The sequence below is a fragment of the Synechococcus sp. KORDI-49 genome (assembly GCF_000737575.1).
Classification (GTDB): Bacteria; Cyanobacteriota; Cyanobacteriia; order PCC-6307; family Cyanobiaceae; genus Parasynechococcus.
The window spans coordinates 2,402,948-2,458,901 of the sequence record NZ_CP006270.1 but is presented as its reverse complement, the minus strand read 5'-3'; the positions used below and the strand labels follow the sequence as shown (position 1 = coordinate 2,458,901).

General features: G+C 55.3%; 61 protein-coding genes, 1 tRNA gene and 1 riboswitch (1 of these 63 only partly in view). Of the genes, 28 read left to right on the top strand and 34 right to left on the bottom strand.

The window, feature by feature from the left end; all coding sequences use genetic code 11:
- Positions 1 to 146: 146 nt before the first annotated feature.
- From KR49_RS12380 to KR49_RS14520, 5 genes are all read right to left on the bottom strand, one after another.
- Entirely contained in the window at positions 147 to 419 is a 273-nt protein-coding gene (locus tag KR49_RS12380; protein ID WP_043696019.1) for a hypothetical protein, read from the bottom strand.
- Positions 420 to 524: 105 nt separating this feature from the next.
- A complete protein-coding gene (locus tag KR49_RS14015) occupies positions 525 to 683 on the bottom strand; it encodes a hypothetical protein (protein ID WP_156957208.1) in 159 nt (52 codons plus the stop codon).
- Between the two features lie 140 nt (positions 684 to 823).
- The gene (locus KR49_RS12375) at positions 824 to 1,156 is read right to left on the bottom strand and encodes a hypothetical protein (RefSeq protein ID WP_052378262.1); all 333 of its coding nucleotides are present in this window, start codon (positions 1,154 to 1,156) and stop codon (positions 824 to 826) included.
- A 2-nt stretch (positions 1,157 to 1,158) separates the two neighbouring features.
- Positions 1,159 to 1,395, bottom strand: coding sequence for a hypothetical protein (locus KR49_RS12370; RefSeq protein WP_043696016.1), 237 nt, complete (start codon positions 1,393 to 1,395; stop codon positions 1,159 to 1,161).
- A gap of 5 nt (positions 1,396 to 1,400) precedes the next feature.
- Positions 1,401 to 1,523 (bottom strand): hypothetical protein, encoded by a 123-nt coding sequence (locus KR49_RS14520; RefSeq protein ID WP_256381021.1) that lies wholly within the window; start codon positions 1,521 to 1,523, stop codon positions 1,401 to 1,403.
- Positions 1,524 to 2,763: 1,240 nt separating this feature from the next.
- On the opposite strand from KR49_RS14520, the gene KR49_RS12360 reads away from it, so the two are divergent.
- The 6 genes from KR49_RS12360 (at position 2,764) to KR49_RS12325 (ending at position 7,864) form a co-directional block, all read left to right on the top strand.
- On the top strand, positions 2,764 to 3,708 hold the full coding sequence (locus KR49_RS12360) for a hypothetical protein (RefSeq protein ID WP_043696010.1): 945 nt from the start codon (positions 2,764 to 2,766) through the stop codon (positions 3,706 to 3,708).
- Between the two features lie 95 nt (positions 3,709 to 3,803).
- Positions 3,804 to 4,604 (top strand): hypothetical protein, encoded by an 801-nt coding sequence (locus KR49_RS12355; RefSeq protein ID WP_156957207.1) that lies wholly within the window; start codon positions 3,804 to 3,806, stop codon positions 4,602 to 4,604.
- A 485-nt stretch (positions 4,605 to 5,089) separates the two neighbouring features.
- Entirely contained in the window at positions 5,090 to 5,461 is a 372-nt protein-coding gene (locus tag KR49_RS12345; protein ID WP_043696001.1) for an AbrB family transcriptional regulator, read from the top strand.
- Between the two features lie 532 nt (positions 5,462 to 5,993).
- Entirely contained in the window at positions 5,994 to 6,593 is a 600-nt protein-coding gene (locus KR49_RS13075; RefSeq protein ID WP_156957206.1) for a site-specific integrase, read from the top strand.
- Positions 6,590 to 6,796 (top strand): hypothetical protein, encoded by a 207-nt coding sequence (locus KR49_RS12335; RefSeq protein WP_043695998.1) that lies wholly within the window; start codon positions 6,590 to 6,592, stop codon positions 6,794 to 6,796. Before KR49_RS13075 ends, KR49_RS12335 begins: the two co-directional genes overlap by 4 nt.
- 807 nt (positions 6,797 to 7,603) lie before the next feature.
- The gene (locus tag KR49_RS12325) at positions 7,604 to 7,864 is read left to right on the top strand and encodes a hypothetical protein (RefSeq protein WP_253912768.1); all 261 of its coding nucleotides are present in this window, start codon (positions 7,604 to 7,606) and stop codon (positions 7,862 to 7,864) included.
- A gap of 16 nt (positions 7,865 to 7,880) precedes the next feature.
- On the opposite strand, the gene KR49_RS12320 is transcribed toward KR49_RS12325, so the two are convergent.
- The 3 genes from KR49_RS12320 to KR49_RS12305 all read right to left on the bottom strand — a co-directional run bounded on the left by KR49_RS12320 (position 7,881) and on the right by KR49_RS12305 (position 9,181).
- Complete coding sequence (locus KR49_RS12320) at positions 7,881 to 8,264, bottom strand: hypothetical protein (protein ID WP_043695992.1); 384 nt, start codon at positions 8,262 to 8,264, stop codon at positions 7,881 to 7,883.
- A complete protein-coding gene (locus KR49_RS12315) occupies positions 8,261 to 8,458 on the bottom strand; it encodes a hypothetical protein (protein WP_043695989.1) in 198 nt (65 codons plus the stop codon). Before KR49_RS12315 ends, KR49_RS12320 begins: the two co-directional genes overlap by 4 nt.
- A gap of 384 nt (positions 8,459 to 8,842) precedes the next feature.
- Positions 8,843 to 9,181 carry a hypothetical protein gene (locus KR49_RS12305; RefSeq protein ID WP_043695984.1) on the bottom strand — a complete coding sequence of 113 codons (339 nt, stop codon included), beginning with the start codon at positions 9,179 to 9,181 and terminating at the stop codon, positions 8,843 to 8,845.
- A gap of 143 nt (positions 9,182 to 9,324) precedes the next feature.
- Between KR49_RS12305 and KR49_RS12300 the strand changes: the two genes are divergently transcribed.
- Positions 9,325 to 9,591, top strand: coding sequence for a helix-turn-helix domain-containing protein (locus KR49_RS12300; RefSeq protein ID WP_084188051.1), 267 nt, complete (start codon positions 9,325 to 9,327; stop codon positions 9,589 to 9,591).
- A gap of 344 nt (positions 9,592 to 9,935) precedes the next feature.
- Here the strand turns inward: KR49_RS12300 and KR49_RS13440 are convergent, their stop codons facing one another.
- The 5 genes from KR49_RS13440 to KR49_RS12280 all read right to left on the bottom strand — a co-directional run bounded on the left by KR49_RS13440 (position 9,936) and on the right by KR49_RS12280 (position 17,828).
- Positions 9,936 to 12,224, bottom strand: coding sequence for a DEAD/DEAH box helicase family protein (locus KR49_RS13440; RefSeq protein ID WP_071839750.1), 2,289 nt, complete (start codon positions 12,222 to 12,224; stop codon positions 9,936 to 9,938).
- Positions 12,225 to 13,198: 974 nt separating this feature from the next.
- A complete protein-coding gene (locus KR49_RS14010) occupies positions 13,199 to 13,447 on the bottom strand; it encodes a hypothetical protein (RefSeq protein ID WP_156957205.1) in 249 nt (82 codons plus the stop codon).
- A 178-nt stretch (positions 13,448 to 13,625) separates the two neighbouring features.
- Positions 13,626 to 14,501, bottom strand: a complete 876-nt coding sequence (locus KR49_RS13430; protein ID WP_253912767.1) for a substrate-binding domain-containing protein — start codon at positions 14,499 to 14,501, stop codon at positions 13,626 to 13,628.
- Positions 14,502 to 15,359: 858 nt separating this feature from the next.
- A complete protein-coding gene (locus KR49_RS12285) occupies positions 15,360 to 15,971 on the bottom strand; it encodes a HupE/UreJ family protein (RefSeq protein WP_043695977.1) in 612 nt (203 codons plus the stop codon).
- Between the two features lie 24 nt (positions 15,972 to 15,995).
- Positions 15,996 to 16,144, bottom strand: a riboswitch (cobalamin riboswitch).
- 265 nt (positions 16,145 to 16,409) lie between these two features.
- The gene (locus KR49_RS12280) at positions 16,410 to 17,828 is read right to left on the bottom strand and encodes a hypothetical protein (protein ID WP_043695974.1); all 1,419 of its coding nucleotides are present in this window, start codon (positions 17,826 to 17,828) and stop codon (positions 16,410 to 16,412) included.
- Between the two features lie 497 nt (positions 17,829 to 18,325).
- Here KR49_RS12280 and KR49_RS12275 point away from each other — a divergent pair, with 497 nt between their 5' ends.
- From KR49_RS12275 to KR49_RS12255, 4 genes are all read left to right on the top strand, one after another.
- Positions 18,326 to 18,526, top strand: coding sequence for a hypothetical protein (locus KR49_RS12275; protein WP_043695971.1), 201 nt, complete (start codon positions 18,326 to 18,328; stop codon positions 18,524 to 18,526).
- Positions 18,527 to 19,256: 730 nt separating this feature from the next.
- Entirely contained in the window at positions 19,257 to 19,511 is a 255-nt protein-coding gene (locus tag KR49_RS12265) for a hypothetical protein (protein WP_043695968.1), read from the top strand.
- A 48-nt stretch (positions 19,512 to 19,559) separates the two neighbouring features.
- Positions 19,560 to 20,657 (top strand): hypothetical protein, encoded by a 1,098-nt coding sequence (locus tag KR49_RS12260; RefSeq protein WP_156957204.1) that lies wholly within the window; start codon positions 19,560 to 19,562, stop codon positions 20,655 to 20,657.
- Positions 20,658 to 20,732: 75 nt separating this feature from the next.
- Positions 20,733 to 21,188, top strand: coding sequence for a hypothetical protein (locus KR49_RS12255; protein ID WP_043695962.1), 456 nt, complete (start codon positions 20,733 to 20,735; stop codon positions 21,186 to 21,188).
- Between the two features lie 113 nt (positions 21,189 to 21,301).
- On the opposite strand, the gene KR49_RS12250 is transcribed toward KR49_RS12255, so the two are convergent.
- The 6 genes from KR49_RS12250 to glyQ form a co-directional block, all read right to left on the bottom strand.
- Positions 21,302 to 21,928, bottom strand: a complete 627-nt coding sequence (locus tag KR49_RS12250; RefSeq protein ID WP_043695959.1) for a hypothetical protein — start codon at positions 21,926 to 21,928, stop codon at positions 21,302 to 21,304.
- A gap of 384 nt (positions 21,929 to 22,312) precedes the next feature.
- Positions 22,313 to 22,489 (bottom strand): hypothetical protein, encoded by a 177-nt coding sequence (locus KR49_RS14005; RefSeq protein WP_156957203.1) that lies wholly within the window; start codon positions 22,487 to 22,489, stop codon positions 22,313 to 22,315.
- Between the two features lie 711 nt (positions 22,490 to 23,200).
- A complete protein-coding gene (locus tag KR49_RS12240; RefSeq protein ID WP_043695953.1) occupies positions 23,201 to 24,436 on the bottom strand; it encodes a site-specific integrase in 1,236 nt (411 codons plus the stop codon).
- A 185-nt stretch (positions 24,437 to 24,621) separates the two neighbouring features.
- Positions 24,622 to 24,708: transfer RNA gene (locus KR49_RS12235), tRNA-Ser, on the bottom strand.
- A gap of 25 nt (positions 24,709 to 24,733) precedes the next feature.
- Positions 24,734 to 26,623: a ComEC/Rec2 family competence protein gene (locus tag KR49_RS12230; RefSeq protein WP_256381042.1), complete on the bottom strand. Its 1,890-nt coding sequence runs from the start codon at positions 26,621 to 26,623 to the stop codon at positions 24,734 to 24,736.
- A 42-nt stretch (positions 26,624 to 26,665) separates the two neighbouring features.
- Positions 26,666 to 27,565 (bottom strand): glycine--tRNA ligase subunit alpha, encoded by a 900-nt coding sequence (gene glyQ, locus KR49_RS12225; RefSeq protein ID WP_043697520.1) that lies wholly within the window; start codon positions 27,563 to 27,565, stop codon positions 26,666 to 26,668.
- Positions 27,566 to 27,642: 77 nt separating this feature from the next.
- Here glyQ and KR49_RS12220 point away from each other — a divergent pair, with 77 nt between their 5' ends.
- Positions 27,643 to 28,602 carry a GNAT family N-acetyltransferase gene (locus tag KR49_RS12220; protein ID WP_162176164.1) on the top strand — a complete coding sequence of 320 codons (960 nt, stop codon included), beginning with the start codon at positions 27,643 to 27,645 and terminating at the stop codon, positions 28,600 to 28,602.
- A gap of 48 nt (positions 28,603 to 28,650) precedes the next feature.
- Here KR49_RS12220 and KR49_RS12215 read toward each other — a convergent pair whose 3' ends face one another.
- From KR49_RS12215 to hisF, 5 genes are all read right to left on the bottom strand, one after another.
- Positions 28,651 to 31,599 carry an Ig-like domain-containing protein gene (locus tag KR49_RS12215; protein ID WP_156957202.1) on the bottom strand — a complete coding sequence of 983 codons (2,949 nt, stop codon included), beginning with the start codon at positions 31,597 to 31,599 and terminating at the stop codon, positions 28,651 to 28,653.
- A 152-nt stretch (positions 31,600 to 31,751) separates the two neighbouring features.
- Positions 31,752 to 32,102: a hypothetical protein gene (locus tag KR49_RS12210; protein ID WP_043695945.1), complete on the bottom strand. Its 351-nt coding sequence runs from the start codon at positions 32,100 to 32,102 to the stop codon at positions 31,752 to 31,754.
- Positions 32,103 to 32,185: 83 nt separating this feature from the next.
- The gene (gene ubiE / locus KR49_RS12205; protein WP_043695942.1) at positions 32,186 to 32,887 is read right to left on the bottom strand and encodes a bifunctional demethylmenaquinone methyltransferase/2-methoxy-6-polyprenyl-1,4-benzoquinol methylase UbiE; all 702 of its coding nucleotides are present in this window, start codon (positions 32,885 to 32,887) and stop codon (positions 32,186 to 32,188) included.
- A complete protein-coding gene (locus tag KR49_RS12200) occupies positions 32,884 to 33,105 on the bottom strand; it encodes a hypothetical protein (protein WP_043695940.1) in 222 nt (73 codons plus the stop codon). Before KR49_RS12200 ends, ubiE begins: the two co-directional genes overlap by 4 nt.
- Before the next feature lie 26 nt (positions 33,106 to 33,131).
- Positions 33,132 to 33,902: an imidazole glycerol phosphate synthase subunit HisF gene (hisF, locus tag KR49_RS12195; protein ID WP_043695937.1), complete on the bottom strand. Its 771-nt coding sequence runs from the start codon at positions 33,900 to 33,902 to the stop codon at positions 33,132 to 33,134.
- Between the two features lie 56 nt (positions 33,903 to 33,958).
- Here hisF and KR49_RS12190 point away from each other — a divergent pair, with 56 nt between their 5' ends.
- The 3 genes from KR49_RS12190 to KR49_RS12180 are packed head-to-tail and all read left to right on the top strand — an operon-like array spanning position 33,959 to position 37,277.
- On the top strand, positions 33,959 to 34,174 hold the full coding sequence (locus KR49_RS12190) for a DUF2862 domain-containing protein (RefSeq protein WP_043697518.1): 216 nt from the start codon (positions 33,959 to 33,961) through the stop codon (positions 34,172 to 34,174).
- Positions 34,175 to 34,185: 11 nt separating this feature from the next.
- Entirely contained in the window at positions 34,186 to 35,139 is a 954-nt protein-coding gene (gene chlG, locus KR49_RS12185; protein ID WP_043695934.1) for a chlorophyll synthase ChlG, read from the top strand.
- The gene (locus KR49_RS12180) at positions 35,136 to 37,277 is read left to right on the top strand and encodes a PBP1A family penicillin-binding protein (protein ID WP_043695930.1); all 2,142 of its coding nucleotides are present in this window, start codon (positions 35,136 to 35,138) and stop codon (positions 37,275 to 37,277) included. The genes chlG and KR49_RS12180 overlap by 4 nt, the downstream gene beginning before the upstream one ends.
- Here the strand turns inward: KR49_RS12180 and KR49_RS12175 are convergent, their stop codons facing one another.
- Together KR49_RS12175 and KR49_RS12170 are read right to left on the bottom strand one after the other, a co-directional pair.
- Positions 37,278 to 38,606, bottom strand: coding sequence for a 16S rRNA (cytosine(967)-C(5))-methyltransferase (locus KR49_RS12175; protein ID WP_043695927.1), 1,329 nt, complete (start codon positions 38,604 to 38,606; stop codon positions 37,278 to 37,280).
- A 12-nt stretch (positions 38,607 to 38,618) separates the two neighbouring features.
- Positions 38,619 to 38,981 (bottom strand): MGMT family protein, encoded by a 363-nt coding sequence (locus KR49_RS12170; protein ID WP_043695924.1) that lies wholly within the window; start codon positions 38,979 to 38,981, stop codon positions 38,619 to 38,621.
- A gap of 221 nt (positions 38,982 to 39,202) precedes the next feature.
- Between KR49_RS12170 and KR49_RS13065 the strand changes: the two genes are divergently transcribed.
- From KR49_RS13065 to KR49_RS14340, 3 genes are all read left to right on the top strand, one after another.
- On the top strand, positions 39,203 to 40,909 hold the full coding sequence (locus tag KR49_RS13065) for a PHB depolymerase family esterase (protein WP_052378259.1): 1,707 nt from the start codon (positions 39,203 to 39,205) through the stop codon (positions 40,907 to 40,909).
- A gap of 58 nt (positions 40,910 to 40,967) precedes the next feature.
- Entirely contained in the window at positions 40,968 to 41,657 is a 690-nt protein-coding gene (gene trmH / locus KR49_RS12160; protein ID WP_043695921.1) for a tRNA (guanosine(18)-2'-O)-methyltransferase TrmH, read from the top strand.
- Positions 41,658 to 41,721: 64 nt separating this feature from the next.
- Positions 41,722 to 41,895 carry a hypothetical protein gene (locus KR49_RS14340; protein WP_173402154.1) on the top strand — a complete coding sequence of 58 codons (174 nt, stop codon included), beginning with the start codon at positions 41,722 to 41,724 and terminating at the stop codon, positions 41,893 to 41,895.
- A gap of 22 nt (positions 41,896 to 41,917) precedes the next feature.
- Here the strand turns inward: KR49_RS14340 and KR49_RS12155 are convergent, their stop codons facing one another.
- Both KR49_RS12155 and KR49_RS12150 read right to left on the bottom strand, forming a co-directional pair.
- The gene (locus KR49_RS12155) at positions 41,918 to 42,193 is read right to left on the bottom strand and encodes a hypothetical protein (RefSeq protein WP_253912765.1); all 276 of its coding nucleotides are present in this window, start codon (positions 42,191 to 42,193) and stop codon (positions 41,918 to 41,920) included.
- Positions 42,194 to 42,201: 8 nt separating this feature from the next.
- A complete protein-coding gene (locus tag KR49_RS12150; RefSeq protein WP_043695917.1) occupies positions 42,202 to 43,023 on the bottom strand; it encodes an ABC transporter permease in 822 nt (273 codons plus the stop codon).
- A gap of 82 nt (positions 43,024 to 43,105) precedes the next feature.
- Between KR49_RS12150 and KR49_RS12145 the strand changes: the two genes are divergently transcribed.
- Together KR49_RS12145 and KR49_RS12140 are read left to right on the top strand one after the other, a co-directional pair.
- Positions 43,106 to 44,518, top strand: coding sequence for a HAMP domain-containing sensor histidine kinase (locus KR49_RS12145; RefSeq protein ID WP_043697509.1), 1,413 nt, complete (start codon positions 43,106 to 43,108; stop codon positions 44,516 to 44,518).
- On the top strand, positions 44,515 to 44,871 hold the full coding sequence (locus tag KR49_RS12140) for a hypothetical protein (protein WP_043695914.1): 357 nt from the start codon (positions 44,515 to 44,517) through the stop codon (positions 44,869 to 44,871). Before KR49_RS12145 ends, KR49_RS12140 begins: the two co-directional genes overlap by 4 nt.
- Here KR49_RS12140 and KR49_RS12135 read toward each other — a convergent pair.
- The 4 genes from KR49_RS12135 to KR49_RS12120 are packed head-to-tail and all read right to left on the bottom strand — an operon-like array spanning position 44,841 to position 46,747.
- Positions 44,841 to 45,389 (bottom strand): hypothetical protein, encoded by a 549-nt coding sequence (locus KR49_RS12135; protein WP_043695911.1) that lies wholly within the window; start codon positions 45,387 to 45,389, stop codon positions 44,841 to 44,843. The genes KR49_RS12140 and KR49_RS12135 overlap by 31 nt on opposite strands.
- Positions 45,379 to 45,879 carry a Tfp pilus assembly protein FimT/FimU gene (locus KR49_RS12130; RefSeq protein ID WP_043695908.1) on the bottom strand — a complete coding sequence of 167 codons (501 nt, stop codon included), beginning with the start codon at positions 45,877 to 45,879 and terminating at the stop codon, positions 45,379 to 45,381. The genes KR49_RS12135 and KR49_RS12130 overlap by 11 nt, the downstream gene beginning before the upstream one ends.
- Positions 45,876 to 46,271 (bottom strand): hypothetical protein, encoded by a 396-nt coding sequence (locus KR49_RS12125; protein WP_043695905.1) that lies wholly within the window; start codon positions 46,269 to 46,271, stop codon positions 45,876 to 45,878. Before KR49_RS12125 ends, KR49_RS12130 begins: the two co-directional genes overlap by 4 nt.
- Positions 46,271 to 46,747, bottom strand: a complete 477-nt coding sequence (locus KR49_RS12120) for a hypothetical protein (protein ID WP_156957201.1) — start codon at positions 46,745 to 46,747, stop codon at positions 46,271 to 46,273. Before KR49_RS12120 ends, KR49_RS12125 begins: the two co-directional genes overlap by 1 nt.
- A 42-nt stretch (positions 46,748 to 46,789) precedes the next feature.
- Here KR49_RS12120 and KR49_RS12115 point away from each other — a divergent pair, with 42 nt between their 5' ends.
- Both KR49_RS12115 and KR49_RS14515 read left to right on the top strand, forming a co-directional pair.
- The gene (locus KR49_RS12115; RefSeq protein ID WP_043695903.1) at positions 46,790 to 47,512 is read left to right on the top strand and encodes a response regulator transcription factor; all 723 of its coding nucleotides are present in this window, start codon (positions 46,790 to 46,792) and stop codon (positions 47,510 to 47,512) included.
- A gap of 89 nt (positions 47,513 to 47,601) precedes the next feature.
- Entirely contained in the window at positions 47,602 to 47,733 is a 132-nt protein-coding gene (locus KR49_RS14515; protein ID WP_256381020.1) for a hypothetical protein, read from the top strand.
- Here the strand turns inward: KR49_RS14515 and KR49_RS12110 are convergent.
- Entirely contained in the window at positions 47,682 to 48,962 is a 1,281-nt protein-coding gene (locus tag KR49_RS12110; protein WP_253912764.1) for a sensor histidine kinase KdpD, read from the bottom strand. The genes KR49_RS14515 and KR49_RS12110 overlap by 52 nt on opposite strands.
- 158 nt (positions 48,963 to 49,120) lie before the next feature.
- On the opposite strand from KR49_RS12110, the gene KR49_RS14540 reads away from it, so the two are divergent.
- Positions 49,121 to 49,573, top strand: coding sequence for a type IV pilin protein (locus KR49_RS14540; protein WP_043695899.1), 453 nt, complete (start codon positions 49,121 to 49,123; stop codon positions 49,571 to 49,573).
- A 59-nt stretch (positions 49,574 to 49,632) separates the two neighbouring features.
- On the opposite strand, the gene KR49_RS12100 is transcribed toward KR49_RS14540, so the two are convergent.
- Complete coding sequence (locus KR49_RS12100; protein WP_156957200.1) at positions 49,633 to 51,117, bottom strand: hypothetical protein; 1,485 nt, start codon at positions 51,115 to 51,117, stop codon at positions 49,633 to 49,635.
- 238 nt (positions 51,118 to 51,355) lie between these two features.
- Between KR49_RS12100 and KR49_RS13425 the strand changes: the two genes are divergently transcribed.
- From KR49_RS13425 to KR49_RS13990, 5 genes are all read left to right on the top strand, one after another.
- Positions 51,356 to 51,898 carry a type II secretion system protein gene (locus KR49_RS13425; RefSeq protein WP_084188047.1) on the top strand — a complete coding sequence of 181 codons (543 nt, stop codon included), beginning with the start codon at positions 51,356 to 51,358 and terminating at the stop codon, positions 51,896 to 51,898.
- A 3-nt stretch (positions 51,899 to 51,901) separates the two neighbouring features.
- A complete protein-coding gene (locus tag KR49_RS14000) occupies positions 51,902 to 54,001 on the top strand; it encodes a hypothetical protein (protein ID WP_156957199.1) in 2,100 nt (699 codons plus the stop codon).
- Between the two features lie 151 nt (positions 54,002 to 54,152).
- Positions 54,153 to 54,713, top strand: coding sequence for a type II secretion system protein (locus KR49_RS13995; RefSeq protein WP_156957198.1), 561 nt, complete (start codon positions 54,153 to 54,155; stop codon positions 54,711 to 54,713).
- Complete coding sequence (locus KR49_RS13420; RefSeq protein ID WP_071839745.1) at positions 54,698 to 55,351, top strand: Tfp pilus assembly protein FimT/FimU; 654 nt, start codon at positions 54,698 to 54,700, stop codon at positions 55,349 to 55,351. Before KR49_RS13995 ends, KR49_RS13420 begins: the two co-directional genes overlap by 16 nt.
- A 113-nt stretch (positions 55,352 to 55,464) precedes the next feature.
- Positions 55,465 to 55,954 carry the start of a hypothetical protein gene (locus KR49_RS13990; RefSeq protein WP_156957197.1) on the top strand. 1,403 nt of this gene lie beyond the right edge of the window, so only the first 490 of its 1,893 coding nucleotides appear in the window; its start codon is at positions 55,465 to 55,467; the stop codon falls past the right edge of the window.

The following is a 55,954-nucleotide window of genomic DNA, read 5'->3' as shown; positions in this document are numbered from 1 at the left end:
GGGTTTAGTGACGGTCTGGTGTCGTCAGTGCTTTGAGGGTCCTGCCCTCGCTTGATGTCCTTAGTATAACGACTTTCTCTGTGCGGAGAGGGTCGTGTCAACAAATCGAAACAATTCCATGACCTCTCGCCACGGAGAAGGTCTCATCAGACAACCTCTTGGATGTCGTTGCAGGCATCGATGACCTGGTCAGTCAGTCGCACCAGTTCCCGATGGCGATCAGACAGGGAGGAAACACCCCAGCGGTAAAAGGGAAGTCCCATAGAACGCAATTGGTCATTGGTCTCTGCGATCAGGACCATCACGTCGTAGGCATACCCGCTACCCAGGCAGAAGTCCTCAGCGAAGCGGGTCAACACCTCGTCGATGCAGATGCGAAGGAACTCCTGACGGGGAAGGCGATCAACAGAGAGGGTCATGGTCAGTTGGTTGCGAGTGCTTATGCCATTGGGACGCTTTGGAGGTGAGTAATTCCCAAGGTGTGGAATCTGTCCCTCGGGAATACTCAAAGAAGTGCCCAGAACTCAGTCGAGGTCTGCGTAGTTGCCGTCTTCGTCGTACACACCCTTGAAGTAGGTGCCCTTGGAGGGGTTGTAGTTCTCCGAATAGTCGATGCGGCGTCCGCCCTGGTTCCAGTCCTGGCGGTTGTAGGGACGGCGTGGGCGGGGATAGCGGTTGGTCATAGGTGAAGAAGAAGTGGTTGGTGGGGCATCGGTTCCGCCCCCTTTGCTCTTGCCTAAAGTCTAACGACTTTCTCCGCGCGGAGAAAGCAGTATCAACAAACCGTAACAAAGGGACGACATCGCCTTGCGGAGAAGGTCGCTTATGTTGCCTCTTGCTGGCATCTGTTCATTGCCTCCTCGTAGTCCAGGGGGGTGTCGATGTATTCCCTGTTCCAGAGGGTGCAAACGGACTGGAGGTCCATTGCGTCCTTTTCGATTGGTTCGAACCCCTCCTTCCTGAGTTGCCCCCAGGTCTTGGGTTCAGAGTGCTCCTTCTGTGCCTCGTAGAAGGGACGGAGCAGTGCGTATTCCTGAATGGTCAGGGACTCTTTGGGAGGTAGGGAACCCTGCTGACAAGCAACCTCCTGAACGGATGGCGGGTGCTTTTCGTCAGAGGTGAGTGCCCACCACAGATCGCGGAAGAAACGAAGCATGGTCAGAGGTCCTCCATGCATTCGTTGAGGGCAGCGATATCCAGAGCGGGATCCATGAAGGAGACGCCGTCTGGGGTCTGAACCTTCCCGAAGGAATGGAGGAGGACATCAGCAAGGTCCTTGTAGTTGCCACCGCCACGGGCAATGCGGCGGGCAAGGACGGTCAGTGATTCTTCGTTGCCCATCCAAAGGGCGATGTTCCAGGTGGCGTGGTTCGCCCATCCGTTGAAGGTGCTCATGGTTCTCAGCGGGATTTGGCGAAGAGGTCACAGGTGCTGGTTTTGCCCTTCACCCGCAGTTCTGCGGTCTTCATGAGGGTTGCCAGTTGGGCGGGGGAGAGTTCCTTGCGGTTTTTGGTGCGGGGCATGGTGGGTAGGTAGTGCGGAGAGGGTCGTATGCCTCCCCCGATCTGTACCCTTTATAGGACCTTCTCCGTGCGGAGAGGGTAATAGGTAGACGGTTCTCTCGACTGTCCACTCTCTACGACTATCTCCGCGCAGAGAGGGTCATGGTCTATCGCAAAAAGCAGTAATTGCAGTTGTAGTCACAGGGCATATGACCTTCTCTGCAAATAGAAATGCACGTTTTTTGCCCGTTGAGGGGGTCAGGTTGATCTTCCTGTTGGAACTACAACCCTTTTGCGGAGAAATCGTTGTCTTAACGCAGAGAGGGTCATAGGGTTTCGGCAGAAGCAAACCCAACTCCATGGAGAAGCACTCACTTCCTGTTCTGGTGGCGGTCCTCATGGCATTTCCTTTGCCTGCAGGTGCCCAACACCAGAACACCTTTGAAACCTGTCGCTCTTACAGGCACACGGAGACATATGTCCCTGGGCGGATCAATGCCAATGGGCGCTACGAACAGGGGGAGGTTCGAACCAAGCGGCGTCGCATCGACTGCGCCCCCGATGGATACACGACGGCACATGCGGAGCATCACTACGGGCACCCTCCTGCTGGTTACCCATATCCAGTCCCTGTTCCCTATCCCCAGCACCAAGGAGGAGGAGGGCAACCAGTCGTGGTCAACAACTCGCCCCCCGCACCTGAATGCGGAGGAAAACTTGTCCGAATGGGATTAGGCGGAATCCTGGGTGGAGTTGCTGGTCGCTACGCAGTGGGAGGACGCAAGTCCAACAAGACAATCCTCGGCACAACGATCGGCGCAGTCGCGGGTTCTCTGGTTGGGAGAGCAACTTGCTGAGAGTTGCCCTGCTGTCGTTCCTGGTGCTTCTTGCCTCTGATGCACAAGCAGACACCCTTTCGCCTTGCGGTTGGAGGGGGACAAGAACCCTGCGTTGCTACGAGGAGACCAATGGGGTCCTCAACTTTCAACCCGATGAAGAGACCTACTGGGAAGGCGGTGTGGAGGAACTTGAAAGGGTGACGGGCAGAACGTTCGTCAGTCCCTATGAGAAGGGCATCCTGTACGAACCATTGATACGACCAACACCCTCCAGAACTGGTTCGGAGAATCCTTGACTTGACGAAAAAATTGCTGAAAACCCTGCTGATCACACGACTTTTTGGAAACTGCTTACCAAATTCGATGTACGACTCTCCAAACGGAGAAGTCGTGCGGTTCAATGAGGGGGTCTGAGGGGTCTGATGCCAACTCGTAAGAAGACCAAGGACGTTGCTGCCTACCTGGCAGAACTGCAAACCTCAGACATCAAGGGATCTGTCGACGACATCCTCCTGACCTGCAAGGTCGTGCGATCCGCCAAGGAGTGCTTGTCTGAAAGCGACTTCAGAGACCTCAGAGACCAGTGCGTTGCCGAGGACCTGTACTCATCAAAGATCTGGTCGAAACTCCTGCAGATCGGTCTGGATGACCGTCTCTACGAAATCCAGGCAAAGGACAAGAAGGGGGAGGTCCTACCTGCCTCCTACACGACCCTCCATCTGATCCACTGCCTCGACGACGAGGAACTGAATGAAGCAGTAGCGGATGGGGTCATTCACAAAGACGCATCGCAAGGTGCTCTGAACCGATGGATCAAGGCACGCCGCTTCCAAGGCACGGTGCAGGAGTTGCCTCAGGACTTCTCAACCGTTGCGGAGATCCTTGCCCCTGCAGAACTGGAAGAGGAAACCTTGGAGCGATTCAAGGGTGACCTGGAGAAGTTGGTTGGCATCTATGGGTTTAAGACCAAGTACGGGGATGACCAGACGATGGTTGCCCTGCGCCTCATCCGTTCCAAGGACAAATCAGAAGACGTTGCGGTTGCTCTTGCAAAAGCACTGCGAAGCACATGGGATGGGGCACCAGATGACCTCAAGAAGCAGTTCGAACTGACTTCACTGGAAGACCTGGTTCAAGCACCAATGGGGACCTTCACAGGGTTCCTGAACAAGTTGCGGGAAGGGCGTGAAGGGTTCTGGATGCTCCATGCCAATGACTACATCCAGAAGAACGCTCTGGAGTACCTGAAGTCGGCATCCAAGGGGCAACGGTTCAACTACAGGCGGAGACTGAAGGAGGTCGCAGAGAAGCACCCACACCTGGCGAAGACAATCGAGGAAACCCTCGCTGGCGTAATGAGTTATTGACTGTTAATTCGTTAATCTGTTAATTCAATTTTGTGTTGAAAAGTAAACAGAATACACTATATAATGCATAATTTTGATATAATCATACATAGGATTTGCTAAGCAAGGCATTTCTGAAAATAAAACTTCTCAGCGAAAGCGATAAACGCGTCAAAGAGAAACCTTATAGAAAATATCTTAGGAGCAGATATGAAGTCATGAGAAAAGCATTGTCGCCCTATATGGGCAAATACGTCTTATGCAGAGGATGGATTACGGACTGGGAAGATCTGCCTAACAACACAAGGCGGTTCTACGTATCACAACCAACCATCAGAAAACCAGACAAGAGCAAACTATTTCAAGACCAAGAGCGCATCACAACAGAACATCATTTAAATCTATTCATCAGCAAGGAAGACCTGGATTCCTATGGAATGGAATTCGGAATGAATCTACCCATTAACTTTTCAGGAACCGTCGAAAGATATACAAGAAAGAATGGGACGGAGGACTACGGGATATACCCGACTATTGATTCAACATTGCATACGAAACTAAATCTTGTTGCCGCGATAACGGAAATACTATCTGAAAGACCCACTTATACGCCGCAGGAATACCTGTGGGCAAAGTCACTGGACCCCATTATGCAAGTCCTAGGAAAACAACTGGAGTCAGCAGGAGACGAACTGCCAACATTTGACTGCACCTACGAGGACTACAAACTTGAATTAGAGATGTGGGAAATCGCAGGCAAGAAGATGACTGAACACATCAGATCGATCTGTAGCAATCGTCGGTTCAGGCGAAGAAACAAGATCAAAGGAAATTTTGCAAAAATGTTGGATGGGTATGTTCGAAAACCTGACGACATGATGGACGAAAAACTACTCACTGCATTTGGATTATCATGAACACACAAGAAATACTGGTGACCTTCCCCGCAGTTACTGGGGGACTGTTAGAGGAATCGGTCTACATCAACCCATCTCAGATTGGTTATATCAAGGAGATGGCAAAGATCCTCAAACTGGAAGAAGGATTAAACATCGTCATCGGGGAACCATCCCCATGAGTAGACCCAAAACCCTTCCACAAGAAATCGTGGAACTGCTAGATGCTCAAGAAAGAGCGATCAGTTATGCCCTGAAGCATTTAAAGGATGACCAAGACTTCATGTGTAAGGTCGTTGAATGCTGGGGGCGATGGCGGACCGCAGGCGCCAATGGTTACAAGTACAAGAATGGAAAGTGGAAGGTAATGAGAGATATGCCAAAGCAGATTCAGGGGGAGGAGGAGACCCAGAACAACGCAGGTAACCAGTCATGACAGTGGTTCTGACCCCTTGAAGACTTGAGAGACTCGAGTTACACCATGAATAAGCATTCACTCTTCCCTCATGCTTACTGGTACTGAACTGCTCACTAAGGTCAAAGAACTTGGTGATGTCTCAAAGACCGACCTAGCAACCCAGTGCGGTTATGTCTCCAAGAAAAAGGATGGTTCCGATCGGGTGAACTTCACTGCCTTCTATGAGGCGCTTCTGGGCGCCAAAGGCATTGAGTTGGGTGGTGGTGGTGCTGCTATCGGCAAAGGTGGTCGGAAGTTGTCCTACACCGCCACGGTGCAGGGAAATGGCAACCTTCTGGTCGGTAAGGCATACACCGCACTGCTCGACCTGAATCCTGGTGACGAGTTCGAAATCAAACTGGGTAAGAAGGCAATTCGCCTCATCCCTGTGGGTGGTTCTGAAGAAGAGTCTGAGGAGTGAGGTCCTGGTAACGGATTAACGGATTAACAGACCCAAACCAGAACTTAGGGGTACTTCGGTGCCCCTTTTTTGATGTCTGGGCGTTCCCTTGGTGCCCAATCAGAGCAACAGACGTTGGATTGCCTCTGGTTCTCGACCAATCCCTCATGAAGGTGGCAGGCACAGATGGGCAGGCAAAGAAAGGACGGGTGGTAGTGGAAATATCTGCAAGAGAGGCATGCCCGACCACCGTCACCTGCAGGTTGAAGAAACCTATGAGGAAGAAACCTCCATTCCTCAGGTGGGTTGGTCATGGACTATCCCGCGACTGGACCCAACACTAATACATCCGTACCAACTACTCGCCAACTTAATAGAGGTCATACATGAGTCTCATATCCAGTCTCAGAAAAAGGCAGAAATCAAGAACCCCTGCAAACACTGGGTTTCTTGGTTGGTCTTTGAACGAAAGACCAACCTACCTGTTTTATCTACATTGATCTCCGTGCGGAGAGGCAGTATGTTCTGAGTGTCCACGGGAATCGAACTCCCCATGACCCTCTTCTACAAAGTCAACCGATCTGGGAAGGCGAAGGTCCTCTCTCCTGAGGAACGGACCCTGATCCAGGACAACCTGCCTCAGAAGTACCGACTGGTCGCTGACCTCCTTTATTGGTCTGCTGGTCGAATCAGTGAAGTACTCGCCATTCGTGTTCGAAATCTTGTTCCCGAAACGGGGATGGTGATCCTCGAACGTGGAACAACAAAGATGAAAAAGAGTCGGGAGGTGTATTTACCTCCAAAACTCATGGATTCACTTGTTCTGCGCGCGCGTGGACTCCGACTCCAACCAAACGATTTCCTTTTCTTCAACCAATCGCCCACTCAGTCTCGCAACGGCATCACCATGCCTCTGTCGTCTGCTGCCTTCGATAAGGAACTGCGGAAGGTCTGTGAATGGAACGGTCTCTCGGGTGTGTCCTCTCACTCCTATCGGAGGACACAACTAACAGAGTTGTACCGCGATGGATGGACCCTCAGGGAAATCCAACAGATCTCTGGTCATCGGTCTCTGGCATCGCTCCAGGAGTATCTGGACGTCGATAGAGACAAGGTTGTGGGCAAATACCGCAAGCGTATGGGGGCAGCATGAGCAACTCAGACCCCATTCTTTGCCGCCTTGAACTCACGGTCGATAAGGCACTGAACGACTGCTCTAAGCGCCTTAAACGCCTTGATGGAAGGGACAAGAAGGCACTCCAGGAAGAGTGGTTGGAATTCAACAGCATCCAGGACTGGGACGATTTAGAGGTCCTCTACATGGACTTCTTTCAGGTGTGGAGTGAGGACACATGACTCACTTCATCCAATGGAAAGACCCACAAGGTGTCTATCACTATTTCTCCACTCATTCAGACATTCAATCCTGCCGTATGCCCAGTGACGACTGGTGTTCGGCAGTCACATCAATCCATCAAATCGCAGTCCCCAAAGGGAATGTCCTTGCATTCCTAATTTGCTGATTTGGGTCTGTTAATTCGTTAATCTGTTAACAGAGTCGCTGCTGCACCTTGTCGACGGGTCAGCAGTACCCCACGGAGCAGGAACGCCCACTTCATTGCCTCAACCCCATAACTCCAACCCCAGACCTGCCAGTGCTGCTGCCCTCCTGAGGCATGAGGACGCAGCAACTTCAGCAGCAGGTGCCTTCGATGCCGACTCCAATGGTTCTGATGCCACTGCTGAGTAGTGGAGGAGGTCGCCATCAGCAGTGGGGATGGTCAGACGCCCAGTGACCACAACAGCACCACCAACCTCCTGAACCGACTGAACTTCCCAGCACCAACCAGGGGCACGGTGGTGAAGATGGCGAGCAATGGTGTTCCAGGGGCAGTAGGTCAGGGTCGCTGTGCCCTGCTTCCTGGTCTTGAGGTGGCGTGGATCAATGGGTCTTGATAGATCTGCCAGGGTTTCAGCAGTGGGTCGGAGTGAGAACTTGACGGCACCTGATGCCTGAGTGCCGTTGTTGCTGGTCTTGAGCATTGGATTGAACCTCTGTGGGTTTCAGTGCTGATAGTATAGCGCCTAGCGCTGCATCTGTAAAGATTAGTGCTGCGGGTGTTTGGCGCTTAAGTAGCGTTGAGGTGTCTCTGCCGAACGGGTATGAGCGCCATCACGCAACCACTTTTGGATGCCTTGGATCACCTCTGCTATCAGGTTGATGGTGATCCTGAGATTGAGCAGGAGTTTTATGACGCTGAAACTCCAGAGGAGATGGTGAACCTGGCGGTTGGGACGGGGATCCTGATTAATGCCGATGACTTCCGTGCCTTACTGAGGAGCGGAAGCACAGAGCGATGGGTCGTGCGTGGCGAACCAACGGATAATCCAATCGCTCATCTGCAACAAGTCTTTGGTCTCTGATGCTGCTTTTGTTGTCTTAGATCTCTTGAACCATGCAGAGATAGGAACTCACCAACGGTTGTGCTCGTCCATCCCGCTGTGCCTGCTTCTGGATCGCCTTGACTGCTTCCCGCACTTCAGGGGCATAGTCCCAGGAGGTTCGTGATCGCTGCTTGAGAACCCATCCACCAGGGACACGAATGCCATAGCGCAATTCAGGATCTGAGAAGACCTCCAGCAGTTCAGCGTCAATTGCTTTGCGCTCTTGGTCCAGGATCTTCAGTTGATCGGTGAGTTCAATCCGCCTTAGCAGCAGTTGATCAGGTTTCCAGTCCTCCAGATAGGCGTAGGGGTTATGGCGTTCAGGCGGCAGCGTCTCCACCAGTCGCTGAAGATCTGCTTTGGAGATCGGTGGGGTCATTTTTTGCCATAGAGAGCACCCTCGTCCTCCAGTCGGTTGTAGTGGCAACGGATGGCGTCTTCCACGATGGCGGCAAGGGTGGTGGATTGATTGGTTCGACGCCTGAACTCCTGAATCTCAGAAACCAGTTCCATCGTGTCCTGATTCAGACGAATGCCGAACTGCTTGGGTGCGTCAGGGTGATCAGATGCCATTGCTGGTGCGGGTCGTGGGTCAAGTGTGGCAGGGGATTTCTCCCCCACCAGCAACGGCAAGAACCATCAGGCGGTTACCAGGCAATGGTCTTTTGCTGCTGCCACTGCCTGCTCCAGGGTCTGGTGGCAGGAAAGGGTGCGGGTCTCCCAGCACATCTCACCCACCTGTGAGCGGCGGCAGAGTTGAAAGTCACCCGAGCGTGAATGGCGAACCAGCATTCCCTGATGCTCAGGACTGGTGAAGTGCCAGCAGAAGGGAGTGGATTGATGAAGCATGGTCTTGAACCTCTGTGGGTTTCGGGAAAGGTGTTGGAGGGGCGGGTTTCTATGAACCTCTTGCCCCTCAACGCTCAAAATATAGCACAGAAACTAGACAACGCAGTATTAGACGCTAATTCTGTCCAATGGTTCGCTCTGCTGTGCTGCCACCTCCAGTGCCATGGCATCGAGGAGGTGGTCACTGACAGATCGGGTGCTGCTGTTCAGGCGAGCGTTCATTGCCTTGCCAAAGAGGGCAGAGAACTCCGTGCTCACAGTGGCGGAGAGCAGATCAGCGGCAAATGCCCAGTGCTCCAGCATCACGGCATTGGACAGGTGACCATCGGCAATGGCATCAGCGGAGTCCTGCTCCCATTGGCAGCACTGGTTCCGAAGGGCAGTCACGATCACACCCTGGGCAGCGTTGAGGGTTGCCAGGTCAATGGTGGAAAGGTCAGTCGGCATGGTCTTGAACCTCTATGGGTTTCTGAAGTGGGGTTGAGAGGGCGGGTTTCTGTGAACCTCTTGCCCTCAACGCACTAACTATAGCAAAAATTACTGAGGATGCAGCGTCTCATGCTGATATTGCGACATGCTGCGCTTGGGGTATGGTGCGCTTTATGGCAAAACAAGTTCGTCTGACACTGCCCAAGGCAATTGCCAAGGCAAATCTGCGTCGTGCGGAGGTGGGCGAGAAACCCATCACCATGAACGCCTTGTCAGTTCAAGCAGGGGTGGCAGCGACGACCATCACCCGCCTGGCACGGAACGATGACAAGGCAGCAGCAGCACTTTCACTGGATCTGGCATCCAAGATCGTGACACTGCTGGATTGCGGGATTGAGGATTTGTTGGAAGTGGTTGAAAAGGATTAGTTCTCCAACTCCAGAAAGAAATCCTCATCCGTTCTCTGGATCACGAATGTTTGCTTTGTTGAGACAAGAAATATCAATCTCTTCTTTGGGAAAAGGAATCAGACCACTCTGGAAAAGTTTGATCCCTTATCTCATCAACTCAGACGATCCAGGTCAGGAACACTGGATTATCTGATAACTCACTATGAATGGTTTCAGAACAACCGTAGTGAGGTGGTCAGATGAATATATATCACCATTCGACTGATCAAGATTAAATATAATATGATCAAGAATACCTAGAAAAGAGATAAGAGATATAAGAAGTGGTTAGAGGAGAAGATCAAAATAGATCTGAAAGAAGATTATAGATGATTGGATTTTTTTATTGACTGGTACTCGATGAGTTTATTGAAACCAGCGCTGTACATATTCTTGCCTTTTAGGTCGCTTTCCTTGAATTCCGGTATTTCAAAATAACTTTTTTTCAAGTGATTTAGGTCTTCTGACTCTAAAATCTCTTCAAGAGTTGACTTGGTGAGACCCATGCGAACCAGGTCGTTAGATATTTTCCTGACTGCTTGGGTATAATTTTTTACAGACTTATCCGATAGATTTGTTTCTTCGTTCATCCATTTTGTGAAACCACTCTCTCCGATAATGCTTTTTGCAAAACTGAGTCGGTCCCATACAAGAATGTCTATCTCTTTTGCCAATCGATCTGGATTGATCTTGAATAAGTCCTCTTGAAAAGAAATTATTTCAACGATATTACCTTTCTTTGTTCTTCCCGAAACGATGTCCTTGAATTCATCAATGATCCTGGAGTCATGCATCCCTAAAGCGCTTAATACTGAAATTATCTGTTGAAATGCTGACTGCTGAGGGTCATCTAATTCGTCGTCTACCACAACTGGTAGCAAGATATATCCAGTCTGCTTGTCAGGATGAATCCTCATCGCTCTACCTGCTGCTTGAACAATATCAATAGTGCTTTGCTTTGGGTCTGCAAATAAAATTGTATCGACCAAAGGAACATCGACTCCCTCAGTAAGGCATCTTGCATTTGTAATTAAACCGAGATTGCTAGATTCAAAATTCCTCAGGGTCTTTGACCTCGTTCCGCTGTTGTCTTTTCCAGATAAATGAAATACTTGTAATCCGCCCATTGCCCCAGAGATGCTAGAAAAGTATTTGACTAAGTTCATGAAATTTTTGGATCTTGATATTGTGTTGTGGAATGAGATTATGTGCTTCGCTAAACCCTTGTCTATTAATTTGTTGATAGCAATCAAAGCAGCGATTGCATTTCTGTCTGCTTGTATGCCTTCGTGCTGTTCAATGCTTTTGACAGTGCCGTTATTTTCAGTGAATTCATCGACAAAAGACTTTGTCATTAGTGTTGTTACAACTTTATAGTCGCATAGAATTGCTGGATGGCATTCAATTGCTTCTTTGAAAGAGAATTCGTCGATTACTTCGCCGTAAATATTCCTGTCATCCATGGTCAGGATATTGGTACTCTCTCCTTTGAATTGTCTTTCAGTTGCTGTCATGAAAACTCGTCTTTTGATCTGAATATTTTCATCAAGTAAGAGGTGTGCATATGTCTTGTCGCGATTGCCGACAGTCTTATGCGCTTCATCGAATATGCCCAGATCAAAGATGTGATTCATTTCTCTGGCGACATCGCCAAGAGTTTTCCCGCTTTGATAGGTGGTGATAAAAATTTTGCTAGAACTTGATTCTTTTGAGAAAAACTTCTTTATTATCTCCGGGTCAGTGTCTACCTCTATTCCGATTTCGGCAGACAGACTTTGTCTGTTTTCTAGTGATCCCGTAGTTTCGTCGCTGCAAATAGCAATCCAGTCAAGAGATTTATTGTTTGCTAGTGCTTCTCGTGACCATGTTGAAACAGTTTGCTTGACTAAAGATAAACTCGGAACTGCGATAAGAATGGAATTTGCGTGAAGTGATTGAGATAACCAGAAACTGGTCAAACTCTTCCCTGCTCCGCATGGATGTATTATTTTCCCTCTTGATTTGGATTGATCGGAAAAGTATTCTGTTGCTTTGCTGACCGCTCGGGTTTGGTGCTCCCTTGGTGTCTTCGGTCTGAATACTAGACTTTTGCCATCGATAAGTGTGTGTATAACATTAAAGTCTAATTCGGAGAAGTCTGATGCAGTTAAATAACCTAATTTAGATGAATGCGACTTGCTTACTCGCGGACTTACTCCGTTCGCGGATGTACTGATTAATCTATGAGATAAGTGCTTAAAAGTTTCCGATCTTTCGCTGATGCTTAAGAATGTACTGACTTCTTGATAGGAGACATTTACTTCGGGGTCCTGGTGAAATTTGCATTGTATTAACCAGAAAAAACCGTCCCGTGCTTGTGCTACGAGGTCGACCCCAATTTCTGGATTTGGTAGTTGCAACAGTTCAATTATTTGATTCGGTATTTCGCTGTGGTGCCATACTCTCGCAAGTTTATTTAAGTAGACGGGGTGCGTAAGAAATAGTAATTTGGTCAGTTCTTCGAATATCCTTCCCTTTTGGTGCTTTTCAAGTGGTTCGAGACTTTTCTCGAATTGCTTCCAATTGCTGCAATCTTTTATCAGTGAATAGCAATAGTCATCGGTAGTTGCCACGGTTTGCCATCAACCTGCTTTGTCATCCTAAGGGTTTGCTGCCAAATTTTGCTCTTTTATGTCTAGGTGTTGTTTTGATTTGGGGTGGCACCCTTATTGGCATCTACTTTGTGGATGCGGTTGATTTGCATTCTTTAAAAGAATTCTTTTGACTTGCAATCTATAGGTGGACCAGTTTGGGGTTGGATTATTTCGATAATCAAAAAATTTTTTGCCAGTTTCAAGTGATGCATGCCCTATGATTCATGTATGTATGGATCTCGCATCCAGTCGGTCCCTGTTGCCCCTTTGAGTTGTCCTCGACCCGTTGCGAGTGCATCAGTCGCTCTCTTTGCGTCGTAGTGGAAGTAATGCTCCTGGACGTACTGGATTGATGTGTCGCAGTTGGTGCACACGGTTGATTACCAAATGGAGGAGACGGACCAGGGGGATTTTATTTTGTTGTGATTATTTTTGACCCATATTCACATTCCTTGCAAGGTTCGTACTTGTGTATGGATGACAATCGCCTGAAATATAGAATGAATGGCAGACATCTGCTTTATATTTTCTACTTGTCCCAGTATCTTTTACCATCTGATCTTTTGTAACTTGCTCGTTTAGACGATCTTCTTGTGAATTCACTTACACTAGGATTTGCCATATGAGGATCAACATGTGCAACCTGCATCCATAATTCGCGTGGCGCAATGCGGACAGAATGCCTCACTCGGTCATACCTTATAACGTGGTACCAAGTGTTTTGACCACATAAAGGGCAAAATAGTTCTTCTAACCACTCATTGCTTAAGACGAGAACGGGATAAGCATTGATAATTAATTTTGCCTTGGCGCTTGGCATTCCTCTAGAGCGTAATTCATCTGCAGATAGTAGATGCAAGAAGTATTTCTTGCCATTACCATAAATTCTTTGGTCAGGATGTTTCGGGCAAAAGAGTTCCCGCTTGCGGGAGCGTGTTCTCTGCCTAAGATTGCTACTCATGATTACTTCTTGCGAAGAATTCCTCCCGCCATTGCCTGCCCATTTGTGCCCAAGGAAAATATGGCGCCTTCAATTCTTTTGACCAAAATTGCAATTGCTTCATACTTATTTTGATGCCTAACGATTCTGCTATAAAAAGAATTTCCTCTGGTGTCTTTGCCTCTTTGACTAATACTTGTAACTTTTTAAATTTATCTAGAGCGTAAACAAAATCTTTAATTGCAAGCGGAGATTCGCCCACTTTTCGGTCTAAATTTTTCAAGTTCATATATTAATTGTAGGTTTTTCTGCTCGCAAGCATTTATGCAATATCGGCATAGTTCATGGTTCTCGGGGAATTTAAAGATTATTTGGTGTCAAGCACTGTCTATGACGCCACCATTAGCAGCATCTTTATTCCATGAGTGGTACTTGATTGCTTAGTCAAATGCAGACGTGGAATCAAAACACGGAGTGAGGTCAGGGTGCATGCGTGATTTCTCCATGACTCTGTGCCCCAGATTTTTCAAGAGTTGTAAAATCCTCTTTTCATTTGCAAATTCTCTAAGTACGACCAAACTCTCGCCGGACAGTAGACCAAGATCATAATTAATTTTCTCAAGTCCTGTCATAATCTCTAGACCTAAGCATGTTGCGTAGCAAAGTGTTGAATTGTCTTTAGTTCTGCCCTCCCATTTTTCTGGTTTATACTTTTTCATCCTCGCATAGGTTGACCATAACCCATGGGATCTGAGTATTCGTTCTGTTTTTGGAAAAAATCCTGATGGTAGTGCCAGCGAGGGAAAGTCGTCCAAATCTTCTCTTATTACTTTTTCTTTTTTAATTAGTGGATGCCCATTATTAGCGCACAGATTTACGGGAGTTTGGCATAAATCTATAACAAGAAAATCAGGATTTTGCTTGTCAGGCATGTCTGGTTGATAACTTCCTATCCACGCGTCAATAATTCTATTTTTTAATAGATACAGGGGGCGCAGCATGCCAACGTGATTCCATGTTCCTTGGGTCCAATTCTGTGGAGCAGCGGTTGCAAGCGTCGGTCCTGCCCAGGGGGTTGCTTCTAAGCGTAGGAATTCCTTTTTATGACTAAATCTACGATACTGGTGAACTTTTCTCTCCATATTTAACAGTCGATAATCACCGGATAGTTCCCATTCACTCATTGCATTTCGTTCTAACTTTAACCCTAAAAAATCCAAAGTGGCAGTATTTCTTCTTGACACAGTACTTTGATTAGTGAAGCACCTTCTTGCAGACTCTTCGCCTGACCCGACCCAAATCAGGGTGTCCAGCAATTCCAGGTCATCAACTGTTATCAACTGATCAAAAATTTATGCAATCAAGTGTTTAGCAAGTTGGTTAACTAACTAACTAACTAACTAACTAACTAACTAACTAACTAACTATACCTCTCGTCGATTGATCGGTCACGGTATTCAGTATTTTATGCGAAAACCGCATAAAAACCTGGTTGTATCCCTTTATGCGAAAACCGCATAAAAACATGGTTGTATCCCTCTTCTTACGTCTAACTCATTCGGAAACTCTTTTTCGCCCGAGAGGATATATGCCGCCAAATCATCCAGACCAGCAAGTGCCTGGTCTGCTGCTTGGGAGAGAGGGTTACTTGCCGAGTTCGTTACGCAGGTCTTCTGCCTACCTCGATTTTAGATCCATCAGGACGATTACGCCTCCCCCAGTTGAGGGATCTCAGCACTCATTGCCGTGCTGACAGGTTCCCCAGGGTGCTCCCATCTGGTGGCAAGACCTCAAGCAGCAGATCTCCCAGTTCGTTGGCGTCCATCTAGCGGTATGGGTCCTTCGGTCATGTCCCTTCCGACAGTTTGCCCTGAGTCACTGGGGTTTGCCCTCCCTCAGTTGAGGGATGCCGTAGTCGAGACAGTTGTAGAGGGCGACTAAGGGATGGCAGGAGACCCGTTCCGAGTTCAAGAACTGAATCCGTTCATGGAATGGCACCTCCCAACCAACCTCTTCCAAGTGTTCCGCTGTCAGGAACACTTGGAAGAGGTAGTGGGCACCTATCAAGGTTCGGTTGCCCGTAAGCAATAAAAAAGGCGGCAGGGAATGCCGCCACTGAAGGGGACTAATGCGTCGAAAGTGCTTGCGGCACTGGCGATCTCAGCAGTTCAGGGTCATGCCCCAGCGCCACCCGCCAGCAGACCCAACGGACCAAAGGCAAGCAACCCACCGATGGCAAGGAAGGCAACTGCTGCCGCCTTGCTGACCGATTTGGGCAGTTTCTTGAGAAGCAGATAGGAACCGCCGCACACCAGCACTGAACTCAGCAGAGCACCGCTCCACCAGATCAGGGTGCTGCTGTCCTTGGGTGCCTCCAGTCCATGGAGCATGGCGTGAATAGCGATCCCTCCTGCGACCACCACCTCGCTGATGGTGGTGAGGTTGGAGGTCTTGGCGACTTTGCCCGCCACCAGGATCAACGCACCTACCGCTGAGATCGCCAGTGCCGCCAGCACTTCCGCAGAGGTGACGGTGAATCCTGTGAATCCCAAAACAGCACCGATTACTGCCCCGCCCAGTGCCCACAGCAGCAGTTGGGAGGAGATGAAGGACGCAGCAGTGCCAACTGCCATCAGCATTAGCAGGTGATCTAACCCCAGCAGTGGGTGGGTCAGACCGCTAAGAGCACCACCACCAGCAGTGCCATGAGCAAGAGCGGGATGGGTGCCAAGGACCACAGCGGATCCAGCGGTCAGGGCAACCAGGGGGAAAAGGGAAAGTTTCATGGAATGCCTCGGTCCTCGCCGAGAACGAAAGGGATTGGAGACGGCGAGTGTTCTGACTGAGGGGCGAACCCCATCACAGTTGCGGGACAGCGGCGGACTTGGGGACTCCCTCACCGCACTTTCCTCGTTTTGCCAACCTCTTAGGAGGTGGATCCGTCATACCCACTTATAACCTTTCTACCGCCCCTTGCCGACTGCCAATGCGATTGCCCCTGAGCAAGACGGCAAGACCAGCAGGTGCCTGGTCTGCTGCTTGGGAGAGAGGGTTACTTGCCGAGTTCGTTACGCAGGTCTTCTGCCTACCTCGATTTTAGATCCATCAGGGCGATTACGCCTCCCACAGTTGAGGGACCTCAGTAGTCATTGCTGAAGACGCATAGCGATCGAGTGTGTTCGGAAACCCTTGTGGTGCCTCCCACACCCTCGTGTTTGCTTCGATCAGTCCGCCTGGTTACGGGTCTGAAGATCCAACCAGGACTTACCCGTTGAATCCGTGAACCAGGAACGGTTTGCCTTGCGTAGTCCGAAGGCGCAGTAGGCGGTGCTGATGCCATGACCAACCCGCTTACGGAACATCTCCCCTGCCTGCTTCAATTCCTCCTCCTTGAACGCCTGGGCAACCTCCTCCCTGATCTTTTCCTCAAATTCGTCCTTACCAATCAGGACACGCTCCTCATCAAGGCAGTCCTCCAAATGCCGCAGTGCAACCTCCAGCGCCAGTAAGCGAGCAGGTTCACCACGCTCGAAGCGCCTGTACCGCTGGGAGACGACCTCTTCTTTCTTCTTGCTCTTGTACTTGCGCTCTGCCTTCTTGGAATCCTTCTTGACCTTGTCGAACTCCTTCAGGAACTTCTCAACGTCCACCTCTTTGCCAATACGGAAGGAAGGATCCAGCAGGTCCTCCTTAAGGCGAGTGACAGCAGTGTCCTTTGCAGGTTCACCCTCCAGGGTCTCCTCCACAAAGAGGATGAGGTCCTGTCGCCTGACCTCATAACGATCATGGGAAGAGGCGACGTATCGACTCCTCTTCATTGCCCGAGCACAGGTCTCATAACTGCTCTGGGTGACCTTGTGATCACCGATGGACTCCCTAACCAAGTCCTCCACTTCGCTTCGCTTATCGGCATCAAGCGTCGACAGCAGAGACTGCGCCATGGATTGCTCCAAAACCCAATCCACCAGAGCGGTCTTCTTCCTGCCGCTTACGTACCGCTTCTCATACCCCTTGCCCGTTGAGTAGTTCATCAACGAGTAGATGGCGATGACGATCTCCAACGTCAGGTCATCAAGGATCTCCTTGGCGACGTTCCCTGGATCCGAATACGACCGCTTCTTCAGACGGGAGAGAAGGTCATAGATGGTCTCTTTAGAGAAGGCATCACGACACCCCTTCAGACGGGTACTGACAAAGGTCCGATACCCCTTACGAAGAAGGCACCAGGCACGAAGGACAAAGACCCCGTCGTCATAGGCATAGACCTCTTCGACACGGATACGCCTCCTGGTGGCGTTGCCTGATTTGTCGACGTAATCGATCAGGAGGTAGTCCTTGACCAGGAACTTCTCACAGAGGAGAGGACGCTGCTCTTCCTCTACGACGTCGATCTCTGGTTCCTTGGGGGCAACCTTTGCCTCCTCCAACTCAGGGGCAACGCCAAGTGCCTTGCTGGGGGAGACCCACTTGTATGTGGATGCACCTACCGACTGCCACTTGGAGTCGTTCAGGTCTCCAGTGACCCGTCCTTCCCTCTGATCGTCCCCGTGACTGACGTCGCGATAGGTATCCCTGAACCCTCTATAAAGGGAGTTGCCAAAGACCTTCTTGAGGAAGTTCCGTACAGCAGTCCTCAGACCCATCCCTGAAGGCACGAAATAAGGGGGATTCTACGCCTAAATGCAGGTGTCATTCATCACATTCTTCTTCATCTGCCCAATTCAACTTCTTCCGATTTACATATCAAATTTTGCACCTTGCGCGTCCCCGCTTCAGTTCGAAGAAAAGCATCTCTTGCCTGTCCTTGGTGATGACGAGAGAATCTATAGTTGATTATCTACAGCAGTAATACCAGTCTGGTAGTCATGGTACATAACAGGTTCATAGTCTTCAGTTACTAGTTCGATTGCCACCTCTCCTTCATCAGCACCTTGACTAACATATTTGAGAAATGCTGCCTTTGCTTACTCTATGGTCTCATGCTCCTCTATAAGGTGTGCATGATCGCCGTCTTCGGTATTGATTAGATAGACCATAGTAAATTTTGGAATATTGTTAATATACTTTCAACAACCTTCAAGTCAACATAGAACAAGAGTATTACCTATTGGTTGTCTTTGCTAGTAGTTCGTGATTAATCATGCCCCTCACTGCTCCAGCACTCGCTCAGATGAAGTTCGTCCTCCAATACCAGGATCAGTTCGGCAAATGGCATCGCTACCAGGAGAAGCACAACGAGAGCGATGCCTACAGGACTGCGAAGTCGCGGGCAGCGGCGACAGGAAAGCGGTTCAGGATCGTGGATGACGATGCTCGTCTCGTGGACCTGGTGGACCCGTAAGCAATGCAGGTACTCTTGCTAGTTGCGGGTGCACTTGCGCCAATCGCGATTCCTCAGGACTCTGTACTGCCTGTATATGGGTGTGGAACAGGGTGCCGAGTCGAGACGGAGCAGTTGTCTCTTCCTGAGCAGATGGATGACGGTTGGATCCGTTTATAAGTTCGACGCAGGACCTGGATCAACAGATGCGACTGGGAAACCAAGGAATGCGTTGATGAACCAGCGTCAGGTCGTGCAGGTCCTCCTGTTGCCGATGTCTGGTTGTTCGCAGACTGCAAGGGTGAGCAGTTTGCCAGCAGTTCGAATGCTGATCGCTCAGATGCCTGGACCCAGGACGTTTATTGGCGCGAAGGGGATGCAGCAGGAGAACCGAAGTTCCAGACCGTTGCCGGTAACCCGTTTATGCAGTGGGCGAAGTTGTGCCCCGCTGAGGGGATCGAGGGCATCAAGTTCATCGAAGAATTCTGGGAGCGGTTCCGCCAGGAACTCAAGAACCTCAGGAGAGATTCGTCTCCCTGACCTAAGCGCTCTATGCCATTCGGAATGTGAATCTGGGCGACATCATCTTGTCAGGTTCCACATGGAGAGGACCTGACGAAGAGGTGCCGCAACTGGATTGTCCGCAGTGGAGCGGAAATGCGTTGGTGCACTGAGGTTGCCTGAAGAGAGAGATGCTCAGGTCCGAACAAGGTCTCATAATGAGGAGAGCGCACCATGCAATTTCTGTATCATGATTGATGACTTTTCTGACTACACAAAAGAGCAACTAATTGCTGCCCTTCAAAATGAATATGTGTATTTAATTCATGATGACTTTGACCCTGAGGAGGATATGAGTGCGGAGGAGCATCTTGAATCCATCAAGTCTTTAACCCTGGAATCAATCAAAGAGGAGATACTTGAAAGTATTGAAGCAGACAACGACAATCAGGACGATGGCGATTCGATATCTGTTTCTGATTACATGAATAGGTGGTTGTATTGATTTATTCGTATTGACGACTGTATAATCGCTATCTCTGGTGCAGAAGTCATGACTGAAGGATCAGATGCTTATGGCATGAGCAGAGAAGACATCATCCAGTCTCTTCTGGAGAAAGCATATTATGATGATAATTCTTTGAGTATAGATGAGCAGTTTGATTTAAGGATAAACCTCTTTGGTATGACCACTGACCAGTTGGTTGAATATTCTTCCAAAGAAGGTTTTAGTGATCTCGGAGAACTCAACTCCTTATTCGGTAGCAATGGCACAAACTCTAAACCCGACCCGGAAGATATTAAAATAATATCAATGCTTCAGCATATGCCAGATGGCGATCTATCTAGACTTGTCAACTGCAATGATCTTAAGACTTGCATTGATCATTTATATGATTTCTACATTTCTGATGACAGCGGAGCGATATATAGAGAATATTTTGATAAGGGAAATATCCTTCTCTTGCTTGATTACCTGAAGAAATCTGATGAAATTCATCAGGAACTTATTCTCTCTGACTTTAGAGATTCAAGAACCTCTAGTCTTGAGGAACTCGTCAATATCAACCCTGACGCCAAAGAGTCCTGTATTGATTATATTTGGGACAATGACATAACTGGTAAAGGTGATATTGATATCAGCATGAGGTTTATGATTTTCGCATTGAAAAAAGTATCATCTGATCACGCAAAACTTACACGAAGACTTGCAGGGACTTTGCTGAAGTGCATTAACTATGATCAGAAAGTAATCACGACTTGGATTGGTGGTGATAACACGGAAAATTGCGGAGTATCAGATATGCCATCTGATTCAATTCCAGGTTCTTATACCAGAGACCAATTAATCAATGCGATGGTCAATGAATGGATTGTTGATTGCTATTGTGCGCCAGAAGATGATGATGATCACCCAGAGGTCAAGCGTAAAGAATTTGAAGCGATGACCAATTCAAAACTTCTTGAAAGGTTCAACTTTGACGACGACTATACTCTTGATGATTACATGAAAACGTATGAGGTAATTTCGGAGGAGTATATGAGAGCATTTGAATCACCTGTTGATGAAATCAATGAAAGACCAGACCATAAAAGGTCGCTAGCAGGACGGTTTGTAGATCTTTTGAAAAGGATAAAAAATAAGTTTTAATCCCCATGAATGCCATCCCGCTGTTGATTTAACTCTTAATTCCAACTACTCTAATATTATGATTAGACTTTTGGCATGAGAAGAAGAAGCATCAAAAGAATTGCCTTTAATTTGATCTTTTTGCTTATTCACATCGGCAAGTGGATTGTTGGTCTTTATGTAGGGATTGGTTTCTATAAGGCGGCACCAGGTGCATTCTGGGCATTTGCATTCTTGTTTTTGGGTGCCTATATTATTCAGGATCTGTATCGAGTATTCAAGGCGATCATTAAAGACACTGCAATCGACAACCTTGACTCGGAAGGTGATTTCAGTTATGTCAAAGGCATTGACCCCAAGGTTTTGACAGCGGCAAAGACTCAGGCACTTGTTTATTTGGTGGTGATTATATTCGGCGTTGTTGGTATCGTGAATAATGTAAATGCATGGAAAGAAGATGGTCAGAACAGGTTGGGCAATATTGCAATTTCGTCTCTTTTTGCTTTCGGACCAGTGCTTGTTGTAGTTAGTCAGGCAAGAAAAAAGTATTAGTTCTGCTGCCTGTTTATTTCCTGCGGGCAACTGAACCAGGAACGGTCGCCACTATCTCTTCTGACGGTTCTCCTTCTCCTCAGCAGAAAGCAGAGCAAGATGCGGCAACCTGCTCAATCCAAGTCTGCGTAGGACCCATCGGAGTAATTGACGCCTCTGAAATGCCCTCTCTTGGAAGGGTTGTAGTTCCTTGCAGTGTCGATGCGTCCTCCCCTGTAGGTCTGACCACCAGTCCTGCGTCCTGATGCACCAGAGGACCTACCAGTCGCCACACGCTCCTTCTTGAAGCGCACCTGGTCGAACTTCAGACCATGTGTCTTGCGGAGGTATGAGGCACGTTCTTTGGCGTTGTCGTACCCAACTACTCCCTTCGCCAACACCTGCTGAGTATCAGTGCGAAAGATATAGAACGACGACTGCGTGTCCTCCAGCAACTTCCATTCAGGGTGTGGGAAGAGGCGGTACATCGCATCGACCACGATGTCGACTGACTCGGAATAATCAGGACGTCCCATGTAGTTCCCACCGACATGGATGAGGTTGCTGTTGTCGACCTCTTGTGATGAAGCAGAAGAAACACTCACATCAGATGCATTTCCTCTGGCGGAGAGGTCATTGGACTTCTTTTTTGAAACGACCTTCTGACCAACCTTCTTCTTCCTCTTGGTTATGGGTAGATCACCAGCAAGAAATGCCTTTACCTCCCTTGCCTCGCTGATGAATTGCTTATAGGACTTCATTTGTATCTCCTGTTTTAAAACAAGGTGCCTGCTGTGATCTTTGCAAGGTGCATCAGATGCACCACACGAATTGTTGGAGGTACTTCTCCATACACCCAGTTGGTCTCCCCACGAATTCGAATCTTCTTCGCCAAGTGGTCGCTTTGTAAGAAACAGGTCCGATACATGTTGGGGTCAGTGGGATGAATCTCTGCCCATTGCGGAACTTGTTGAACTGATATGGTGCCCAGTCTCTTTGGTCTTGGAGTTGGTTTACATCACTTCCTCGCGTATATGTCTTTGATTAATTGATCAAGATACTTTTCGATATCATGTTTGCTCTTCTTTCCAGATAGTTCGACCAACATTTCGTAAGTCAATGCTTTGATATTCAGGTTTTTCATTTCATCTAAACGCAAGTCGTCTTTTGTTTTCGGTCAATGCTTTTTTCATATGTTGTTTGACCCAACCAGAACGATTGATGTAGTTCTGCTTGCGATACTGCTCAAACTCATCGAGTAAAGGGATTTCATCTTCAGTAAAATGGATACTGATATTCTTTCCGCTTTGAATAGAAGGCATGTGTCTTCCTGGGTATAGAACTGATAAATAAAAACAGGTGGATTTATTGTTACGCAAGACCCCATTTGCCGTACAGGCAGGCGGGGTCTTTTCATTCCTGTCGCTAATTCGATCTCACTTGGACAATTCCATATAATTTCATGTCATGTATGCATTTATTTATATAGTTTCGACCTTCGAGAAGGGAGTCATCTAATAACACACTCCCTTAGATCACTCGCTCTACCCCATTTATTTGAACCTTTGCGGAATGAACCACTTATAAGTGTCACGGCAAATAAGACGCCTTATACAGAAAGCGATAACAAATTAACAGATTAACAATGCAAAATCAGTCGTACAAGGCAATTCTTGCGAGCGAATAATTAGATGATTCATATCGCTGCCGTAACAAGTCTCCCTGCTCCTATCGTCATAAGAAAAGTCATCATAATTACCACATCCCATGCTTTCGATTTAATGAAATAAGGCACTGAGATAATCATTGCTGTCAAGTGAACAGCAACACCAGTCACAACATCAAGATTCAGAGTGATGAAATAAGCAGCAATGATTAATCCGCTACCAACAATCCTCATTCGTTGAAGTAACTCCACAGATCATCAACATCACTCTGGTAACCGTAAAGTTAACGTTATACCTCCTGTGGGCAATGGTCTTTAGGGATAACCGTCAGGAGGTGATAACCGTCAGAAGTGATTATCGATACTTTTATGTGATTAACCCTTGATCAGAAAGTGCATCGCACCAAGCAACCATGAATGCCTTTCTCTCTTCCATCATTTTCGATCGGTCATATGCCTGTCGAACCTTGTCGCCAATACTGTGCGCCATCTGCCTCTGAATGACTTCAGGAGCAAATCCCAGCACCTCTTGACCTGCCGTCAGTGGAATTGCTCGCACTCCATGCCCGACAAGGATCCCCTTGTATCCCAACTTGATCAGGTGGGCATTGATCGATGAAGGGTTCATGTAGGGGTGCTTCCCCGTTCTGCCTGTGAAGAACGCGTAGTCCTGATGTCCGTTCAGCGTCCTGAGGTCCTCCAGAACGTCAAGGATTTGATTGGTCAGTGGGACGTGATGGTCCTTGTTGTTCTTCATCCGTGAAGCAGGGACAGTCCAGATTCCTTTCTTCTCATCCAACTCATCCCACCTCAAACCTGCCAAGGAGTTCACCCTCAGAAAAGTGAGGAACAGGACCTTGACCGCTGACACCACAACGAACGAACCCTTTGGATCGTTCCTCTGCAGAGCGTCAAAGAAGTCAGGCAACTGGTTCCACTCCAGAGTTGGGTGGTGCTTGGGTTCGTGCTTCGACTTGGCACCCTTCGACCCCAGTGCTGGGTTCGGTGGTTGCATCCACCCGTTGTCGATGGCGTGCTCAAACATCGACCTCATCACCATGAGGCACTTGTCGGACTGATAGAGCGACCCTCTTGCCTCTATCCCCTTCTTCAGATCCAGGACTTTCTGTCTGCCGCCTTTGTCCCACTCAAAGCGGTTCACAGGTGACTCCTCACCCAGAACAGGCAAAACCTGGTTGAACAGCATGTTGCGGTAGTCGTTCACGGTTGATTGGCGATTCCGTGAACGCTCTAGGTAGTCCTCAGCGACCGCCTTGAGGTTGGGAACAACTGTTTGCTTCTCGACTGCTCTCTTGGCATCTGCCTTCACTGCCCTGGGGTCTTGCCCCTCCTTCCTCATCAGGTCCAGACGGTCCTTTTCATCCCGTGCTGCCTTGAGGGTCCATTGCCCTGAACCACGTCCATACACACCGATGTGGTGCCACCTCTGCTGACCACCACGACCAGGTGGGAACCGATATCCCCAGACGAAGTACTTGCTGCCGTTCGGATAGACGACTACAAACAGACCATTCCCAGTCGCAACGCGATATTGCTTCGCTTGCGGTTTTAACGCCCTTAAATCGCTGTCGGTGAAAGGCATCTGAAGGATTACCTAACACGGATATTAATACCTAACACCTGCTCGTCAATACCTAACACATTACCTAACACCGCTGACGCACACTCACGCACAAAACAGGACAACGGCAGACAATAAAAACGACCAGACCCATTGCGCTGCAACGGATTCTGAACAACCCTGAACAACTCAGGATGCTGTAGAAACGGAGAGGGTGGGATTCGAACCCACGAGGGTGTGACCCCTACACGATTTCGAGTCGTGCGCAATCAACCGGACTCTGCCACCTCTCCAGACGCCATCCGGCGCTTCAGAACTTTAGTCGGCGACCTTCAGGCTGCCTCCATGGGCCATCAGCCAGCGGCGTTGCTGAGATGAAGGGCGGAATCCCAGCCAGGTGCCGGTGATGCCGGTGCTGAGGACGTCAGCGTCCTGCAGCGACCAGAGGGACTGAGGGCGGAGCAGCACCTGCCAGCGCTGACGGCCGATCCGAAGCAGCAGTGGCTCACCGCGATGCGCGAGCAGCTCCACCGACAGTCCTGCACTGATGAGCCGTTGCCCCGGAGCCAGAGCTGGCTGGCCCTGCTGCATGGCCGAAACGTGCCGGGCCAGGCCCTGCCAGCAGCTGACCCCAGCGGAGGGAACCGGATCCAGCAAAAGCAGCCAGTCCAGCCGTTGGTGGCCGTAACCATCCATGAGGCGGCGGGCCATGCGGCAGCTGGACTTGTCTGCATGGCTGACCACCAGCGCAGCTCGTCCGCGGTGGCGGGCCAGCAGCCAGTGCCGGCCATGGCGATGGACAAAGACCAGCCCATCCGCCAGCTGCATGCCGGCGTGCAAACAAACAACGACGGGCAACAGCAGCACTGCAGCCAGTCGGACCCGGTTCGGGGCCGGCATCAACCAGGGCAGAAAGGCAGCGGCCAGCAGCAGCACCAGCCAGAGCTGCGGCCGGCCGGTGAGCAGCTGAGCGGCGGGCCAGCTGCTGATCCAGTTCACCAGCACGATCAGCACTCCGGCGAGCTGCTGGACCGGCCAGCACAGCAGCTGCAGAAAGCCAGTTGGAAGCACCAGCACTCCCAGGGCCAGGGCGATGGCGGAGAGCGTCAGCGGAGCCAGCAATGGTGCCGCCAGCAGATTGGCCGGCAGGGCATACAGCGGGGTCGAGCCGAAATGCAGCAACTGCAGCGGCAGCGTCCAGGCCATCGCCGCCAGAGGAACGGACAGTGCCGGCGCCAGCCAGCGGCATCGCCGTGGCAGCCGCCGCACCAGAGCCTGTTCCAGTCGAGGCGCCGTGAGCATCAGACCGGCCGTGGCCGCTGCACTGAGCTGAAAGCCGATCGAGCGGGCCCAGGCCGGATGCAACAGCAGCATCCCGTTGAGCGTGAGCAACAGCACCCCGAAGCCCCGGCTGCGTTCCCCGGATTCCCGGATCAGCAGAGCGATCCCTCCCATCAGCACCGCCCGGACCACCGAAGGTTGAGGCCCGGCCAGCATCAGGAAGCCCGCCAGCGCCAGGGCCGCTACAGCGAGTCGACCCGATCGCGGCAACAACCGACCGAGCGACAGTGCTGCCCCGAGCAGAACGGACAGGTGAAATCCAGAAGCGGCCAGGGCATGAGACAGGCCAGCCACCCGAAAGGACTGACGCAGGGATTCCGGCAGCTGCACCTGAGCACCCCCGAGCACCAGCGCCGCCAGCAGTCCGCCCCGTTCGGGGCCGGCCAGCTGCTGCATCCCCCGCGCGATCGAGCGACGGGCATCCGCCAGTGGCGTCCACGGACGCTCGAGAACCTCCAGCTGTGACACCCTGAGCTGACTCCAGCTGCCACGGGATGCCAGCCGCTCCGCTGCTCCCGGGAGGAGGGGATGAGCCCCCTGATCAGGTGGCGTCAAGTCTCCGACGGCACGCACGCGCCAACCCTGCTGGAGAGAAAGCCCGCACTGCCGCCACTGCAGCTCCGTGCGCCCGTGCCGGCGCTGGCCATCGAGCCGCTGCACCTGAAGCAACACGGAACAGCCTGGATCGAACTGCCGCGCATCCGCCAGCACCCGCCCGACGAGGACCCGGGGTTCACGCGAGCCGCTGCGGATCACCGCGGAGGGATCCTGTCCACCGGGCTGCGGAGCTCCCCAGATCAGACCGCGCAGCAGAAGCAGCAGAAACAGCATCAGAGCGATGCTGCAGACAGGCCATGAACGGGTCAGGAGAATTCGCCAGGCTGCAGGAAGAGTTCCCCGCCTGGATGACTAGGCCACAGGCACCGTCTCGGACGCTTTGGCCTCGCTCAGCAGAGGGAACCCGAGAGCTTCCCGTTCCGCCAACCAGGCTTCCGCCACCTTGCGTGCCAGGTTGCGGATCCGACCGATGGTGGCCGTGCGTTCGGTCACCGAGATCACGCCGCGGGCCTCGAGCAGGTTGAAGGTGTGGCTGCACTTGAGCACGAAGTCCAGTGCCGGTGCGGGCAGCTGCTGCTCGATCAGATCAGAGGCTTCGGCCTCATAGATGGCGAAGAGCTGCTTGAGCCGTTCAGGGTCAGACCCCTCGAAATTGAATTGGCACTGACCTTTCTCGAAGGGCAGCCAGATGTCGCCATAGCTGCGCGAGGCATTCCAGCTCAGATCCCAGATGCTTTCCACGTCCTGCAGGTACATCGCCAGCCGCTCGAGGCCGTAGGTGATTTCGATCGACACCGGTTTGCAGTCGATGCCGCCGCATTGCTGGAAATAGGTGAACTGGGTGACCTCCATGCCATCCAGCCACACCTCCCACCCCACACCCCAGGCCCCGAGGGTGGGGGATTCCCAGTTGTCCTCGACGAAACGAATGTCGTGATCGGCCGCCTGAATGCCAAGGGCCTCCAGGGAGGCGAGGTAGGTCTCCTGAATGCCATCGGGAGATGGCTTGATCAGCACCTGGTATTGGAAGTAGTGCTGGGCGCGGTTGGGGTTATCGCCGTAGCGGCCGTCGGTGGGACGTCGGCAGGGCTCCGGGTAGGCCACGGCCCAGGGTTCAGGACCGATGGCCCTCAGCACCGTGTGCGGACTCATGGTGCCCGCCCCCTTTTCGGTGTCATAGGGCTGCAGCAACAGGCAGCCCTGGTCTGCCCAGAAGCGGTTGAGGGTGCTGATGATGTCCTGGAAGTGCACTGTCAACCGCGCGCCTGCCTGAGGATTCTGCCGAAAGGTTGATCTGCCGCTCGCCGCCCGGATCCACCATCTCCGCCTTGAGCGATTCCCATGATCACCACCTGGAGCTGCTGACAGCTGATCAGGTCAGCCGCAGCTTCAGCCACCTCTGTTCAGCGATCCTGCGCCCCCGCATCGCTGAGATCGGAGTCACGTGGCAGGCCTGGGGGGCCAAAGACGTCCACAACCGCCCCTGTGGACTGTTGCTCGCGAAACGGATCGCTTCAGAGTCAGGAACCATCCTTTCTGTCGTGAGCCTGGTCGTGACGCCAGACGAACGCCGGAAGGGGGTGGCCAGCCGACTGCTGCAGCACATTCGCAGCGCAGCCACTCAGGACGGCATCAGCAGGCTGCATCTCTCCATCCCGCTGGAGCGCCCCTGCACAGCGGCACTGCACAAACTCACCCCCCGACGAGACGGATGGACGACCTCTCCCGGAAAAGTGGTGGTCACCCTCTCCGACCGCTGCCGCGTCGAGCCACTGCTGATCCGGCTTGAACAGTCCGTGGCACGGATGAGCCGTCGTGCGCAATGGCACATCGAGCCCTACCCGCGGAAACTCACATCGGAACTGCAGCAGCGGCTGAAGCACAGCGGATCCGAGCCGATCGGAGCCCCCTGGGATCCAGCAGACAACAGCTACTCATGGGAACCGGAACATCGGTTCAGTCGGTTGTTGCGCGGCGACCGTGGCCAGATCATCGGATGGCTGATCACGCACATCGCCGGCATCGACCTGCTCCGCTACGGAAAACTCTGGATCGACCCCGGCTGGGAACAAACAGGCGCCCCACTCGCTCTGCTCTGTGATGTGATGCGGACCGCCCATTTTCAACACGGCATCGAGACCCGGGAGGGTGAACTCTGCTGTCCGGTCCGGCGCGGCTGCTTCATTTCACACCCGACCAATGAACGGCTGCACAATCTGATCCTGCGCAAGTTCAAACCTGTCTGTGACAGCTGGGTGGAAGTTGAGAACTGCCTGCTCAATCTGTGATGCCCTGGAGCGAAGAACCCGGCGATTCCGGTGATGGAGACGCCGGATTCAGAGCAGCAGAGCCGAGGGATCGGGTACGAGCGGGTCTGCCTGCAAGCCTTGCGGGTCCAGCAGCAAGGCGTTGCTCAAATCAGCTGGCGCCTGAAGTGAAACCTGCACGAGCGAGGTCAACGACTCGAGGCCGACAATGGCTCGAAGGATGCCTACCGCATCACCGACATCAATGGAGCCACTGCCATCGATGTCCATCAACGTGACGGGATCAACCCCCGGGAATTCGGAGAGATCAGTCTCCAGACCAACGATGTTCCTCAAGACTGAGATCGCGTCGCTGACATCATGACTGCCGTTGTTGTTGACATCGCCTGTCAGCACATCAACCGTTGAGAGGGCCACATCAGCCGTTGAATCGCTGTCGTCCTCTGCCTCGCTGGAGGTCGAGACATCCTGACTGGCGAAGGCGAACCCCAGAGGTGCGTCAGCGTCGTCAGTTTCGGCATCTGATGCAGACTCCAGGATCTCATTGGAGCCCCGAAACAAACGGAAGCTGCTGATCATCGAAGGATGACTCGAGCAGTAATAGTCAACGGTCTCAACAACATCGAGATCGATGTCTCCCGAAAAACTGAGCTGAAAAGACTCTGTTCCCTTGATACCGCGTTCGGCGCTGCCATCACCCTGAAGGATCAGTGCCGATGAACTGGTTTGATTGTGACCCTGATCACTGACATAGAAGGGATGAGACGCCACATCATCCAGACGTCTGAACAGATACGTTGAATCAACATCCAATGCAGGATCCACCAGAGGTTCGTTGCCCTCGGCATCGGTGTAGAAGGTGTAATACGGCTCAGCGAATGATCCGGCACTGACGAACAGCTCGACAGGCGGCTCACTCTGTGGCGTTGCCTCAGAAACCGTCGGCACCGTGTTCACCTCCAGGCTGATCGACGTCCGCTCCGCATTGATGTTCCCGGCCGCATCACGGAAGGCGCCACGCACCACCGTGATCACACCCTCATCGGTGCTGTTCTCCGCCGGCGTGAAGCTGGCGCTGTAGTCCGTTCCGCTGCCGCTGAAACCGCTCAGCTCGCCGCCGCTCACCGCCACGTCCTCCGCCGTGAAATCGCTCGATGCCTCCGACAACGTGAACCGGATCGTCGCCGTTTCGCCCGCCGTCAGCTCCTCATCGTCCGCGCTGATCTCCAGGGCAGGCGCTGTGGTGTCTGGAGGCACCGTGTTCACCTCCAGGCTGATCGATGTCCGCTCCGCATTGATGTTCCCGGCCGCATCACGGAAGGCGCCACGCACCACCGTGATCACACCCTCATCGGTGCTGTTCTCCGCCGGCGTGAAGCTGGCGCTGTAGTCCGTTCCACTGCCGCTGAAACCGCTCAGCTCGCCGCCGCTCACCGCCACGTCCTCCGCCGTGAAATCGCTCGATGCCTCCGACAACGTGAACCGGATCGTCGCCGTTTCGCCCACCGTCAGCTCCTCATCGTCCGCGCTGATCTCCAGGGCAGGCGCTGTGGTGTCCGGAGGCACCGTGTTCACCTCCAGGCTGATCGATGTCCGCTCCGCATTGATGTTCCCGGCCGCATCACGGAAGGCGCCACGCACCACCGTGATCACACCCTCATCGGTGCTGTTCTCCGCCGGCGTGAAGCTGGCGCTGTAGTCCGTTCCACTGCCGCTGAAACCGCTCAGCTCGCCGCCGCTCACCGCCACGTCCTCCGCCGTGAAATCGCTCGATGCCTCCGACAACGTGAACCGGATCGTCGCCGTTTCGCCCACCGTCAGCTCCTCATCGTCCGCGCTGATCTCCAGGGCAGGCGCTGTGGTGTCCGGAGGCACCGTGTTCACCTCCAGGCTGATCGATGTCCGCTCCGCATTGATGTTCCCGGCCGCATCACGGAAGGCGCCACGCACCACCGTGATCACACCCTCATCGGTGCTGTTCTCCGCCGGCGTGAAGCTGGCGCTGTAGTCCGTTCCACTGCCGCTGAAACCGCTCAGCTCGCCGCCGCTCACCACCACGTCCTCCGCGGTGAAATCGCTCGATGCCTCCGACAACGTGAATCGGATCGTCGCCGTTTCGCCCGCCGTCAGCTCCTCATCGTCCGCGCTGATCTCGAGCACAGGGGAGACCTGATCACGGGTGTCAACACCCATGGAGAGGGATGCACTGCTGTCGTTGGTTGTGCCAGCGGAATTGGAGAAGCTGCCTGCAGCGACAGAAACCGTGCCGTTGTCGGTGCTCTCCACATCCGGGGTGAACACAGCCGTGTACTCAGTGGCACTGATGGTCTCGAAATCCGAAACAACACCCCCGGAAACGGCCAGGTCATCCGCAGTGAAATCCGTGGAGCCTTCCGAGAGAGTGAACGTGATCCGGGCTGTCTCGCCCGACGTCAGACTGGTGTCATCGGTTGAAATCGAGATCGTTGGGGCAACGATCTCGGCCTCTTCGTCATTGGCATCCTGACGACCCAGAGGCTCACCCACCAACTGGAAGGAGCCGATCATCGAGGAATGTGCCGTACAGAAATAATCAATGCTGTCGATCAACGACAGATCAATATCAGCCGCGAAACTGAGCGTGAACGACTGGTCACGACCGATTCCCCCGGAGGCTGATCCATCCCCATCCAGAACCAGCGCTGCCGAACTCTCCTGCCGGTAGCCGCTGTCACCGATGTAGAAGGGGTGTGTGGAATTAGCTCCGATGAATTCGTAGGTTTTACTGACATCGAGCTCGTTCGTTCCGAACGAGACCGATCGACTTGAATCGGTGAAGAAGGAGAAGTATGGAGCCCGGAATGATCCTGAGTTGACGTAGATCTTGATGGTGTCGTCATCAGCCTCATCAGACGACTCAGCGTCCTCCGATGCAGTTGTTTCCGATTCGGAATCCGAGGTCTGACTCGAACCGTAAGAGCTAGATGAGTAGTAGTAATACGCACGACCAGAAAGATCATCCGAGGTGGCGGATGTCAAGCTCGACCGATCAAGATCGGCACCCCGGGTCTCATCGACCAAGGCAGTCATGGTGAAGTATTAAGAAAGGTAACTTATAGCGATTTCAAGACGAATGCGTGGGGAGACGGCTATCGCTGCGTCGACTCGGTCGTCTGTTCAACCCTTCCAGCTCAGTCCTTCAACGCCAAGCAGCGATGCAGGTGGGCAATGGCGTGATGCCGATGGGGGTTGGCGCCGGCAGGCCCCATCATCCCCAGCCAGAAGCTGCCATCCCCCTGGAACACCAGCACAGGCTTCGCCGCCCCCTTTCCGTGGGATTCGAGCAGCGACATGCAGAGCTTTTCAGCCACTTCCGGTCCCTTGGGGCGCTGACGCAGCCGACGCAACAGGGGATCCACCTGCGAAAACGACACGAAGGTGGCCCGCTGTGAATCGGTGATCAGGATCAAGCCATCCAGCCACTGCACCTCCTGGAGCAGCTCCTCAATCGTGGGAAGCAGGGTGGGGAGAGGAAACGCCAAGGGGCCCAATCCTTAATCTTCTCTTCACGTCCTACGACGCGAGGTCATTCCGTCGCAAGCGACACACCCAAACGTTCACACCCTCAGGCCTTCAGCAGCAGTGCTCCCATCTGCTGGGCCACCAGGGGGCGATGCACCGCCTCCTGAAAGCCGGCCGCCAGGGCGAGGCTCTCCTGGGACGGTCCATCCGGAAAGGTCTTCAGACTGGCCTCCAGATAGGCGTAATGCTGTTCCAGGCCGACCGCTGCCGCTGCCGGGACCACCAGGCGACGCAGGTAGAAGCGCTGAAACCGCCCGGCCACTCCTGTGGAATCCACGCGGTTGAAATCGAGAATCCCGGCGCGGCCCCCAGGCTTCAGCAGCCGTCGGATCTCCACCAGCCCGCGCGCCGGATCAGCGAGATTGCGCAAGCCGTAGGCCATCACAACGCCATCAAACGACGCCTCGGGGAGCCCGGTATCCAGAGCATCCCCCTGCAGCAGGTCAAGGCTCAACCAGGGCTGACGGCGGGCACGGCCAGCCGCCAGCGCCAGCGGTGCTGCTGAAGCATCCAGAGCGGTCACCCGGCCACCCGGCCGGACACAACGGGCCAGCTCCAGAGCCAGATCGCCTGTTCCGCTGCACAGATCGAGCCAGATCTCACCGGAAGCAGGCCGAAGCCAGTGCAGCAACTGACGTTTCCAGAGGCGATGAAGCCCGAAGCTCAGCAGGTCATTGAGCTGGTCGTAACGCGGCGCTACCTCATCGAAAAGCTGCTCCACCGCAGCGGGATCCCCCGGTTTCAAAGCGGCATGCCTGTGAGGGTCATCACCAGAACCGTGGCGAGACCCACAGCCGCTGAACACACCATGCAGCCAGCCAGCATCAGGGAGAACTCCTGCTGATCCGCAGCCGACTGCATCAGCTTCAACGCCCAGGTCACCAGAGCGATGATCACGCTCACCGTCAGAACACCGACAGGTCCGGACCAGGTGGAGTTCAGCAGTGGGTGCGCTACGGGCATCACCGAAGCGAGATGACACCTGAAAGCTAGGGCCTGATCCCCAGTCCTCGGGCCAACAGATCCCGTTTGATCTGCTCCACGGTCAGGACTCCGTCATGCAGCAGCGAGGCCAGCAAGGCTGCAGAAGCCTGACCGCCGGAAGGCCCGTGATCGAGGGCCTGGGCGATGTGATCGATGCAGCCGGCGCCTCCAGAGGCGATCACTGGCACCGGCACGGCCTGGGCCACGGCACGGGTCAGTGGCAGGTCGTAGCCCGCCTGGGTGCCATCCCCATCCATTGAGGTGAGCAGGATCTCGCCCGCACCGAGCTCAGCCACCTGCTGGGCCCACGCCACCGCATCCAGGCCCGTGTTTTCACGGCCGCCCTTCACATAGACGTCCCAGCCACCCGCATCCCGTCGCCGGGCATCGATGGCCACCACGATGCACTGACAGCCGAAGCGCTCCGCACCCTCACGCACCAGCTCCGGGCGGCGAACGGCCGAGGAGTTGAGGCTCACCTTGTCTGCCCCGGCCCGCAGCAGCTCGGTGATGCCCTCCACCGTGGAGATACCGCCACCCACCGTGAACGGAATGGTCACGGCTTCAGCCGTGCGGCGCACCAGATCCACCAGCGTGGCGCGACCTTCATGGCTGGCGGCGATGTCGAGAAACACCAGTTCATCAGCCCCGGCACCGCTGTAGCGGCAGGCGAGCTCCACAGGATCTCCGGCGTCCCTCAGGCCGACGAAATTCACCCCTTTCACCACACGACCGCGGGCGACATCCAGACAGGGAATCAGACGCAGAGCGACCATCGATCCGGCGCAAAAGCGACTGTTAGTGTTGCGCCACTTCCATAGCCTTGCAGGCCATGTCCCAGGCTGCTGCGATCACCATCGGATCGAACATTCGTGTCACCCGCGTGCGCGATCGCATCCCTCAGTCCCTGGTGACTCTGCTCAAGACCAACCCCAGCGGCACCGTGAAGGACTTCCGCACCGTGGATGGAAAGGGCATCGGCGTGGTGGTTGAGCTGAGCGACGGCACCACCTGCTGGTTCTTCGAAGACGAAATCGCCCCCGCCTGAGGCCACGCCCTGTGAGCGACGCCCGCCAGCTGCTCGGAATGAAAGGTGCCTCCGGCACCACCAACATCTGGAAGCTGCGACTGCAGCTGATGAAGCCGGTCACCTGGATCCCGCTGATCTGGGGTGTTGTCTGCGGTGCCGCGGCCAGTGGCAATTTCCAGTGGAAACCCGACCACGTGCTGGCGTCCTTCGCCTGCATGCTGATGAGTGGTCCGCTGCTGGCGGGCTACACGCAGACGATCAACGACTACTACGACCGCGAGATCGACGCGATCAACGAGCCTTATCGACCGATTCCCTCCGGCGCCATCTCCCTCGGACAGGTGAAGGTTCAGATCTGGGTGCTGCTGCTCGCCGGTCTGGCTGTGTCATGGGGACTCGATCTTTGGGCCGGTCACACCACCCCGGTGCTGCTGCTGCTCGCCCTCGGCGGTTCTCTGGTGAGCTTCATCTACTCAGCACCGCCGTTGAAGCTCAAGCAGAACGGCTGGCTGGGGAACTATGCCCTCGGTGCCAGCTACATCGCCCTGCCCTGGTGGGCCGGCCAGGCCCTGTTCGGGACCCTTACCTGGAGCACGGCGCTGCTGACCCTGGCCTACAGCCTCGCCGGACTCGGCATCGCTGTGGTGAACGACTTCAAAAGCGTGGAAGGCGACCGTGAGCTCGGGCTTCAATCGCTTCCCGTCGTGTTCGGGATTGAACGGGCGAGCTGGATCAGCGCCGGCATGATCGATCTGTTTCAGCTGGCGATGGTTGCCGTGCTGATCGCCATCGGCCAGCATTTCGCTGCGGTTCTTCTCGTGCTCCTGATCGTGCCCCAGATCACCTTCCAGGACATCTGGCTGCTGCGCGATCCCGTGGCGTTCGATGTGAAGTACCAGGCCAGCGCGCAACCCTTTCTCGTTCTCGGCATGTTGGTGACCGCTCTGGCCATCGGCCACAGTCCCCTCACCCAGGTGATGTGAATCGCTCCCATCTGCGTTGGGTCCTGATCGGCGCCACTGCAGCAGCGATCGGCGCAGGCGCGGCACTCGGCACGCGTGTCCTGACCAATCTGGCGGACGCCACCCTGCCCGACGCCCGAGGCATCTCCAACTTCAACCGTCCCGGCACGATCACATTGCTGGCCAGCGACGGCCAGGTGATCCAGAAGCTTGGACCGGCGACCCGGGAGAAACTGAAAGCCGGTGAAATGCCGCTGTTGGTGCAGCGTGCCTTCATTGCCGCGGAAGACCGGCGGTTCTTCCAGCACGACGGCGTTGACGGCTGGGGCGTTGCCCGGGCCCTGATCACCAACATCCGCGAGGGTTCAGTGCGTGAAGGGGCCAGCACCATCACGCAGCAACTGGCGAGAACCGTGTTTCTCAGTCAGGACCGCACCATCACGCGAAAGCTGAAGGAAGCAGCCCTGGCTTTGAAGCTTGAGCGTCAGTTGAGCAAGCAACAGATTCTCGAGCAATACCTCAACTACGTGTATCTGGGTTCGGGCGCTTACGGCATCGCTGATGCGGCCTGGATCTATTTCTCCAAGACACCCAACGAGCTCACCCTGGATCAGGCTGCCCTGATCGCCGGCCTGCCGCCTGCACCGTCGGTGTATTCACCGCTGGTGAATCCGGAGCTGGCCAGGCAGCGACGCGCCGTGGTGCTGGACCGCATGCAGCAGTCAGGTTTCATCAGCGCAGCCGAAGCCAACACCGCCAAACAGGTTCCGCTGAATCTGAAACCGTCGACGCCCAAATATTTCCTGAGCCTGGCGCCGTACTTCACCAACTGGGTCGCTCAGGAACTCCCGAAGCTGTTGAGCACCGAGCAACTCGAAGTCGGCGGGCTGAAGATCCGCACGAGTCTCAATCTCGCCTGGCAGCGGGAGGCACGCGAGGTGATCAAAACAAACACCTATGCGGATCTCGAAGGCTCCATCGTGTCGATCGAACCGGGAACCGGTCTGGTGCGGGTGATGATCGGTGGAACGGACTTTTACAAAAGTCAGTTCAATCGAAGCACCCAAGCGCTGCGTTCTCCGGGCTCAACGTTCAAGCTGTTTCCCTACGCCGCTGCTGTGGATCGGGGCGTGAAGCCAGAGGACACGTTCATCGACAAGCAACGGTGCTGGAAGGGCTACTGCCCCAAGAACTTCGGAGGAAAGTATTTCGGTTCCATCTCACTGGCTGATGCCCTGAAGAACTCCCTGAACACCGTTGCTGTTCAGCTGCAGGACAAGGTGGGATTTGACGCCATCATCGAAACCGCCAATGGCTTCGACATTGGAACCAAACGTCCGCTTGGCAAGTTCTATCCAATGGCCATCGGTGCTTACGAGCAGACGGTGCTGGAGATGACAGCCGCCTATGCCGCTGTGACAAACCGCGGCGTCTACGTCAAACCGACTCCCTTCCAGGAAATCCTGGGGCCGGAAGGAGAGGTGATCTGGAGCCGGAGAGTGGATGGTGATCGAGGGCGTCGCGCCCTCGACAGCGATGTGGCCGATGCCATGAACTGGATGCTGCAACGGGTGGTTGATGGTGGTACGGGGATCGCAGCCAAACTTGCGGATCGCCCGGTCGCCGGCAAAACAGGGACATCGGAAGGTGCGCGTGATCTCTGGTTCATCGGCTCGATTCCGCAGCTGACCACGGGTATCTGGTTCGGGTACGACAACAATCGCGAGACGAAGAGCAATTCCGGTCAGGCCGCCTGGGCCTGGAACCAGTACATGACCAAGATCAAAGGGGGGCTGCCAGTGGAGACCTTCCCACCCAAGCCTGTGCTGAACCGGGAGTTCAAGCCTCCCGGGAAGGAGAAACCCAAGAAAAAGGCCCGATCAGCTCCCTATCAGGGCTACGACTACCGCCCGGATCCTTACAACGGAGATCAACCCTGGGACGATCGGCCTTACTACCCACCCCAGCGGTTCGAGCCTGAGCCCTACCGCCCGGAGCAGGGTCAGGACGTTCCGCGTCCCAACAACGACCCGGCACCAGCGGAATGGCCCGCACCACAACCAATCGATGAGCCGCCACCAACCCCGGCACCGGCCCCGGAACCTGAGGTCGAGGAGGGTCCGCGCAACTGGCTCAAACCTCAGATCCAGAACCGCTGATCAGGACTGCCTCTGCAGGATCGCGGCATAGAAGCCGTCCCCTCCCTGCGGATCATCGGGCCAGCGCTGCTGCTCCTGAACCAGAGTCATCTGCGGATGCCGCTCCAGAAACGCCGCGATCTGATCGCCGTTCTCGGCCGGATGGATCGTGCAGGTGGCGTAGACGAGCCGCCCATGGGGCGCCAGCAACGGCAACAGACCATCGAGCAAGGCCTGCTGAAGCGGCAACAGCTCCTCAATGGACGCTGGGCTGACGCGCCAGCGGGCATCGGGATGGCGCGCCAGGGTTCCCAGGCCGGAGCAAGGGGCATCGATCAGGATGCGCTGGAAATATCCGCTCCAGTGCGGGCGCTCGCGCAACAGATCGGTGGCGTCCGCGGCAAGAGCCTGCAGACAATCCACCCCCAGCCGCGAGGCATTGGCCGCCACCCGCTTCAGGCGTCCCGGCGAACGGTCCACGGCCCAGATTTCGGCATCACCCCCCAGCAGTTCCGCCAGATGGGTGGCCTTGCCGCCCGGCGCTGCACAGGCATCGAGGATGCGCTCACCGGGCTGTGCTGCCAACAGCGGGGACACCCACTGAGCCGCCCTGTCCTGCACACACCAATGGCCGTCGTCGTATCCGGGCCAACGGCGCAGATCACCACTGGGGCCGAGCAGGGTGAGTCCATCGGGACAACCGGGGATCGGTGCCGTGGCATGGCCGGCCTCCGCGAGCGCTTCCGCCACGCCCGCCGGCGTCGCCCGCAGACGATTGACCCGCAGATCCAGGGGCGGCACCTGATTGCAGGCGGCGGCCACCGCCGTTGCCCCCTCCTGATCGCGCCACTGCAGCAAGAGCTCTGCCAACCAATCGGGCAGTGAATGCTCGAAGGCCAACTGCACCGCCGCATCCCCGGAGCAGGACGGGCTCTCGCCCTGATCGCGCGCCCGCAGGGCGGCCCGCAGCATGCCGTTCACCACCGGCGCCAGCCGTGCCAACCCATGGGTTTTCGCCAGCTCGACGCAGGTGTTCACGGCCGCGGAGTCGGGAACCCGTTCCATCCAGAACAGCTGATACAGCCCCACGTGCAGCAGCCAGCGCAGCTTGGGGGGCTGCTTCTGCGCCGGCACCCTTCCGACCCGATCGAGCCAGCCGTCCAGCCGACGCCGTTGACGGATGGCGCCATAGGCCAGCTCGGTGGCCAGGCCGCGGTCAGGCCCCTGCAGAGGCCGATCCCGCAGCGCCCGCTCCAGGGCGACATCGGCATAGGCTCCCGCCGCCACCGCCTGCAGCACCTCCCAGGCCAGGCGTCGCGACGGAAGACCGGTGGTTGTGGACTGGCTCAAACACCGCTCTCGTCATTCACCAGACATAGCGCCCGGTCGCCAGAGGAACTGACGCAGCGGCAGACGCCCCTCCGCATCCACAGGAATGCCCTCGGCGATCAGCAGCTCCCGCTGGATCCAGTCGCTGCCCTCGCGACTGAGGCTCATGGCGATGCGCCCCTGAGCATTCACCACCCGATGCCAGGGCACCTCCGACGGCAACTTCAGACGCCGCAGGGCCCAGCCCACCTGTCGGGCACAGCCGTAAGCACCGATCAGATCAGCGATCTGGCCATAGGTCGCCAGCTGTCCGCAGGGAATGCGGCTGACCTGCTCCCACACCCTTCGATCGAACCCAGCTCTGGCTTGGGCCCTGGAGTCCGGGACAGCGCACATCGGAGCAGGGAAAACAGCTTGAGAAGTGATCGATATCACAGTACGGCTGGTAAAAATTCGGTTAAGAAGCCTCCAGGGGTTGAGGGATCTTGGCTCCTGAGCGCGACCGTCTCACACCAGCGGTCGCGGTCTTTCCTCTTGGACCGGACAGAGGCGCTACCGAGGTTCGTGGGAGCACATCGGATCTTGCCGCAGCAGCCGCTGAGGAGTAGGAGATACCAATGGCCAACGACAAAGACTGGGGCGAAAAAGATGACGACTGGGCCTGGTGGGCCTGGGACAAGGACGCTGATTGGGGCGAGAAAGACAAAGAAGCTGATTGGGGAGAGAAAGACAAAGACGATGGTGCTGACGGCAACAAGGCCGACCAGAAGGTTGTCGAGCAGGACGAGCAACTGACACGGGAAACGCTCATCCATGCCGGAGCGCAGCGCGAATACCTGCTCTACATACCGACGAGTTATCAACGTGACACCAGAGCGCCTCTGGTGTTCAACTTCCACGGTTTCGGAGGCAGTGCTGAGGGGCAACTTCTGACCTCCGACTGGCGCCGGATCGCAGAGAAAGACGGGGTCATCGTTGTTTATCCGCAGGGCTCAGAGCTGGAGAGCGGCAGCCCCCATTGGAATCCTCATCCGGCATCGGCAGACAACAAAAGCAGCAGCGATGACCTTGGCTTCATCAGCAGCTTGATCGACGACTTATCCGACCGGTATGCCGTGGACAACGATCGTGTTTACGCCACTGGCTATTCCAATGGAGCCGGGATGGCCTACGGCCTGGCCCACCACCTGGACGAACGATTTGCTGCCATTGCTCCGGTTTCCGGACTGATGTCGGAGGACCTGGCACGGTCAGATTCGGATGGACATCCCGTGGCCCTGATTCATTTCAACGGCACGGAAGATGCCGAGCGAAGCATGGACGGCGTCGATGGCCATCTCGCATCAGTGGACGACATGCTGGCCTACTGGTCTGACGTGAATGAGGCTGATCTTGCTGAAACGGTGAACCTCGAGCAGAGATCCGGTCTGACCATCGAACGATCGGATTATGCGTTGGAAACGGGCGAAACACCGGTTCAGAGTTATGTGATCCACGGTGGTGGTCACGACTGGTTTGACCTTTCGGTGGATGGAAAGAACCTGGATCAGCTCATCTGGTCTTTCCTGTCGGACGTCTCACGCGATGGGGAACGGTTGATCCATCGTTCAACCCCTGGCTGGACGTCACCGCAGGACATGCCGAGCTGGATGAAGGACAACCGTCGACCGGACGGGATGTACACCCAGGCCCTGGAATCCTTCATCCATCCCCTGACCCGGGACACGTGGATGGCTCCCATGGGCGGATTCGCCATCGACTGGAGCACCATCCCCCAGCCGTTTTCGATTGATGGCTCCTCGCCTCTCTACGGCACTAAGAAACTGGCTGATGCGGCCGGTGATGGCAGCAGTGAGGCGCTGCGATTTGATGGTCTCGGAGTCTTCCACACGCCCAACGGCAGCAGGCCAACTGACCCCTCCGATCTCGATGGCGATGATCGGGTGCATCCCTTCCGGGATGGCCTGCTGATTGCGGCCTCGTCCATGGCCGTTGAAATGGCTGCCGGCCTGATCGAAAAGCCTGCACGATTCAATCCGCGCTTGATCGATGCCGTGATCAATCCCGCCGGACGACGCACGCGCTCCTCCGACATTCGCGAGCAGATCAAGCGCAGGATCGGGGACGCGGCACTGGACAGCAACAGCAACGGCATGCTCGACATCCAGGACGCCAAAACCGTGTTGCGCGATTCCCTCGGGACCTTCCCCGGGCAGACGCTGCCAAGCGATCGGATGGCGGCGTCGCTCTCGCAGCCCTCCAGCATCGTGAACCTCAGCAGCGCCGCTCAACAGGACGCGATCGACGCGGCCGGCTGGTTCTGAGGCCTGAGGCGGAACCAGGGCATCCCATACCCTCGAGTTCAAGGAGTTGCGATCGCCCATGCCCCTGCTGCCGCGACGATTCGAGCGGCTGAAAACCGTTCTGAACCAGCGCATGGCGGACCTGACGGTGCTGCTCGAGCATGTGGAGAAACCCCACAACCTCTCCGCCATCCTGCGCAGCTGCGATGCGGTGGGGGCTCTTGAGGCCCATGCGGTGAGCCTGCAGGGACGAACCCGCACGTTCAACAGCACCGCTCAGGGCAGCCAGAAATGGGTCGCCCTGCATGATCACCCCGACATCGGCACGGCGATCCGCCAGCTGAAGGACCGCGGGTTCCGTCTGTACGGAACCCACCTCGGGGTCGATGCCCGCGACTACCGCGACTGCGACTTCACCGGCCCCACCGCCTTCGTGCTGGGGGCTGAGAAGTGGGGACTGACGGATGCCGCCCGCGACGGCATGGATGAAGCCCTGTTCATTCCGATGCGAGGCATGGTGCAGTCCCTGAACGTCTCGGTGGCCACAGCGACCCTGCTATTCGAGGCCCTGCGCCAGCGCCAGGCGGCCGGTCTGGCCCCGACCCAGGGAGAAGGACTGACACCGGAGCACTACCGGCAACTGCTGTTCGAGTGGTCCTATCCGCAGGTGGCGGCCTGGTGCCAACGGGAAGGTCGCCCCTACCCAGCCCTCAGTGAGGAGGGGGAACTGCTGGAGGAGTTGCCCCGCAACGTGAAGCTGCGCTGCTGAACAGCGGCGAAGTGTTGTATCCCAGCGAACGCTGGGCCATAACAACGTCAGCGACGCGGACGCCATGGACGACCCGACTCTGCACCAGTACGCGGTGACCTATCACTGCGGCGAGGAATGGGGTGAGGAGATTCTCCAGTCCGTCGATCTCGGCCATGCCGTCGAGGCGGCCCATGCGATCTTCCCGAGCTCCTGCCGGATCTCCATCCGGGAGGTGAAGAACAGCCCCGGCCGCTGACGGCTGCGGCAACCGGCTGCACTCAGTACCGATCGCCCCCCCCGAGGTCATCCTCGTGGGGCGAGATCAGGCTGCGCCGGCGATCGCCTGGAACCAGCAGCAACGCCAGGATCAGCCCGAGAGCCTCCAGCAGGTAGTTGCGGCTCACCAGCACCACCACGATCCCGAAGACGACGGCCAGCAGCTTCTCCAGCAGGCCGATCACATCATCGGGATTGCGGCGGCCCGACAACCACAGCAGGCAGGCCACGCCGATCAGGCTGAAGCTGGTCCACCAGGGCACGGGCGTTGTCGTCATCAGTGGATTCAGTCTGACGCTGGCCGGCCGTCACCGCCGCTGACCCAGGCTTCGATCCCCTCACCGAGGAAGGAGAGGCCGAGCACCAGGATGAACATCGCCAGGCCGGGATAGAGCGCCGTCCACCAGACGCCGGTGGGCACGGCCGCCAGGGCGAGGTTCAGATCGCCGCCCCACTCGGGCACGGTCTCCGGCAGTCCGAGGCCGAGAAATCCCAGACCCCCCAGCACCAGCACGGCATCGGCGGCGTTGAGGGTGAGCAGCACCGGCACCGAGGTGATCACATTGCGGAACAGATAACGGCGCAGGATCCACAGAGGACCTGCCCCCAGTGACTTCGCCGCCTCGATGAACAGCTCGCTCTTCACCTGCGCCGTCTGGTTGCGAACCACCCGGAAGTACTGCGGCACGTACACAACGCAGAGGGCGGCGGCGGCATTGGGGATGCCCTTGCCCAGCAGGAACGCGAGCACCACCGAGAGCAGGAGCACCGGCAGGGTGTAAAGGGTGTCCATCAGCAGCACCAGCACCCGGTCGACGGCACCCCCGAGGTATCCGCTCACCATGCCCAGGGGCACACCCACCAGCAGGGCCACACCGACCGCCAGCAACACCACCTGCAGAGCGACGCCACTGCCGGCCATGGTGCGCACGCAGACATCCCGGCCGAGGCGATCGGTGCCGCACCAGTGGCTCCAGGTGGGCGGGTCGTAGATCGGGTTGCTGAGGCCGGTGTTCACATCCGGCAGCACCCCGAGCGACACCAACAACGGCGTCAGCAGCGCCACCAGGGCGTAGATGGCCACGATCACCAGGCCCCAGCGGGCCATGCGTGTGGAAAGACTGATGCTCAAGGGGGCGAACCCGCCGCGGCTCGCTGCATTGTCTCCCGAATGCCAGGAGAATGCCGCCATGGCCCTCTCCCCTTCTTGGCGCACCAAGCTGCTCGGCAGTCTTCAGGGTCAACTTCAGCTGGCCACCTATCTCGCGGTGTTTCTCGGCTTCACCGGGGCGTCGTCGGTGGGGCTGTGGATCGGCCAGCGCAATCTGATCCAGAACAACGCCAAGGAACTGCGCCGCAGCGCCGAGTCCATCCAGGCCTGCATGCGCAAAGGAGGCGCCGACGACCGCGACTTCGTGCAGCAGGAACTGCTGCTGCACTCGAGCATGCGCACCAGCCTCTGGGTGGAGAACTCCGACGCGTCCCTGGTGCTGCCCCAGAGCGATCACCTGGAGATCTCCGATGAGGCCATCCAGTCGTCGATGGCCGCCAACCCGGATCGGGTGGTGGGTCGCCAGGAACTGATCCGCCTCGGCGAACAGCTGTATCTGAGCGAACTGGTGCAGCGCTTCTCCAACGGAGCGCGCCTGTGGATCAGCCAGGAGGTGAGCACGAACCAGCGGGCCCTGAACGACTACCTGGCCCTGATGATCCTGATCTGGAGCGGCTGCCTGGTGATCACCCTGATGGCGGTGAGCAGTCTGGTGCGACGGATCGTGCAGCCCCTGGAACAGCTCAATGCCGCCACCGCTCAGGTGACTGCCGAAACGCTGGCCTCGGCACGGCTGCCCCTGGAGCGTGGTCCGGTGGAGGTGATGCAGCTGGGCCGCACCTACAACGCCCTGCTGGAGCGGCTGTCGCAGTCGTGGAGCCAGCAGCGGCAGTTCGTGAGCGCCGTGAGCCATGAACTGCGCACGCCGCTGACGATCGTGCAGGGCTACCTGAACCGCACGGTGAAGCGGGGCGACAACCTCACCGAGGCCCAGGTGCGGGGACTGCGCACCGCCGAGGAGGAAAGCATCCGCATGCGCAGGCTGATGGACGACCTGCTGGACCTCTCCAGAGGGGACTCCGGCAAATTGAGCATCCAGAGCGAACCGGTGCGGCTGGCGGACCAGCTGGAACAGGTGGCCGATCTGGCCCGCAGCACGCTTCAGCGACCGCTGCATCTGGAGCTGCCAGCGGCAGTGGAGCAGCGGGACGCCATCGCCCAGGCCGATCCGGGTCGGCTGCGTCAGGTGCTGCTGGATCTGATCGAGAACGCCGACAAGTACTCGCCGGCGGATCGACCGATCCGGCTGGTGATGCGCGAGGAGCCGGAGGCCCATGCCATCGATGTGATCGATCAGGGCATCGGCATCCCTGAGGACGAGCTGGAAACGGTCTTCGATCGCTTCCACAGGGCCAGCAATGCCCCGGAACGCACCGGATCAGGCTTGGGACTGTCCGTTGTGAAGCTGCTGGTGGAAGGAATGGGCGGCAGCATCAGCGTCTGCAGCCGCCTCGGCGAAGGCAGTCGTTTCACCGTTCAACTGCCGCGATGATCAGCTACCTGGTGTTCTGCTCCCTGTTGATTCCAGTGAATCTCTGGGCGGCGATCACCCCTCACATGCACAGCGATCTCTCGATGCGGATCCTGCACGGCATCTCCACCGTGCTGCTGATTCCGCTGCTGACGACGCTGTGGGGAGACCGGCAGCAACTGGTGAAACTGCCGGCGGTGGTGCTGGCGGTGTTCGCGGTGGTGCTGGTGGTGGTGAACAGCTGGATCACCGCCATGGGCATGGGGGTGGAATTCGGCTGGCTCGATCACGTGCTGCTGGCGGTGTCGGAGCTGAGCGTGGTGGCCTTCTTCCTGCTGGAACCTCAGCCCACCGCGGAAGACCGCACCAGCTGATCGCGACCGCGGCCGCGTTGCTCCAGTTCCAGGTGCAGAAGCGGCAGCTGCGGATCCTGCTCGATCCGAAAGGCCTCAACGCGATCCAGCACCACCCGGTTCAGATAAGCCCCGTGACTGCTCGGTTGTCCCTGCAGATCGAAGGCCGGCCCGCAGCGCATCAGCACGCGACCGCGCCAGAGGCCGGAGGGGGCCGTTCCAAGGCTGTACACCACCGGATCGGTGCCGTTCTGCGGGGTGATGGCGAGCACAGGTTGCCGTGTCCCGATCGAGCAGGGCCAGGCCGGATCAACAACGGGAGCCACCTGCCAGGAGCCGGCCTGGGCCAGATCTCCCTGCAGCAGCGCCAGGGTGCGGCCCTGCAGACGCCGCAACCGCAGCGTTTCGGCCAGGGCCCCGCTGCGGGCGGCATCACCGATCAGCAGCTGCAACGCCACGCCGCACACCAGCACCCCGAGGGCGGCGGCCAGCAGCAGTTCCACCAGGGTGAATCCGGTGGCAGAAGGCTCAGGCCGCATCGTCCGGGCGGCAATGGGTCGCACTCAGACGCTCCTCAATCGGCGCCTGATAGGTGCCGCTGCGGGTGATGCCGAGCGGCAGCCCGATCACCAGGCAGGGGCGCTGCGGCAGGCGGGGATGGGCCAGCACCACCACGCCGCCATCGAGCAGCAGGCCATTGGCGGTGAAACGCACCAGGGGCGGCAGGTTGCTGTGCAGGCTGATGGCGGACGCTCCGGTCTCGGCAAGAGGGGTGACCGCTGGGCAGGCTGGAAGCGCGGCATCTGAAGGCGCCTGCCAACCGCGGGCACTGAGCTGGAGCCCGCAGGGCTGCTGCTGCCGCTCCGCCGCCAAACGGCCCCGATCCAAGCCGATCCGCAGCCGCCGCAGGGCCACCTCGAGCTCCAGATGGGCCTGATCGCGGCCGGATCCCGCCACGGCCGTGCCCGCCAGCAGGCCCAGCACCGCAATGGTCACCAGCAGTTCCACCAGCGTGAAGCCTCGATTCATGCCTGCGCCGGCGAACAGAGACCCAGCCCGGCGGCGGTGAGCAACAGACGCCGCTGCAGCGGGGGTTGATCAGCGCCGGCCTCCACAGCCACCCGCAGCCAGAGGCCCCCGGCGAGCGGATCCTGCTGCCAGCTGCGCTGAAGCCCCGGGGTCTGCGGCAGCAATGGAGCGAGCTGCTGGTCGAGATGTTCCGGTGAGAGTGCACAGCCAGCCGCAGGGCTGCGGCGCAGCAACCGGCGCGCCGCCAGCAGCTGCTGATCGGCCTGCAGCAGGGCCCGCTGCAAAGCGGTCTGGCGTTGCGAGGTGGCCGTGATCCGCGACCAGCTGTGCAGGGAGGTTTGGGTGCTGATCGCCAGGATCACCGCAGACACAAGCACTTCGCTGAGGGTCATCAGACGGCCTCCTGCAGCTGCGCGCCTGCTGCCGTGATCGCCAACGGGACCGTTGCGACACCCCGCTGCGGCAGGCGCAGGGTGAGCTGGCCGCGATGGCCCTGGGGCTGCCAGGCCTCCAGGCTCCACTGCAGCCCCTCAGCGCTGCCGGCCTGCAACAGCCGAGGATCCGCGCCGGGGCAGAGCAACGGCTGATTCCACTTCTGGGAGGGCCACGGCAACAGGCAGGCCTGGGCGGCGCCGCTGCGCTGGGCGAACTGCATGGCAGCCGAGAGGAAAGCATCAGCGCGGGAGACCCGCTCGAGGCGGTGGCGGCTGCGCTGCAGCTGGTGCATCGCCAGGGTCTGCAGCGACAGGCTGGAGAGCAGCAGCAGGGCGGAGCCGCTGAGGGCCAACGGCAGCACAAAGCCACGGCAACAGGGTGGGCGAGCAGAACGGAGAAGCGTGGGCAGCGCCATGGCAGCGGTGAACGTCAACGGCTCAGAGCATTCCCCGGTGGCAGCTCTACCCTGCGCGCCATGGCGGCTCCCCTGAACGACCAACCCGATCGGTTGCTGATCGTCGATGACGATCCGGAGCTGCTGAAGCTTCTGATCGACACGCTGCAGCAGGCGGGGCACCAGTGCACACCAGCCGCCGACGGGCAGCAGGCGCTGCTGCATCTGCGCCAGCGGGAGTTCGAACTGGTGCTGCTGGACTGGACCCTGCCGGATCTGGAAGGGGTGGAGGTGCTGCGGCGGATGCGTCGCACGGCGCTGAACACCCCGGTGCTGATGCTCACCGCCCGCGATTCCCTGGAGGAGCGGATCGCGGCGCTGGATGCCGGCGCTGATGACTACCTCACCAAACCGTTCGAGCTGCAGGAGTTGAACGCCAGGGTGCGCGCCCAGCTGCGCCGGCGCCGCTATGAGGCCGATGCACGCCGGCCGGCCGATCTGACCCTCGGAGATCTGAGCATCGATCTGTTCAGCCGCAGCGTGTGCCGCGGTGATCGGGAGGTGAGCCTGTCGCAGCGGGAGTTCGAGCTGCTCTGCTTCCTGGTGCAGGAGCCGGAGTGCGTGCACAGCCGCCAGGCGATCCTCGAGGGGGTTTGGGGCAGCCCCTTCGTGGGCGACCCCAACACCCTGGATGTGTACATGGGCTACCTGCGCCGCAAGATCGAAGAACCGGGCCAGCCGCAGCTGCTGCACACCGTCCGTGGCGTTGGCTTCATGGCGCGAAACGGCGACGCCAACGTCTGATCATCAGCGAATCCTCATCGACATCCAAGCCGATCCACCAGCCATCGGGGTAGACGATGGCTAAGGGTGAAACAAGACCAACCAGCGCGATGCGCGATCTGATCCCCTCCATGCTTCTGGGTGTGGTGCTGCCGGCCGTGGTGTTGTTCACCGTGGCGGTACTGCCCCCCTACGACGAGCCCGCGGCGATGGCTGTTCCGGCTGTCGTCTCCAGCCGCTGAAACCGAAGCTGCACATCAGCGCCACCACCAGGCGCATCAGCAATCACCAGATCGGCTCCCATCAGGCTGATCAACTGCTGCACCAGCGACAACCCCAGGCCACTGCCGCGGGTGCCCGTGGCGGTGCTGCCGCGGGTGAAGCGCTCCAGCACCTTGGCTTTCTCCTGATCAGAGATTCCAGCCCCCTGATCCTGAACATGCAGCACGATCCGCTCAGGCTCCGCGGTGACGAACAACTGAATTGGGCCTGAGGCGTAGGCGATGGCGTTCTCTACCAAGGCCGCCAGACATTGCTGCAGACGATCGGGGTCGGCATCAATCGGCATCAGCGCCGTTGGTGAAGGAGCCGCCAGCTGTAAACGATCCGGCGCCAACGGCAGCAGACGCTCATAGGCCACCAGCAGCAGATCCTCCGGGTCGAGCTGTTGCATCGCCAGGCTGAGACGACCGCTGTCGTTGCGCGCCAGTTCCAGCAAAACGCGCAACAACTGCCCCATACGCCGGGCTTCTGCTTCGATCAGGGCGACCGGCGGCTGCAGAGTGGACGGCAAGGGCTGCTCACTCAACTGCTGGGCATGGCCAGAGATCACACTGATCGGCGTGCGCAGTTCATGGGCCACCCCATCCACAAAGAAGCGCTCCTGCTCCCAGGCCTTGGCCAGGCGTGACTGCAAATCATGGAAGGCTTCGGCAATCGGCTGCAGTTCGCGGGGTTGGCGGTTCAACGCCAACGGCGCTTGATTCAACGAATCCGCCTCCAGCCGGTTGAGTTGTTCGCGCAGTGCAGCAAGAGGAACCATCAAGCCCCGCTGCAACACCAGCCGCAGCAGCAGGGCCGTGAACAACATCGATCCACCGGCCGCCGCCACCAACAGCAACTGATCGGTGCGATCCTGACGCCACTGCTCTGTGATGTTCTGGCGCACCTCCACCAGAGGAGAACGACCGGGCCTATTGAGCCACTGACGACTGACCATCCAAGCGGAACCGTCCGCATCCAACTGCAGCTGAGGAGCCGACTCCGTGCCGCTGTCCAGCAGCGTCAGCTGAAGACCGAGGCCAGAGAGTTCAGTCTCTGTAGAAGAAATCAGACGCTGTTGTTCAATCAACGCATTGGCTTGTTGCTGATGGGCCTGCAGCCGCCGCTCCTGACGCAGATTGCTGCTCACCACAAACAAGAGGCTGTAGCCCGCCACCACCGCCAGCAGAGAGGTGGATTGCAACCACACCCGCAACGAAGGCAGTGGGCGAAACGCAGAACTGTCTGAGAACAAACCTAAGAGGCCTCTTAGGGAAGCTTTAGCGGCTCCACCCAGAAACGACCATCCGCCGCGGGCATGGTGAAGAGGTCAGCACGAAACGTGCAAAAAACATCTCACCAAATCTCATGACCACCTTGAACAGCACACTGCAACTCGCTCTGCTCAAGCGCAAGAAAGCCCGCAACAAGCTTGAAAAAGGCTTCACCCTTGTGGAGCTGCTGATTGTCGTCATCATCCTTGGAATCCTATCCAGCGTGGCACTTCCTGCCTTCCTCAATCAACAGAAAAAAGGTGTGATCAGCAGCTTGAACGCTTCTGCGATGGCGGCCGCAAAATCATGTGCCGCTCTTCAAGTCACCAATGATCAAGGTTCCTATAATGCGCCTTCTTCTGACAGCATCACAATCAAAGTAAAAGATTCAAACGACCAAACTGATTGCCCCCAAGCAGGCACTGTATCTGTCGATTTTACCGCGACGGATGGCGACCCGGACGGTGATTCATATAAACCACGCGCATCCGCTGCCGTTGCAACACTGGGAAGTGATGGCTCCATCACTCTTGTTTCATCAAGCTGATTCAAAGAAACCTTACACAAGCCCCCACCAAGGGGGCTTTTCTCGCGCCAAAATAGCCACTACAAATCAAAGAACAGATATTTTGCACCGCTCAACACTGTCACCAGCATGCACAGAACAAGCAAACAGCCAAAGACTGTTGCTCGGCTGCTGACAAGTGAAGAAGGAGACTCAGCCTGATCAGCACCATCGAAACTACCCAAAGGAAGATCCTCCTGCAAGCAGATCAAAACCAAAACGCACAAGATCAAGACAAAGAAGGACCACACACCTGCAGGCCAAAACAAAACTGAACCAAACTGCAAGTAGCACAAGACTGGCAACGTAGGTATTGCCATCAAGAGCAACAACTCGGTCCTTACCTTTCGCCACACAAGGATTGCAGACATCGAGATCAAGGCAGCCATCACCACACCGGACAAGCCCGCATCAGCCACCAACTGAATCAGAAGATTGTGAGGCGTGTGGTTTCCGCTGGTGCCGGTCTCTGGCAAATAGCCAAGCCCATGCCCCCAGAATAGAGACTGCGTAAGCCCTGAATTCAACCAAGTTCCCCAGATCTCAAACCTGCCACCATCGGCCCTTTCAATCAAGGCCGCATCGCCTGCACGACCAGAAAGAGACTGAGAAGCAATCGCTAGACGCAAGCCATGATTGGTCAACCAGGCCAGACCATTAGTTAGGAATGAAGCCAATGTCAGCTGGCCCAGGAGTTGATCTTCACGGCGATAAGCGAACGTTGCCAACAACAGCAAAGAAAGGCCTAACGACAACAGAAGGCCTCGCCCAGCTGTCAGCCAAGCATTATAAAAAACAACAAAAGAGGCCACGCTGAACAAGAAAAGGCCGAAACGTTGATTCCACTGATGCCAACCCCGCTGAAAAAAAGCGAGCATCCAGCAGATGAGCGCCTGAAACTGAACCAATGCCAAAAAGTTTCCATCCCGCACATTGAAAAAAAGTTTCGGCGGGCCAAGCATGTTGAGGTAGACCAAATTGAAACCCTTACCATTCAACAGGTAATACGTTAGAAAAGAATTTTCTAACACAACAATCACAGACATCACAACAACAGCAGCACCGATCAACCAATCGCGATGCTCATTCTCAGCAACAGCGTAAACAGCAACAGGCAACATCAGAATCAGCATCAAGGCTGATGACAGGCTTTCAAGCTGCGCCACAAAGCCATGCACGACTCCCATGCAGACAAGCCAGATCAGATATGCAGCCACCGCAAAGGCAACAGCACGCAAGGCCAGCAGCTTCCGAAGAAAAGGCACGAACCCCGGCTGCGGTACGACCAGGACCCCCGAGACCAGGCAGCTCAACAGCAACACATGCCACTGCACGCCAAAGCGATCAAACCCGATCAAGACAAAAGGAGCTGAGATGATCGAAAGGAAGGGAGCGAAGAGAAACACCCCTAAAGCCCAGTTGCTCCGAGACACCTCAGAGACCTTGGCCTGAAAGCGCTGCACGCGATTGGAAGCTCGAATCCCGACAGCAGGAAACACCAATAACCTTTGACGCGGTTTGCTCACCTTCTCAATCCACTGACAGCTACAACGTAGCCAGGAGACTCTGAAGGACATCTCTGAACAAGACAACTTCCAGCCTTTGAGCAAAGAGGCACTGAGGCGCCTTTACCCAAAAGATGGACTCAAAAGCAGGATTAGCAGATAATCCTCAGGCCTGGCTCAGCTAACAACAATCCATTCCCAAGACGAGAAGCAAAACCACTGAATAAAATTGAAGTATTAATTCTCGTGCGTCAAGGGCGTGATCAAGAAGATAGCGAAACATCAGCAAGGTTTCACGTTAACTGAGATGCTGATATCCGTTGCCATTATGGGTGCTCTGACCTCGATTGCCACACCACCGTTACTCAACAATCTTCACCGTGCAAAGCAGAGTGACGCTGCCAGCCTACTTTCGCAACTCGCCGTATCAGCCGCAACCTATAAGGATGAATTTGGAGAGGCACCAACCACCTGGGAACATCTCAGTGAGATCAGTGCTGTTATGACAGCCAATGGGCCTGCAACTAGTGGCGACCTTACATCAAATATTTCAACACCAAACCGTGATTTCACTATCAATCGCAGCTCCGGCACCGGTGATTATTTTGAATTCACAGCAACACCGACAGGAGCAGGAGCAGCAGGCAGATACAACGTCATTTCCTGCATAGACCTCTCCAACGGAGCCAGTGACATCCGACTCGGAGGTCGCAACGGACTTGCAGCTGCGGCAGCCACCGGTGACCTGACATGCCGGACGAGCAACGCCACGACTCCAGGCATCACAACCAGTTCCTCGTAAGGCATGACTCAAATCAAAAAAATCGCACATCAGCCCCTGAGGATCGTTGCCCCTCCTGAGGAACAAGGCGTGGCAATGTTAATAGCACTGCTCACTGGAGCGCTGCTGATCACAGCTGCCACAGGGTTGCTCATCAGACAATTGACAGCTCGAAAGCTATCGGCTTCAGAGAGTTATCAGCAAATGGCAGAAGCAGCTGCCAATAATGGCTTTAATAGAATTCTTGCCACTCTCAACAGAGGGAGCACGGAAGAATATCGAGGGTTCTTGTTTGAAGTCAACAATCAGCCAGGGTCTTGGTCATGGGAAAACATCTACGCCAAAGGTGAGTTCTGCGCCAATCGAAGTGATCATGACACTCAGATTATCAGAACCGTTCCTTTGATTGATGATACCAACGGAGATGACACTCAATGGCCCCGAAGCTCAGCCTACTATCCGCTTGGAGGCGATGCTTCAAGCAACACGTTGAGAGACGACACCAAGGGCACCGTCAGCACCATGTATCGCCTCAACCAATACACACAAAATGCCGGCAAGGCGATCTTTGAAGTTGAAGGACGTGTCGTCAGGACGACGCAAAGCCAGGGCTCAGAAAACTCAACAGTTTTAGCACGTGCACGACTAACCCGATCCCTTCAAGTTGAATCCAAGGTTACTCGACCGGAAGACTGGGCTGTGCTTGCCGGCTACACAATCAACTCCTCAGCGAGCAATCCAATCAGGCTTCTAGGACCCGGTCTTGCAGCTCACTTTGTCCAATCCTATGACACCTCCCTATGCACTGACACAAAAGGAATCAGCTCAAACGAAATCGGACAAGCGCAATCAGTCTGGCCAATTTTGCGCAATATCAGCACTGATGGAGGAGCCGTGACATATATACCGAACTCAACAATTTACAGTGGCGACAAAACCACTGATCAAGTTACCATCAATAATCTCAAGGTACAGAGGATATGGAGCTTTGACGACAGCGCAGAAAGATTAACCTGTAAAGACGACAACAACAATACGGTCCAATCAATCGTTTGCACAAGAACTGGGCCAAACAGCAATGACCAAAAGATCCCCGACCTTGAAGAGCTCAAAGATCTCACCACTCAACAGCCAAGCGGGTCAGACGCAAACAACAGTTCGTTTAAACATAAAACCTTTAGAAAAACAACGACATACTGGCGGAACGGAAATATCAAAGACGAGTATATAGAAATTGGAGTATGCAAAAAATCTGTGATCAATCAAGTGACAGAGTGCGCTTCATCCAACAATACTATTGAGGAAAATTGGAGATGGAATCGAAAAATCAGGCGCTCAGACGACAGGAAAGGTAGAACAGTTCAACAGTGGAGATTAAATCCAGACACGAACAACAAGGAAATTGGATATTGCACTCAAGCAAACGCAATAGACTGCGACTTGACGGATAGCAATTGGCAATGGGTCGCGACAGCGAACAACGAAAGCGGCGACGCAACGGTGCAGCCGAATATCATTAAAATTAGCCGCGAGGACATCTGCCCTGAGAACACAAATTCAAATGTATGCCATCTTTATATCGAGCATCTCAACCTCAGTAACACAGAAGTTTATATTGAAAATGTCGGTCGACCTGTTGTTATTCATCCTTATCTAGCTTCTGGTGACCGAAGGTCAGATTTAAGCAACTATCAATACAGTCTGAAGGGATCTGCAAGGCTTTGTGGGGTCGATAGCACCAGCAGCAGTGATTGCAATAACAAACCACAAAATCTTGTAATCACTTCAGAAAACAAATCGCCAGCTCTTGGCTGTAGTGACAACGATCAGCCTCAGAACGATTTCAAGTTTGAAGGGAATAGCTTACCTGCTGCATGGTTTTCCATGCAGAGTGGAAGAGTCCGTCCAAAAAATGCGAGCATGAATGGCATCATCTGGGCCAGTTCTATTTGCCCAGAGGGGACACTCAATCTCTCCACGGAGGGGGCAAACAACGAAGGTGCAACAGAAGCCTTTGTTCTCCAAGGTAAGAGCCTTTGGAATTGGAGTGATCGTGCAGGTCTGGGGCGAAGAATTGTCCGTGGTATCCGAGGCAGTGGTCTCGATATCTTCAAGCGCTGGTAAAAGAATAGACTCGAAACCACTGTTGTCACTTAGCCAATTCTCAGGGAACACTGAAGTAGAGCTCACACCAAGGCCTAAGCATCCGTTGAGAATAGGTAAAGAGTTTGATCAAGCATCTCAGCAACCCTAACGGCATCATTTGGTGAATTCAGTGAGCACTCTGAAGCGCTATCCACAAAGATTCAGACCAGGTGACCGCCAGCATGGCTTCACGCTGCTGGAAACTCTTATCGCTGGAGTGCTGGTGATCATGACGATGACCGCTGTTGGTCGAATGGGCACCTCCGCCTTGGCGGGTAGCAGTAATTATGCCGAGAGAAGAAAGATTGAGGCAGATATCGAAACTCATATTCAACTAATTCAACAAGCAGATTCTCTCCTTACCTATGAGCGCATACCAACAGCTCAACAAAGTTCAGCATGCCTTACACCAGCGATATACCTTGCAAAAGTACTTGAAGGGAATGGCCAGATTCACTCTGGCGATAACTGGCTATCGACCACTTCAAGCTCAGACACGTCAACCCGATATTTCCCAGAAATTGACAGCCCGACAAACCCAAAAATAACATCAATAACATTCATCCCGGATAACGATAAAGATATCGTGGAAGTTATATATCTTTTTCAAGCTCCTGAGGACAATATCGCAACGGAGTATCGCCGCCTCGAACTGAACCCCAATTTCCAAAGCCGATGCCCAGCCTATTAAAACATCTCACATCAATTCAAAAGCAAACGATTCTTACCAATAATCAAGGGTTCACCCTACTCGAGATGATTGTTGTAGCAGCCATCATTGGCATCACAACCACAGCTGCTTTACCAGATTTTCAGAGAGGGATCGCCCAAGGGAAAGTTGACCGTTACACCAATAATATTGAAACAGGATTTTTCAATTTGAAAGCTAGAGTAAGCGCATATAAAATTGGCTGCGAAATTAATTTTCAAGCTCATCGAAATTTCAAAGTCAACACATTTATGCAACCAGCTAGTTTTTTAGAATTACAGAATGATGATGGTAGCCGAAAAACAACCGATCATCTCGCAAGCTGCCGTACTGCAACAGATCCAAGCCTCAATTCTGAAGCCCTCCGTGTAGTCAATATTGAGGGAGCGAATGAGCGACGCGACGTGCTTGTTTCTGCGACAAGTGGTGCCTTTTCATTTACCCCTGCTGGAACAACAGCCAGCGCTCATGATCTCACCATCCTCATTCAGTCGAAAGATGCCGCTGCTCCGTGGGCACTGAATAAGCGAGGAGAAAGCAAGCTCATCACCCGATGTGTTGAAGTCACAGGAAACGGACAGGTCTACTCAGGAACGTGGCTTAGCGGCACATGTACATAAGCAGGCTAAGTCTTACAGACATCTTTCAGACAACCATCACTTCCTTCTCTAATGTAATGAGATTATTTTTGCCATATTGAAGACATGAAAGCATAACAATCGTCAGAAAGAACATGAAACGCCTGCCTAAGCAAAACACCAGCTTGAGGCCCATATACAAAAGGGAGCAAGGATTTGGTCTCCATGAAACCCTGATTGCACTGGCAGCTGGAACACTCATCATCACAGCGGCAGCGGTAGGCGTGCAATCAACACAGTCGCTGATGAAAACAAGCGAAGAGAAAGCCTCCCAACGCCAGAATACGCTGAATGGTCTCCGGCTGATGCGATCAGAAATAGAGCGCAGCCTTCATGCCTTGGTGAATGGTGAACCACAAGATCCTGAATTAGACTATACAAAGCTTTCTAGATTAAACGATAAAGTTCAAATCTGCCAAGCCATTGCCAATCGCTTACCAAGCACTACAAGCAATCTTTCAGCCGAGCAACGTGCAGGATTCATCCCTCTTTACGCCCTAAAAATGAATGATGATGGTGCCTACCATCACGTTTTCTATGGGCTAGGGAAAGGAAGTAACAGTGGCACATTCTCGATTCAAAGAT

What these genes read in the sequence shown, in the direction of transcription:
- KR49_RS12125 (WP_043695905.1), bottom strand. Translation starts at nt 46,271, where the DNA reads ATGACCCTCAGCGAAGTGCTTGTGTCTGCGGTGATCCTGGCGATCAGC.
- KR49_RS13420 (WP_071839745.1), top strand. Translation starts at nt 54,698, where the DNA reads ATGCCCAGCCTATTAAAACATCTCACATCAATTCAAAAGCAAACGATT.
- KR49_RS12240 (WP_043695953.1), bottom strand. Translation starts at nt 24,436, where the DNA reads ATGCCTTTCACCGACAGCGATTTAAGGGCGTTAAAACCGCAAGCGAAG.
- KR49_RS12360 (WP_043696010.1), top strand. Translation starts at nt 2,764, where the DNA reads ATGCCAACTCGTAAGAAGACCAAGGACGTTGCTGCCTACCTGGCAGAA.
- KR49_RS14340 (WP_173402154.1), top strand. Translation starts at nt 41,722, where the DNA reads ATGGACGACCCGACTCTGCACCAGTACGCGGTGACCTATCACTGCGGC.
- KR49_RS12370 (WP_043696016.1), bottom strand. Translation starts at nt 1,395, where the DNA reads ATGAGCACCTTCAACGGATGGGCGAACCACGCCACCTGGAACATCGCC.
- KR49_RS13075 (WP_156957206.1), top strand. Translation starts at nt 5,994, where the DNA reads ATGACCCTCTTCTACAAAGTCAACCGATCTGGGAAGGCGAAGGTCCTC.
- KR49_RS12315 (WP_043695989.1), bottom strand. Translation starts at nt 8,458, where the DNA reads ATGGCATCTGATCACCCTGACGCACCCAAGCAGTTCGGCATTCGTCTG.
- KR49_RS12115 (WP_043695903.1), top strand. Translation starts at nt 46,790, where the DNA reads ATGGCGGCTCCCCTGAACGACCAACCCGATCGGTTGCTGATCGTCGAT.
- KR49_RS14520 (WP_256381021.1), bottom strand. Translation starts at nt 1,523, where the DNA reads ATGCCCCGCACCAAAAACCGCAAGGAACTCTCCCCCGCCCAACTGGCA.
- KR49_RS12170 (WP_043695924.1), bottom strand. Translation starts at nt 38,981, where the DNA reads ATGTGCGCTGTCCCGGACTCCAGGGCCCAAGCCAGAGCTGGGTTCGAT.
- KR49_RS12145 (WP_043697509.1), top strand. Translation starts at nt 43,106, where the DNA reads ATGGCCCTCTCCCCTTCTTGGCGCACCAAGCTGCTCGGCAGTCTTCAG.
- KR49_RS12260 (WP_156957204.1), top strand. Translation starts at nt 19,560, where the DNA reads ATGACTGAAGGATCAGATGCTTATGGCATGAGCAGAGAAGACATCATC.
- KR49_RS14015 (WP_156957208.1), bottom strand. Translation starts at nt 683, where the DNA reads ATGACCAACCGCTATCCCCGCCCACGCCGTCCCTACAACCGCCAGGAC.
- KR49_RS12305 (WP_043695984.1), bottom strand. Translation starts at nt 9,181, where the DNA reads ATGCCGACTGACCTTTCCACCATTGACCTGGCAACCCTCAACGCTGCC.
- KR49_RS14515 (WP_256381020.1), top strand. Translation starts at nt 47,602, where the DNA reads ATGCGCGATCTGATCCCCTCCATGCTTCTGGGTGTGGTGCTGCCGGCC.
- KR49_RS12320 (WP_043695992.1), bottom strand. Translation starts at nt 8,264, where the DNA reads ATGACCCCACCGATCTCCAAAGCAGATCTTCAGCGACTGGTGGAGACG.
- KR49_RS12255 (WP_043695962.1), top strand. Translation starts at nt 20,733, where the DNA reads ATGAGAAGAAGAAGCATCAAAAGAATTGCCTTTAATTTGATCTTTTTG.
- KR49_RS12155 (WP_253912765.1), bottom strand. Translation starts at nt 42,193, where the DNA reads ATGACGACAACGCCCGTGCCCTGGTGGACCAGCTTCAGCCTGATCGGC.
- hisF (WP_043695937.1), bottom strand. Translation starts at nt 33,902, where the DNA reads ATGGTCGCTCTGCGTCTGATTCCCTGTCTGGATGTCGCCCGCGGTCGT.
- KR49_RS13065 (WP_052378259.1), top strand. Translation starts at nt 39,203, where the DNA reads ATGGCCAACGACAAAGACTGGGGCGAAAAAGATGACGACTGGGCCTGG.
- KR49_RS12265 (WP_043695968.1), top strand. Translation starts at nt 19,257, where the DNA reads ATGATTGATGACTTTTCTGACTACACAAAAGAGCAACTAATTGCTGCC.
- KR49_RS12275 (WP_043695971.1), top strand. Translation starts at nt 18,326, where the DNA reads ATGCCCCTCACTGCTCCAGCACTCGCTCAGATGAAGTTCGTCCTCCAA.
- KR49_RS12285 (WP_043695977.1), bottom strand. Translation starts at nt 15,971, where the DNA reads ATGAAACTTTCCCTTTTCCCCCTGGTTGCCCTGACCGCTGGATCCGCT.
- KR49_RS12190 (WP_043697518.1), top strand. Translation starts at nt 33,959, where the DNA reads ATGTCCCAGGCTGCTGCGATCACCATCGGATCGAACATTCGTGTCACC.
- KR49_RS12140 (WP_043695914.1), top strand. Translation starts at nt 44,515, where the DNA reads ATGATCAGCTACCTGGTGTTCTGCTCCCTGTTGATTCCAGTGAATCTC.
- KR49_RS14540 (WP_043695899.1), top strand. Translation starts at nt 49,121, where the DNA reads ATGACCACCTTGAACAGCACACTGCAACTCGCTCTGCTCAAGCGCAAG.
- trmH (WP_043695921.1), top strand. Translation starts at nt 40,968, where the DNA reads ATGCCCCTGCTGCCGCGACGATTCGAGCGGCTGAAAACCGTTCTGAAC.
- KR49_RS12135 (WP_043695911.1), bottom strand. Translation starts at nt 45,389, where the DNA reads ATGCGGCCTGAGCCTTCTGCCACCGGATTCACCCTGGTGGAACTGCTG.
- KR49_RS12375 (WP_052378262.1), bottom strand. Translation starts at nt 1,156, where the DNA reads ATGCTTCGTTTCTTCCGCGATCTGTGGTGGGCACTCACCTCTGACGAA.
- KR49_RS12300 (WP_084188051.1), top strand. Translation starts at nt 9,325, where the DNA reads ATGGTGCGCTTTATGGCAAAACAAGTTCGTCTGACACTGCCCAAGGCA.
- KR49_RS12380 (WP_043696019.1), bottom strand. Translation starts at nt 419, where the DNA reads ATGACCCTCTCTGTTGATCGCCTTCCCCGTCAGGAGTTCCTTCGCATC.
- KR49_RS12325 (WP_253912768.1), top strand. Translation starts at nt 7,604, where the DNA reads ATGAGCGCCATCACGCAACCACTTTTGGATGCCTTGGATCACCTCTGC.
- KR49_RS12130 (WP_043695908.1), bottom strand. Translation starts at nt 45,879, where the DNA reads ATGAATCGAGGCTTCACGCTGGTGGAACTGCTGGTGACCATTGCGGTG.
- KR49_RS12200 (WP_043695940.1), bottom strand. Translation starts at nt 33,105, where the DNA reads ATGCCCGTAGCGCACCCACTGCTGAACTCCACCTGGTCCGGACCTGTC.
- KR49_RS12150 (WP_043695917.1), bottom strand. Translation starts at nt 43,023, where the DNA reads ATGGCCCGCTGGGGCCTGGTGATCGTGGCCATCTACGCCCTGGTGGCG.
- KR49_RS12345 (WP_043696001.1), top strand. Translation starts at nt 5,090, where the DNA reads ATGCTTACTGGTACTGAACTGCTCACTAAGGTCAAAGAACTTGGTGAT.
- KR49_RS14005 (WP_156957203.1), bottom strand. Translation starts at nt 22,489, where the DNA reads ATGCCTTCTATTCAAAGCGGAAAGAATATCAGTATCCATTTTACTGAA.
- KR49_RS14000 (WP_156957199.1), top strand. Translation starts at nt 51,902, where the DNA reads ATGACTCAAATCAAAAAAATCGCACATCAGCCCCTGAGGATCGTTGCC.
- KR49_RS12335 (WP_043695998.1), top strand. Translation starts at nt 6,590, where the DNA reads ATGAGCAACTCAGACCCCATTCTTTGCCGCCTTGAACTCACGGTCGAT.
- KR49_RS12250 (WP_043695959.1), bottom strand. Translation starts at nt 21,928, where the DNA reads ATGAAGTCCTATAAGCAATTCATCAGCGAGGCAAGGGAGGTAAAGGCA.
- KR49_RS12280 (WP_043695974.1), bottom strand. Translation starts at nt 17,828, where the DNA reads ATGGGTCTGAGGACTGCTGTACGGAACTTCCTCAAGAAGGTCTTTGGC.